This is a genomic window from Lysinibacillus sp. LK3 (genome assembly GCF_001043675.1).
GTDB classification, from domain to species: domain Bacteria; phylum Bacillota; class Bacilli; order Bacillales_A; family Planococcaceae; genus Lysinibacillus; species Lysinibacillus capsici.
The window spans coordinates 1-57,671 of record NZ_LDUJ01000022.1 but is presented as its reverse complement, the minus strand read 5'-3'; the positions used below and the strand labels follow the sequence as shown (position 1 = coordinate 57,671).

Genomic DNA, 57,671 nt, shown 5'->3' with positions numbered 1-57,671 from the left:
GTATTACGTGTATCAAAAATTAAAGAAGCTTGTTGATCAATTAAAGAGTAATCAATAGTTGAATGATTCGTTAAAATTAATACTGCATCTGCTTGTTGGATTATTGGTGCTGTTAATGCAACCGTATTGAAATGTGATTGTTCGATAGAGAATGTTTGTATATAAGGATCAATGATTGTTAATTGACATTGTTTATCTAGTAGTTGCTGAATAACATGAAGTGCTGGCGATTCACGTGAATCGTTTATATTAGGTTTATAAGTGACACCGATGACAACAATATTGGCTCTATACAGCTCTTTATTTTGAATACTTAAGTAATTACTTAGTCTCTCGACTACAAAGTTGGGCATTGAGTCATTGATTTTATCAGCTGCTTCAATTAACGTTGCAGAGATACCATGTTGTTGCCCAGCCCATAGTAGATATTTAGGATCGACTGGAATACAATGCCCTCCCACTCCTGGCCCTGGTGTAAATGGCATAAAACCATACGGCTTTGTAGAAGCTGCATCAATAACTTCCCAAATATCAATGTTCATCTTATAGCAAATCTGACTTAACTCGTTTACAAGGGCTATGTTAATTTGGCGAAAAGTATTTTCCAGTAATTTCTCCATTTCAGCCACTCTAGGGCTTGTCACAGTACACACATGGGTATGGAGAACTGTTTCATAAAAAATCTTTGATAATTCTAGGCATGTGGCTGTTATTCCCCCAATCACTTTTGGTGTATTCGACACGGAAAAGTTGCTATTTCCTGGATCAACACGTTCTGGTGAATACGCTAAAAACAAATTATGACCAATAGTAAAACCATATTTTTGTAAAATAGGCTGGACCATTTCTTCTGTTGTCCCAGGGTAAGTCGTACTTTCAAGAATAACTAGCGCATTGGCTTTAATATTTTGTCCGATGGCATGCGTTGCTTCTTCGATATATGAAATATTAGGTGTTCCATCAGGAGTAGTAGGTGTAGGTACACAAATAATCACAACGTCTGCTTGTGAGAGCATAGAAAAATCTTTAGTTGCTTCAAAATGTTTACTTTCGATCATTTGCTCTATATTTTCTCTCGGTAAATCAGCAATATAACTTTCACCATTTTGCAATTGTCTGATTTTTCCTTGATTCTTATCAAAGCCAACTACCTTAAATCCATTTTGAGCCATTTCCACAGCAAACGGTAAACCTACATAGCCAAGTCCAATCACTCCAATTGTTGCTTTTTTTGTTTGGATTTTTTTCAATAAAGCTGTACTTAGTGATTTCGTTTCGCTCGTCATTAAAATTACTCCTTTATTTAATCTGTATTTTCATTGTTTTTTCTTTATTTAATTGAGGAACGCATTCCATAAAGCAATGGTTCAATTCTCGTCATCTTTTGTAAAAACCCCCTTCAACATTCAAACTTACACAGGACTCTTTAGTCGAAATAGATCAGTAGGATTACACATCACTCAAAATAAGTTTATTAACGTTTATATAGTACTAATTGAAGCTGAACAATTTCTAAACAATCACATACAAGGTAATAAAAACCTATTTCCCTAAAAAATAAATCAAATTTTCATTATAAAAACGTCTATTTACGACGTTTTTATATTAACCATTAACTGTAAATTTTTTTGTTTAGAAAATTTTTTCTTTCTACAATTCTAAAAATCCCCTTAAGCCTCGGTTGTCCACCGACACTTAAGGGGATTGGTAAATAAAAAAGAGCTAAGGGCAGAACAATCTACCCTTAGCTCCTTTAATATGCTTTAAATAATTTTTGTAAAATATAATAGGATTGTTTTAAGCGCTCTTCATATTTTGGAACTTGCCATGTTTCCCATGTATAAGCAGACAGTGGTGGTAAAACATCATTAGAAGCTGCTGGCATAGATTGAACAACGTTGTTCTCTTTATCTACAAATAAAGCACCAATATAAATATTGTCTACTTTAACCGCCGCTTTATCGCCATCTTTATACAGGTTACCTATAAACTCACGCTGACTCGGATCTTTAGCTTGAATCAATAACCAAGGGATGCGAAGTTCGATAACATTGTCATCGGTCCAAGTATAATCAACTAAAGAATCATAATCTTTTGCTTCTGGATTAGCATTTCCTTGAAGTAATTTTCCTGTTTCGTAGATACTAAAATCAGTCGTTCTATTTTGCTCAGGTAAAAATAGTTGTTTATTTAACACATAGTAAATAGGGGCGAACTTTCCACTATTTTTCAAGGCATTTGCCATTCGGGGAGCAACTAAATTTAAACGGTGGCCATATAAATAATCATAGAAATCGTAGTATTCATCAATAACAACCCTAGATTGACCATTTTTATTGAGCTCAACTATAAAATCAACACCATTGGAAAACGTCATATTTTTTATAGATGTAGCAGACATATTTCCTTGACCTGGTACAACATCTAATAAAATGCGAGGGGAGGTATTGGCTAACTCCTCACTTTTTAATTTAATGTACAAATAGCGCTCATCATAGTCTACTGCAAAATCTGTTGGATTGTTTGGTGCAGTATCATATAGCTGTTTACCCGTCCATTCCGTTGTCTCTCCATCTACTTTTACCTTAAGTCTATCAAAGCTTAATAAACCAAACTGTTGCTCATTTGTTTGAGCATTGGACCAAAATGGTCGACGATTCGGATCATCATAATCCATCGTATTCCACGTTCGTTTAAACCACTCATCTTGCCATGTAAAAACAAGTCCTCCCATGAGCCCTTCATGCATAATATCCTCAAATAAATGTTGAAGTGTTTCTCCCTGAGCTTGCTCTGACATTTGCCCCTGATTCCAACCATATACATTATCATGTGTTTTACCACGTGATGCTGGGATACCAAATTCCGCAATAAGAACAGGCATAGTATGAGCTTCATGGAGCTCTTTTAAATAACCTGCATAGCTATTTTTGTTCCCTCGGAAATCGACATAATTTAAATAATCTTTATCGAAATTAAAGAAGTCAGGGTAATAAGGATACACATGATAGGAAGCAAATTGTCCTGGTGCAGTCATCTCTCCTTTTGTATAAATAACATTTGGATTGACCCCTACTAAATCTTCATCCTCAGATGGCTCTGACGGATGTTCAAGAATGTCAGTTGTGACCCAGTTCGTGAAACTCATTGGACGTAGCCAGTTATATTTTTCCTTTTCATAAACTGACACCACATCCATTTGTTCTGCTAGCCAATGCTCAAACGGAGAGGCACCCTTTGTTTCAAAAAAAGTACCGTTGTATTGACCAATATTTGCATGTTTTTCATTCGTTCCCACAACCATGTGTGGATACCATTCAATTCCTAGTACCCATCCTATAACATATTTTGATACGTCTACATCATATAAGCCAGATGCATGTCCTGGGCGAGGCTCCACATAGATATTTCCATGAATGACATCTACCATTTGTTTCATTTCTAATTGGAAATCTTCTAACGTATCTTTATCATAGGCGTCCAATGAACCTGCTAAGCCCTCTTCATTAATCCAAACTCCATGTAAAACATATAATGGTTTTTTTGGATGTTCTTCATTATATTTAGCAAGTGCTCTATAAAAGCCTGGTGGATGTAATGTATAGACTCGTATCGTATTAGCATTCATGTCTGCTATTTGTTTAAACCATCGATAATATTCCTCTTCAGTAATTGCTGCTTCTCCAGGAAAGGCGCCAGGTTTCCCCATTCCGATATTGACACCCTTAAATACGATTGGTTCCCATTTGCTATCTCTTAGCACCTCAAAAGATTGTCCCTGAATCCTTGCATTATAGTTTAATTTCTCATGATTTACAGTATCCTGAACCTCTTTGTGCTCAAATGAATCAAATATTTTATGCATTACTGGGATGTAAATGGACCAATAAAACGAACTGTCCGCATACTTCTCAGCATATTTATAGATTGTAGGTAACCCTTTTATTTTATAAATATTCGGTACCCGTGCGATATCATTAAAATCTCCCGCAAAATAATAACTAGATGTGTAGCGCTTATCTTGACCTACAATTGCTGCAAATTGCTCTGGAATACCATTAGCCTTTAACAGCTCTGTTCCTTTTTTCGTTAAATCCCATTTATAATTTGCAAGAGCATCTTCAGCATATTTGGGTGTAATAATATCAAACCAATAATCATATTGCGCCCTTGCAGATGAATGAAAGAATTTTTTCCCATTTTCAGTAAACTGCACTTGAATACCTTCAGATTTAACATGCTTGTCCAATTCAAGTACAAGGAGCTCTTCTGTTATTTCATTAAATAGTAAAAATCCTCCACCTTTATATGACCAATTATCGCCATGTTCATCGATAACCCATTGCGGAATTTCTAAATTTTTATGATAATCAAGCTCATCGAAATAACGTCCGATCCATCCAGACCATGTAATTCCTAAATAATCCTGTAATTCTTTACGAACTTCCTCTGATGTTGGTGAAGCAAACGTGTTATACTCTGCAATTAACATACTCTTCTTTTTGCTGGATAAGCGTTCGACGATTGACTGCCATTCTTTCTGTTCAAGTCCTCCAACAATTTTTTTAGAACGTTCACCTAAACGTTTTGCTTGTTGTAAATCATCTTCATAAACTCCGTACGTATCTGCCAAATAAATGACATCATAGTCACTATAATCATTTGGCAAATTCTTTTCTACAACGCTTTTAGTTTCATCATTTGGAACGGTTCCATAGTAATCGCGTTCTACTTCATAAGGTTCATTATTTAATCTATATTTATAATGGTTTAAAAACCAATTCACCCCTAAGTGCTCTCGGTAAGACTCATTCGGAACCGTTTTATCTATAATGGCCACATTTAGCTGTTTTTCATCTTCCAAGTACCACCATGCAATAGGGATTATAATGAGGACTAGAACGACCATAACCCCTATATAGACTCGTTTCATACACTTTTCTCCTTTTCAGCAATGCCGACACGTTTCATATTACCCCAGTCACTTTTTCTTAAGACAAAACGAACTAATCCCTCACAGCGCCAGAATAATGTTAGTGGGCGATACCAAAAAATTTCTGTAAACGCTAAAAGAATCATGCGTAACAACTCTCTTTTTTTCGGATACGTATTCATACTCCACGATTCAAACAATACTGCCGCTATTGAAAAAATAACACCATAAATAACGAATAGTAGTAGCAGTATGAGCGCAACTTCATAATAAATTTTCCCTAAGAAAAAGGCTATGACAATATAAATATATCCACCTAACTCGACAAGAGGCCCTAGACATTCTACTAGCCAAAAATACGGGAAAGAAAGAAATCCAATCATGCCATATTTAGGATTCAAGGTCATTTTTTTGTGCTTCCATAGACTTTCAAATAACCCTTGATGCCACCTTCTTCGTTGATTGCGCAGTACCCCTAATGTTTGAGGTGCTTCCGTCCAGCAAACTGGGTCAGGTACAAATTCAATACGTTTATTTTCTTTTTTTTCTTTTATAAGTCGATGGATATTCACTACAAGTTCCATATCTTCGCCAATAATATTGGTTGAATATCCACCTGCTTCAACAGCCCATTTTTTAGAGAAAACACTAAATGCTCCTGAAATAATAAGGACTAAATTGAATTTACTTAAGGCTATTCTCCCCATTAAAAATGCCCGCAAATATTCGATTACTTGCATGATTACTAAGTAATTACTAGGTAATTGCGTCTCATAAATAGAGCCAAACTGCATCTTTGCACCATTTGCAATACGAATATTACCTCCTGCTGCAATGACCTCACCATCAGATAAAATGATAGGCTTCATCACCCGCAGCAAGGATTTTTCATCTAAAATGGAGTCCCCATCAATAGAGCAAAAATATGGATATTGAGATACATTAATACCCACATTTAGTGCATCAGCCTTACCACCATTTTCTTTATCAACTAAAATACAATTTTTATAGATTTCTGATTCATATATTTGTTTAATGTCTTTTGTAGGGATGTTAGTTCGAACAATTTTATTGATTGGCTTCATTTGAAAATGTTCGATGACCGTTTGAAGGGTTTGATCTGTAGATCCATCGTTAATAATGATAATTTCAGTTTGAGGATAACGTAAATTCAATAATGAATATACTGTATCTACAACTCCTACTTCTTCATTGTAAGCAGGAACAAGTAACGATACCGGTTTTGAATAAAAGGCATCGATATGTGCATCATCATACTCTGATAGATCGAGACGATAGCGTTTTCTTAAATCCAGCATAGCAATGATGAACATTGTACAATATGAAACAATAACGAACAGCATATAAAATAAAATAATGCCCCCAAAAAACATCATGCAATAATCAATTATTTTCATTTACTTCCCCTCTTTTCTCGCTGCAATTTCTTGGGCCATTTCAATTGCATATTGATCATTTGAGGATTCAATGAATTGCTGTAATTTGGCAATACCATGTCGATCTTCTACAATCGTTTTTGCCGCTTGGGAACGTACCCACCAATTCTCATCTTGAAGAAGCTGCTCTAAATAACTATAAGTATAAGTAAGCGGTACATGTTTAAAAATTTTTGCAACCATTAACCTGGCTTCCCACATTTCTGAGGTCACAAAAGGGACAAAGGGATCCATCTCATCAATAATTCCTATTTCATATAGCCCTTTTAATGCTCTGATGTTAATTTCCGGTGTATCATGGTGTAATAATTTTTTTAATTCATCCAAATACTCCATATTTCTTTTTACAGCAGCAGTATCAATAACAGCAAATTGCATTTTGGCCGACAAACTATTAAAATCATGGAAAAATCGAATAAATACATTATCATCTAATAATATAAATAGTCTTCTATATTCACTTTCAGCGTAATTTACATTGGAATTTTTTATTTTCTCCATAAATAAATCTGGTTGGAAAAGCGAGTATATTTTCAATAACTGGAAATGTTCTTCATCTGTAATGTTATTTTTTTCGAATTCTTGGCACTTCGTTAGCAATTCATCTATTTGTAAGTCTGCAATTCGATAGAGGGCATTCATTCGAATACTCCATCGTTTACTGGATAAATCTTTTTCGTAGAATGCTTTTAAATATTGATTGGAGAATTGTTTAATTTTTAGTTCCACCTGTTCATTCCTTATATTCTTTAAATAGGATGAAAAAATTTTTTCAATAGCTTCTACTTGGGCCCTGCCTCGAGGAACCAATACGATACTAAATAATGCGTTATTGAATAAGTAATCATACCAAAGTTGAGAATAATTTTGTAAATAACGGTCACGAACTTTTTCAAAATAGCTTTCACGCTGCCGCTGAACAAGTAAATACATTAAAAAGATAAAGAGCACAACTAATAAAAAGAAAATTATTCCCAAAAGCGTCGAAACAGTCAGCTTGATCATTGCCAAAACCTCGCAAACGTTCTTTTAATTTTGGCTTCTAGCAAACGTAAATTAAATGGTTTGACAATATATTCATCAACACCGCCCTCATAAGCATTAAGCGCTGCCCCTTCAGAATTGCGTTCTGACATCATATAAATAATAAATTTCTTTTCATTTGGCATATGTCGTAAGATATGCAATATTTCTAAGCCATTTTTCAGAGGTAAAATATCATTCATAAGAATTAGATGCATATGCCCTGATTTATAATCATCCGATTGTAAAAAGCTATAGCCATCCTCATAAACCTTTACATCTAAGGAAAAATAAGGGATAGATATTTGGTTAAGCGTTGACTCTAATACTTGTCTAAAAATGGCGTTTTGCTCAATAATACTAACTTTCACTAATTCAGTTGGTTGCTCACAGTAATCCTTTACCTCTGCTATACTCCATGTTAATTGCTCATCCCCTGATAACATCTGTTTATTTTTATTTAACAGCTCTTCAAAAATAACGTTATTATTTCTTATTTCTGTTATAGAGGCCTTTAATGCAATCTGTTGGAACTTCCGTTCTGCTTTTAAGATGGCAAATATTCGTTTTAAAAACGCCCTAGCTTCTACATCACTACTTTGTAAAAAGAAGATGCCCCAATGATCTCCGTCGGATAATTGAAAAAGCAAGTCTGTCTTGCGTATTTTTGATTGTAAAAACGAGGTAACTTGATCATTCACATTTTCATTCAGTTGTGTAGCATTAGCTGTTTTTAAAAAGACTGCTGTTATAGTAAGGCGTGATCTAATCACACTTTCTCGCCATATTTTAAAGTAGCGCTCTACTTCATGTTCTTGCATGATGTCATGGGTGAATTTTATATCATTCATTAGAATCACTCCATCTAGTTTTTTCTTATTATTACTTTCTATCATTTATTTCGTAGATTAACAACATTACTATAGTAATAAATATGACTAAACAATATCTAAACATAAATAGACGTCATAAAAAATACATAGTTTCTCATCAATTTAACTACAAATAAAAAAGAGTACATAAGTCGTTAAACTTATGTACCCTTTTATAAAATTTTTAATTCTTATTTTACCGGTACTACTGCACCTTTCCACTCTTCTAAAATGAAGTCTTGGATTTCTTTAGATGTTAATACTTCTAATAATTTTTTAATTTCAGGTTTTGATTCATCACCTGCACGTACAGCGATGATGTTAACATATGGAGATTCTTTATCTTCAAGAGAAATAGCATCTTCAATTGGGTTTAAACCGTTATCGATGGCAAAGTTAGAATTGATAAGTACTGCATCGCCTTCATCGTTTTCGTACATTTGTACAAGCATTTCTGGGGCAGTATTTGCATCGAATTTAAAGTTTTTAGGATTTTCTTCAATATCCTTTAATTCTGCTGCTGTTTTATCAATGCCTTCTTTTAATTTGATTAAGCCTTTAGCCTCTAACAATGACAGCATACGACCATGGTCAGATACTGAATTAGAAAGTAAAATTGTTGCGCCTTCAGGCAGGTCTTCTAACGTTTTATATTTTTTAGAGTAAATACCGATTGGTTCAATATGAACGCCACCTGCATTAACGAAATCATAGCCATTGTCTTTAATTTGTAGCTCTAAGTAAGGAATGTGCTGGAAATAGTTTGCATCAAGTGTTTTTGAGTCTAAATCTTGGTTTGGTAGAACATAATCTGTATACGTTTCAATTTTAAGGTCTATGCCTTCTTTAGCTAAGATCGGTTTTGCTTTTTCTAAAATAACTGCGTGTGGTGTATTAGAAGCACCTACTTTTAATGTTACGTTTTCTTTGCTATCTGTTTGATCGCCAGATGCTGATTTTTCATCTTCTTTTTTATCTGTACCGCAAGCTGCTAATGCTAGTACAAGTATTGATAAAAATAATCCTGCTAATAACTTTTTCATTTATGACACTCCCTTGTATTTGTTTTAAATATGTTAGCGGTAAAAACCGGAATAACCTCATTTTCGTGCTAGCGTTTATCAATTTTTTCAGTAATTAAATCACCAATCCATTGAATAATAAATACGACTACTAAGATCAAAATAGTTGCCATTAATGTCACATCTTGGCGATTTCGCTGGAAGCCGTCTAAGAAAGCTAAGTTACCAAGACCACCTGCACCAATAATTCCTGCCATCGCTGTATAACCTACAAGAGCAACAGCCGTTACAGTGATACCAGAAATCAAAGCTGGTAATGATTCCGGAACCAATACTTTCCAAATAATTGTAGAAGTTTTTGCTCCCATTGAACGGGCTGCTTCAATCACACCTTTATCAATTTCACGTAACGCAATTAATACCATACGAGCATAAAACGGTGCTGCACCGATAATTAAAGCAGGTAATGCCGCATTGGCACCGCGAATTGTACCTAGTAAAAACTTCGTAAATGGAATTAATAAAATAATTAATACGATAAATGGAATGGAACGGAAAATATTAACGAGTGATCCTGTTAAAAAGTTAACGATTTTATTTGCCCATAACTGATTGGGGCTAGTTAAAAATAGAACAATACCAATGACTAACCCAAGAATAAATGTCACAACCGTTGATATAGCTGTCATGTATAAAGTTTCATACGTAGCTTGCCACATATTTTCCCAGTCTACATTCGGAAAGAGATTAGTTAGCATTTTCAATCACCTCCGTCTGTACTTCCACTGTATTTAAATAACGAAGGGCTTCAGTGACGTTTGTCTGAGAGCCATCAATTTGCACAATCAATGTACCATATGCACCATTTTTTGTTTGTGAAATATTTCCGTGAACAATACTTACTTCTACATCAAATTGTTTCACAAGATGTGAGATGACAGGCTGTTCTGTTTTTTCACCAACAAAAATCAATTTGACAAGTTGTCCAGTTGGATAGTTTGTTTTAATTTGTGCTACCGTATCTTGTGTTTCCTTAGTGTCGGTAATTTGAGATACAAACTTCTTAGTAATAGCCGCCTGTGGGGCTTGGAAGACTTGTAATACCTCACCACGTTCCACAATTTCGCCTGCCTCCATCACCGCTACACGATGACAAATTTTGCGGATGACATGCATTTCGTGGGTAATCAGGACGATTGTTAAGCCTAAGCGTTCATTTATATCTACGAGTAAATCAAGAATGGCATCCGTTGTTTCAGGGTCAAGTGCGGATGTCGCCTCATCACATAGTAAAACCTCTGGATTATTCGCTAATGCACGTGCAATTCCTACACGCTGCTTTTGTCCCCCGGAAAGCTGGGATGGATATGCCTTATCGCGCCCTTCTAAGCCTACAAGGGCAATTAATTCCTTCACACGCGCTTCACGTTGAGCCTTTGGGAAGCCTGCGATTTCTAAAGGGAATGCAATATTTTCGGCAACTGTTCTTGACCAAAGTAAATTAAAATGCTGGAAAATCATACTTACCTTTTGTCTAGCTGCTCTAAGCTTTTGCCCTTTTATCGATGAAAATTCTTGATTGTTCACCGTTACTGTTCCTGCTGTCGGTTTCTCTAAACCGTTTAATAAACGAATCATGGTACTTTTACCAGCACCACTATAGCCGATAATGCCAAAAATTTCACCTTTATTAATAGTAAGGTTGACGTCTTTGACTGCCGTTAATTCGCCATTTGCTGTTTTGTATTTCTTTGTAATATTTTGAAGCTGGATCATAGCGAATACTCCTTTTCTCATATAGAAAACCCCTTCACTCACAGACAAGTAGAAGGGGTCACGTATGATACGTTAAACCGTTCTCTCATCTTTCAAAGAAAAATCTTTGGGTGATTTGGCACCTTTTCACATTGTGATGGTTGCCGGGCTTCATAGGGCACTTCCCTCCGCCACTCTTCATAAGAGTTCGATATATTTAATGTTTTAATAATATATTTGATACTTTACCACGCTAGTAAAGTTCAGTCAATTGATTTTTTTAACAATTCATATAAAAATGGTACGGATTGAAAAGCATAAATCTTTTCTGTCACTTTTCCGCCATCACTGATGAGTAGACAGGGAACACTTTCAATTTGATGCTCATAAGCTATGTGTTCCAAAAAGTTGATATTTGCTTTACCCATTTGTAGCTGTGGCAGTAATTGCTCAATAATGGACATCATTTTAGATGCCACTGCACACGTTCCACACATCGGTGTATATAAATAAAATGCAGTTTTCTCTCCCGACTGTTTAGCCGCTTCCCACTGCTCTATTGACCATTCTTCCATTTACTCACGCAACCTTACAAAATATATTCATTATGGATTGAAAAATGTGCACGCAGTAAAATCATTGCTAGCACTTTTCTTGGTGTCGTTTCTACTTCCTTGTATGTTGGCATTGTGCGCAGATGCTCAGCCTCTGGATAATGTCTGTCCATTAATGCACGTAGCTTATCACCAGAAGTATCTGCATCAAAAAAAGTAAATAGCTCACAGCCCTCATAGGGATCCAGTAGTTCTTCTAATTGATGCACACCAATTGTACCATTCGTACATAGTATTGTAACATTCTCATTCAAAATAGGCTCAATTTGTAGCTTATCTGAGCGCCCTTCTACTATCAAGCATTTTCCCTCGAACATTACGCCACCTCCATTTAGAGATCCCCACTTATAAGTCATTATATAACAAAAAACGCCGGTAGTTTCCGACGTTTTTCGATTATGGCTTGTCTTATTCAGCGATCATTTCTTCGTATTGCTCTGCTGTCATTAGTTTCTCAACTTCTGATGCGTCAGCAGGCTCAACAACGATCATCCATGCTTTTTCATATGGTGATTCATTAACGAATTCTGGGCTATCTTCTAAATCTGCATTTACTTCAACTACAGTACCTGAGATTGGTGCATATAATTCAGAAACAGTTTTTACTGATTCTACGCTACCGAATGGATCATCTGTTTTGATTTCGTCGCCAACTTGTGGAAGCTCAACGAATACGATATCTCCTAATTCAGATTGTGCGAAGTGAGTAATACCAATACGTACTTTTCCATCTTCTACTTTTACCCATTCATGTTCTTCAGAGTATCGTAAGTCTTTAGGTGTGCTCATGCAAAAAACCCCTCCATAAATATGTAATATATTCACTTTCAGTGTGCCATACTTCTCCTATAAATACAAGGTTTAATACGGTTATTTCCAAGCTTGCTCAAAATCTACTTCTTTAAAACCTAAAGTAACTTTTTTTCCATCTGTCACGATGGGACGTTTAATTAACATGCCATCTGAAGCAAGTAGCTCAAGCTGCTCATCCTCCGTCATTTCCGCTAACTTGTCCTTTAAGCCAAGCTCACGATATTTCATGCCTGAGGTATTAAAAAATTTCTTCAAAGGCTGTCCACTAGCTTGCCAAATAGCTGTTAATTCTTCTTTAGTGGGAGGTTGCTCTGCGATATGTACCTCTTCATAGGAAACCTCATGCTCATTTAACCACTTCTGTGCCTTTTTACATGTTGTACATTTCGGATAATGGAAAAATTGAATCGTCATTACAATGCTCCTCTTCTGTCTTTTTCTGTAGTATACCATCATAGTTGTTTTCAATGGTGAACTTCACTCTTTTTTGTAAGTTTATCCACCAGTTGTGCAAATTTATCCGCTCCTTTTACGATTATCCATCTCATAAAAAAAACCTAGCTATCTTTTGCAGATAGCTAGGTTAAATTTGCACTATTAAACAATATATTTTTCAGCATCAATTAATTTAACGGAAGCCTCACGCTTCTTCGCAATTAAATTATATGGATTATTACGCGTTAGCTTACGCAGTGCAGATAATGTCATACGGGCTGCATCGCCATCCGCTGAAGCAAGAATTGTGTCTTTTGCTTCTTTTTCGATTTCTGCGAATGCTTCTTGGCAGAAAATTTGTGTGTATAGCAATTTTTGATGTGCTTTTTCAGCACCGTCACGAGCAATTGCTTTTTCTGTACGTAAGACAGCTGATTCCATTGCAAATAATTGGTTAGCTATATTCGCAATGTTTACCAATACTTCTTGCTCTTGATCAAGTTTTGCACCAAAGCGTTGTGCTGCTAATCCTGCAGCTAAAACAGCAATCTTCTTGGCATTTTTCACTAAATATTTTTCTTGTGCTAACGGCTCTGTACCGATTTCCTCTGGCATTAGCATAAGCAGCTCTTGCTGTAAATTTTGAGCAACTTGTAATAATGGCAGCTCACCTTTTAGCGCCTTTTTCATAAATGTACCAGGTACAATCATGCGGTTAATTTCGTTTGTACCTTCAAAAATTCGATTAATACGAGAATCACGGTAAATACGCTCTACCTCATACTCAGCCATAAAGCCATAACCGCCATGAAGTTGTACTGCTTCATCTGCAATATAGTCTAATGTTTCTGAACCGAATACTTTGGCAATAGAGCATTCAATAGCATATTCAGCAATCGCACCTGCAATCACTTTTCCTTGCTTTTGCTCTTCTAGGCTTAATTGGCTTAAGCGATCCTCAAATAGACCCACAGTACGATAGTTTAATGATTCTGAAGCATACAATTGCGAAGCCATCGTTGATAATTTCTCTTTTGTCAGATTGAAATCAGAAAGCTTTGTCTTAAACTGCTGACGTTGGTTTGTATACTGAATAGCTAACTCCAATGCACGTTTCGATCCGCCAATTGTGCCCACGCCTAGTTTATAACGACCAATGTTTAAAATATTGAACGCAATGATATGCCCACGACCAATTTCGCCTAATAGATTTTCTACAGGTACTTCCGCATCTTCCAATACTAATGTACGAGTTGATGATGATTTAATCCCCATTTTCTTTTCTTCAGGACCAACTGAAACACCATTGTAGGCACGTTCTACGATAAAGGCGGAGAATTTATCGCCATCAATTTTTGCGTAGACCACAAATACATCAGCAAAGCCTGCATTCGTAATCCACTGTTTTTCACCATTTAAAATATAATGTGTGCCAGCTTCATTTAATTTTGCAGTCGTTTTTGCACCTAGAGCATCTGAACCTGAACCTGGCTCTGTTAATGCATAGGCAGCGATTAATTCACCTGAAGCAAGCTTAGGTAAATATTTTCTCTTTTGATCTTCATTACCGAATAGAACAATTGGTAATGACCCAATACCAACGTGAGCACCATGTGTGATAGAGAAACCACCTGCAACAGACATTTTTTCAGCGATTAAAGCTGAAGAAACTTTGTCTAATCCTAGCCCTTCGTATTCTTCAGGCACATCTGCTCCAAGTAAGCCTAATTCGCCTGCACTTTTTAGGAGACGCACTGAATGCTCAAATTCATGGTGCTCTAAATTTTCAACTACTGGTAAAACTTCATTTGCAACGTATTCCTCTGTTGTTTTAGCAATCATTTTATGCTCGTCAGTGAAATCTTCCGGTGTAAATACACGATCTAATTCCACATCTTCAATAAGAAATCCGCCGCCTTTAATGAAATCAGTTGTTTTTTCAGTCATGATTAATTCCTCCCAATATATCTTTTTGTTAGTTGATTCCCCTAATGATCATGTATAGAAAAGCTTGACGTATACAATGTTCGGAGGCAACCGTAAACAGTACACCTCAAGCTGATCTAGCAAAAATTATAGAATTTCAAATACGCCAGCAGCACCCATGCCGCCACCAATACACATTGTCACTACACCATATTTCTTCCCTTGACGCTTCAATTCATGAATTAGCTTTAATGTTAAAATAGCTCCCGTTGCGCCTAGTGGATGACCTAATGCAATCGCTCCACCATTGACATTGACTTTCTCTTGGTCGATGCCTAAATGACGTACCACCTGTAATGACTGTGAAGCAAATGCTTCATTGATTTCCCATAAATCAATATCTTCGATGGATAAACCTGCAATTTCCAACACTTTTGGCACTGCCACGATAGGCCCGATACCCATTACTTCAGGAGGTACACCGCCAACTGCAAAGCCTAGGAATTTTGCAATTGGTGTCAGTCCTTGCTTGACAGCCTCTTCACGATCCATTACTAGTACAGCTGCTGCACCATCAGAAGTTTGAGAGGCATTGCCCGCCGTTACACTGCCTTTTACGTGGAAAGCTGGACGTAGTTTGGCTAAACCTTCAACTGATGTACCTGGACGTACACCTTCATCCATACTGAATGTGAATTTTTTCACTTGTGGTTTATTGTTATCGTCTACGTAGTGCTGTTCCACTTCAATTGGTACAATTTCATCATTGAATTTACCTTCTTTAATTGCCTTTTCAGCAAGCTCATGCGAGCGAACAGCAAAAGCATCTTGGTCTTCACGACTAACATTATATTGACGAGCTACTTCCTCAGCTGTATGCCCCATGCCCATATAATACTGTGGAGCCGTTTCTGCTAAAGTCGGATTTAAACGTGGTGTATTCCCTACCATTGGCACCATACTCATGGATTCTACACCACCAGCAAGAATAGCCTTTGAGTGTCCTAGCATAATTCGCTCCGCTGCATAAGCAATTGCCTGTAAACCTGATGAGCAAAATCTATTGATTGTCAGAGCAGGCGTTGTATCTGGTAATCCAGCAAGTGCCCCAATACTACGTGCTACATTCATTCCTTGCTCTGCTTCTGGCATTGCACAGCCTAAAATTAAATCATCAATTGGCCCTTCATAGCCTGCTCTTTTCAATGTTTCCTTGACTACAACAGCACCAAAATCATCTGGTCTTACTGTTGCTAAAGAACCTTTTTTTGCTTTTCCAATTGGAGTTCGTGCTCCTGCTACAATAACGGCTTCACGCATCGTATTAATCCCCCTTTGTTTCATGTGCAAGATTGATCTATTTCGTCAATTAGTTACGAAGTGGTTTACCTTTTAACAGCATGTGTTGCATTCTCTGCTGTGATAGCGGATCAGCAACAAGACTAAGGAATGCCTCACGCTCTAAGTTCAATAAATATTGCTCATCGACTAATGTGCCGTACGGAACCTTTCCACCTGCAATAACATAAGCTAATTTTTTAGCAATTTTTAAATCATGTTCGCTAATAAAGCCTGACTCAAACATCCCTTGCGCACCGATGAGTAATGTACCATAGCCTGATGCACCGACCACTGGCACTTTTGTTGGTACAGGTGGTTGATAGCCCGCTTCGTAAAGTGCTAATGCCGCCTGCTTCGCATCATACAATTGATGATCTGGATTAACTGAAATACCATCCGCAAAGTTTAGGAAATTATTTTCACGTGCTTCCTCACCAGATGTTGAAACCTTCGCCATCGCAATTGTTTCAAATACTTTATTAGCAATATGTTGATAGTCTACCTCTACGCCATTTGGTAAGCCCTTTAGGAATTTCTGATAGAGCGCTTTATTTCCGCCTCCACCTGGGATTAATCCAACCCCTACTTCCACTAAGCCCATATATGTTTCCATTGTTGCTTGAATATGTGCAGCTGGTAAGCAAACCTCTGCTCCCCCGCCTAATGTCATGGCAAAAGGTGCTGCTACAACAGGCTTACGTGAATATTTAATTTTCTGCATAGCATCTTGGAATGCTTTAATGACGAAATCTAGCTCAAAAATATTATCATCCTGTGCTTCTACCAAAATCATTCCTAGATTTGCCCCAACACAGAAGTTTTTCCCCTGATTACCGATGACTAAGCCCTTATAGTTAGCCTCTACTTCATCTACCGCAAAGTTAATCATTTGAATAATATCCAAGCCGATTGCATTGGATTGCGAATGGAACTCCAGTAATGCAATTCCATCCCCTAAATCTATTAAACTAGCACCTGTGTTTGATTTAATCACACCATGCTTTTTCTTATAACGTTTTAAATTAATCTCTTTTTCATTGACTGGCACTTTCACATATTGTGAACCATTATAGTAAGCTAAATCTCCGTCTAATTCTGTATAGAATGTCTCCACGCCATTTGCTAACATCTCTTTGACAAAAGCAGGTACCTCTCGGCCCTCAGCCTCCATTTTCGCCACAGAATCTTTTACGCCTATAGCATCCCAAATCTCAAATGGCCCTTGTTGCCAGCCGAATCCCCATTTCATCGCGTTATCAATGGCTACGATATCATCTGCAATCTCCCCATGTAGCTGTGCAGAATAAAGGAGCGTTGGTGCAAAAATCCCCCATAATAGCTCACCTGTACGATCCTTTGCATAGGTTAACGCCTTCACTTTATTGGCCAATCCACGAGTTTGTTTTGCCATTTCAATAGAAGGTGTTTTTAATTTTTTGGCTGGACTATACGTTAAGGTTGCTGGATCAATCTCATGTATCTCTTTTCCTTGTTTTAAGAAGAAACCTTGACCCGATTTTGCTCCTAGCCAACCGTTCGTGACCATTTTTTGTAAAAATTCAGGTACTGCAAATACTTGCTGCTCCTCACCTGTTGTTTGATCGTAAACATTTTTCGCTACATGAATGAATGTATCTAAACCAACTACATCTAGCGTACGGAAAGTTGCAGACTTTGGACGGCCGATAAGCGGACCTGTTACAGAGTCTACCTCACCAACAGAGTAACCACCTTTTAACATTTCCTGTAGAGTGACAAGTAAACCATATGTTCCAATGCGGTTGGCAATAAAGTTTGGTGTATCTTTTGCAAGTACAACACCTTTACCAAGCACATCTTCCCCAAACGTTTTCATGAAGCTAACTACTTCAGGTGCAGTTGTATTGGCAGGAATCACTTCTAATAATTTTAAATAGCGAGGTGGGTTGAAAAAGTGTGTGCCAAGAAAATGCTTTTGGAAATCATCTGAGCGCCCCTCTGCCATCGCATTAATGCTAATACCTGATGTATTTGAACTAATGATTGTTCCTGGTGTACGAACAGCATCAATTTTTTCGTAAAGACTTTGTTTAATTGATAAATTTTCTACAACAACCTCAATAATCCAATCGACGTCTTTTAGTTTCCCTAGATCATCCTCAAAGTTGCCAACCGTTAGTAGTGATAAATTTTTCTTAGAAGTAAGTGGTGCTGGCTTTTGCTTTAATAACTTTTGCAAAGCTCCGTTTACAATACGATTTCTAACAGCTGGATGCTCTAAAGAAAGGCCTTTTGCTTCTTCCTCTTGCGTCAGTTCCTTCGGTGCTATATCCAATAGTAATGTTGGTATACCGATATTTGCTAAATGTGCTGCAATTCCAGAGCCCATCACCCCAGAACCTAGAACAGCTGCTTTTTTAATGTTGTAAGTCACAAGCAATTCCCCCTTATTCTCCCATTGAATGAATAGCCATTCATTTTTTGGCCAAAAAAATATCAAGTGTTCCTTAGTGAATTTTTTGTCCTTTTGTTGAATGAGATTCCCTCCACTCAACCAAGCACGACTAAGGTTTATCTTCGCTCCAAAATGACACTTCTCAATGAATGAAGATAAAACTACTTTTCTGTTTTTAGTGTAGATTATTTTGTCTAATTTAGCAATCTTTTTTCAAGAATTATTTTTGCAGTATACATCTTTTTTTGTTTTTAACGAGCTAAAAGAGGACAAGAAGTAGCGATTGAAACGACCAAACAGAAAACTTTCAGATTGCGAGAAAAATGTGTAGAATGGAAAGCAAGGAGAGTGAATACTTAATGAAAACTATTACTACTGCAGAACAATTTAACGAATTAATCGCTGGCGACCAAAAAGTTTTAGTGAAATTTTATGCTGGCTGGTGCCCTGATTGCACACGTATGAATATGTTCATCGATCCAATCATTGAAGAGTACAACCAATATGACTGGTATGAGCTAAACCGAGACGAGCTTCCAGAAATCGCTGATAAGTACGATGTTATGGGAATTCCAAGTCTATTGATTTTCCAAAATGGTGAAAAACTTGCACACTTACATAGTGCAAATGCAAAAACACCTCAGCAAGTAACAGAATTTTTATCTGCTCAACAATAATGGCGAGAGAGCTGCATTTCTTCTTGAAATGCAGCTCTTTTTGAAAGGAGTTTATTATGCGTCAACAATTGGCACTACGAGGGGCTTCACAATATGAGATTTCCATTGCACCAAGCTATCGCAATTCTGCCTGTGGACCTACTACGATTCATGTCATCTTAAAATTTTTAAATGAGTCAACTCCTTCTATTAATGAGCTATATAAACTGCTTGGTGGTACAAAAATTGGCTTATTCAAATGGAGACTGATTCACAATCTTCGTCAATTGCTTCCAACGTGGGATATTCGAACATGTTCATTAAAGGAAGCTCTACAGGAAATTGACGCAGGTCGACCAGTTGCTATGCGTTTTGATCGCTATTTTAGCCTTCAGTGGCGTGATAAAAAATCAACCTTTGCTTATCATTGGGTACCGCTTATAGGCTATGAGATAAAAAATGATGAGCTATTGCTAATATTCCATGATAATGGTGGTCCACAACGTGATAGCCAAATTCGTCAGGCTCTCTATAAAGACAACGAAAAGGTATTATCCTTCGTGAAAATGGTTCCTTACTAGAGCAAATATCGATTAGCCTTCTTTTTGCTCTCTATTCTTTTCCTTACAATAAAAAAAGCAGAGCATATGACTATACTCTGCGATGATTGATTAAATAAGCGAATACAAAGAACGGGCGTGCTTGGCAATTAGTGTGTAGCCACGCTCTTCTATTGCTTTAAAAATATGTGGTTCGTAAGTTGGTAACACAAGGCTTGTAAAATCAGCGTCAATTGGTACATTGGTTTGAATCGTTGCAAGCTCATGTGATAGCTGCAACATATCTAAATTATCTTGAATTTTTGTTCTTTGACCTGGCTTCAATTCACCGAGTGATGCCAGTATTTTGTCTATTGAGCCATATGTTTGAATAAGCGTTAACGCTTGTTTTGGGCCAATCCCTTTCACACCTGGATAGCCATCACTTGAATCACCCATAAAGGCTTTCACCTGTGCAAACTGTGAAGGTTCAATACAATATTCTTCTTTAAAGCGAGCATGTGTATAAATATCGTATTCTGTATAGCCCTTTTTCATAAACGCAATTTCTGTAGATGGCCTTAAAAGCTGAAGTAAATCCTTATCACCACTAATGACCGTAATGTCTGCCTCGTCCTGCCATTTCGTTATCATGGAGCCAATTAAATCATCTGCCTCCATGCCCTTTACTCCGAAATTTTGCCAGCCCATTTGCTGCGATAAATTTTTCGCCATATCAAATTGTGGTAGCATTTCCTCTGGAGGTGCTGGGCGATTCGCTTTATAGCCATCAAATAAATCATTGCGGAATGTATGTGCGCCCATATCCCAGCAAACAGCCATATGTGTTGGCTTCATAATAGTTTGTGCTGTTAGAACATGTCGCACAAATCCTTGGGCCCCATTCGTAGGTGTTCCATCCGCCAAGCGAATAAAATGCCCCATGGCAGCCGAAGCGAAAAAAGAACGGAATAACAGTGCCATACCGTCGACAATCAATAATCTGGGTTTTGTTGTCATCATAAATTTCCTCTCTATTACAATACAAAGTTTGTATTTATTTATTGTTTTCTATTTAAACATTATAGCAAACTTTTAAAAATCAGCATTGTTAATACTCGGAAATACACTTGCTTTACAACATAACCTTTCCTTTTTTCGAGATACGATTGCGATGATCTAGTTGAATGCCTGTCAACCATTGCAAAAATGCAGTTACACCGATTTTAACAGTTTCTGGACGTAGTATACCTTCTTTAGGATCAGCATAAACAAAATCAATATGGCGAACACCCTCATTTTCGCCAATAATCTTGAGGATATCGAATAACTCATAAGCCGTTAAACCACCAGGTGAAGCTGCAGGAACATCACAGGCAAATACAATATCAAGTGCATCTAAATCCACAGACACATAAATGCGATCTACTTCATACATAAGCTGACGCAGCATTTCACGTATTGTGAGTTGAATACCATCACGCCGCATTTGCTTTAACGTAATCATATGAATGCCTTGTTCTTTAGCATAATGAATCATTTCGGGTGAATTGAAAAAGCCATGCAAACCGACATTATAGACATGTCTCCCCTCCACAACCCCTGCTGCAATTAACTGATGAATTGGAGAATCTTGTGCTAAACCAATTTCCTCTTGGTTTCTTGCATCTAAATGCGTGTCAATCTGAATGATGCCAATGCGATCCTGTGGGAAGGCATTTTTTATACCTTTTATGGAGTGCGCTGTAATAGTATGATCTCCCCCAATCAAACAAGTAAAACTTCTTTGAAAGGCTATACTTAAATTTTCTGCAGCAGCCTCGATGGCAGATTCCGAAAGCATTCGATCATTTTCTAGAATCGCCACATCTCCAATATCCACAACTGAAAGGGCACGTAAATTCACCTGCTCATCTAAATTATATGATTGAAAACCTGGCCAAGCCTTACGAAAGGCTGTTGGGTATTGCGCTTTTGACGACGCACCATTGGTATATGATAAAAGCGCTCCATATACGACAATATCCACCTCATTCGGATTCGGATTTGTTTGCTGCTTTATCCACTGATGCATAGCTGATCCATTCTCCTGCTTCCATTGGCATTCTGATTGTATAAACATATTCATCTACCACCTTCTTCTCTTTTCCATTCAAGTTCAATTGACCTAAATCACTTGGTGCTCCCCTGTAAATGTCCTAACATATTTTCTTTATAGTAATAGTACCATTCGTACAATGATTTTCGTCAAAGTTTTTCTTTTTTTCTCTTATATTGAAAATATTCTTTTGATCAAACAAAAAAAGCAAACTTGAAATCAGTTTGCTCAGAAATTACATGTTTCTTTTGTTAGGAGATTGTGGCTGTTCTCAACTTTTTGAGTGTTGTTCACCTACCTTGAGCGCTTTGACACTCTTAATAAATGACTTTCTCTCGTTTGCAAGCACTTTAATTACTCTTCAGAGAGCAAACCTCTTTTTTACCAACTCTTCGTACAGAGAGCTCTTCCATTACTACTTCTGCTGTTTCGAAAGGCTTTCACAAAGTTCTGCTACCTCATACATGGAATAGCTTTGAAAATTATATTGACTACGCAGTTCTTGATGATAACTTAATAGTTCTTCTAGCATCGCCAAATTCTTATCAATATGCTTGCCAAAATTATGAGGATGCCACCATAAATGATAAAAGGCTTGTGCCTGTGCAGCCTTGAGCATGCCTTCCTTTATTCGCTTTACTTTTAAATTTTCGAATATACGTAATGGACTACAGTATGGCCTTAAAAAAGCACTTGATCGAATATTAATCAGTTGCTCCTCTTGCATTTCTTCCAAGGTGGCGAAATGATGACCAGTTATATTCCAATAGCTATCTAACCACTTCTTAGCACCTAAAAGTCTTCCCTTTTTCGTAAACTTTTGTGCGTCATATAGCTCATGATTTTCGGTGCCTCTATAGCAAACATACCCCGCTTCTAAACATGCTGTAAAATAGTCTTTGTTTACTTGATTACGAGGAAAGACAATCGATTTCATAGGCGCAGTATAACCGTCACTAATTGTTTTGGTTGCATGTAAATCTGCACAAAAGGCTGCTTTCGTTTGGCCCTTCTCCAAGCAATAAAAATGAGAAAAGGTATGACTTCCTATTTCCTGATGTGGTGTACGTTTAATTTTCTCAATTAATGATTTACCAAAATGCAGGAGATCTTCTTGTTCATTTTCGCCAACTTTTGCAAGCTGTGTATGTGCTGCAAAGCGCATATTTTCATATTTCACAGGGATACCTCGCAAATAATGAGCCATTTCTGCCTTTGATTCAGCAAACAATAATCCAACTGTAGCCCAAGTTGCATGGATGTCATATTGCTCAAATATTGCTAGTATCCTGGGCAAGGCTTTACGGACACCATATAGGTTTTTATTGTATTGGCCATAACGAAATACGTCATGGACACCCCAATTCAGCTCAAAATCTAATGAAATAACGAGACCCCCACCATTCATGTTGCTACTTCCTCCATTTTTGCACACCTAGTAAAAGTGCACGTATTTTTGATTGGATAATGTAGCCTGAGTAAACATGAACAACCTGGCCACCAAAGCTTAATTTAAAGGCTCGTACATTTCGATTGTCCGTTAATTCTCCCATATCATATAAGACAAAACCTTGCTCCTTTAGGTGTAGCAGGTTATGCCAAATTAAAAACCGATTTGCATAACGGAAAGGACGTTTTAATTGTGCAGGCAATGCGGTTGCATGACATGTTGCCTCAAAATAAGACATCGCTTTTTTCTCATGCACAATATCTAATCGATAACATAATGTCTGTCCACAAAAACTCTGGATCTCCGATAATAATAAGGCACCCTGTTCATTGAGGAGCAGAATGGTTTCCATTTGCGACTTGCCGATTGCTTCAATTTTTTTTCTTTTGGCAAATTGATTGTAAAATTGCTGAAAGGCTTTCAAATTTTCTATGGATGGCTCTTTATACAAAATGACTTGATAGGATTCTTTTTGGGCACGTCGTAAGATTTTACGATTACCTTCAGACAGTGCTAAATACAATGAAAGCTCATGCTCTTGCAAATAAATGTGAATCGTTTCGCTTTTTACAAGCTTCCGACTTGGTACTAATGAATGCGTATAGCCTACAACTTTCATAGACTTTCGAAAATTGGCTGGCTTTTCGAGAAAATAAAAATGCTGCATTGCGATATTCCATCGCTTACTTTTAATGGACAGAATGTACATCGCCCCCACTCTCTGTATATTTTTCTACACGGTGTCGCTCAAAACGAGCAAGTTTATAATGTTTCATTCGAGAAATAGGTTTATAGCCTAGTTGTACTAAGCGCTTGCGCTTGCGCCATTGCCAAAAACTTACCGATACCCACAATGTTTGTGCTGGTTTTATTTTCCGTAAAAAAGCTGTAATAATGTCGATTTGTTTGAAAACATCATAGGCTAAAAAATAGGTTTGCTTCGGTAAGCCTTCTACAATTTGCATTGAATCCACTCGCCAGTTTGTGGCATGTAATGCAAACGCCAGCTTATTCGTTTCCGCAAAGGAGTCTTTATAAATCTTATATCCCTTATAAAGGAGGGCCATGACTTCTTCCTGATCAAGTTGCATCGCTTCCTGAATCGACATTTCTTCAAATAAGTTTCCGACAGGTTGCTGTGGTGATACGTCATCTGATGGGGATAATTCAAACAGCTCCACTTGTTTCAAACGAATAAATTTTTCTACGAATTGTTGTCCATATTCTAGCCAATCTTTTACCTTTCCATACTTTACTAAATATCGTAAATGGCCCAGTGTGTTACGCTTCCAATCTACGACTCGTTGGTTCCCTTTCATAAATTCTTTGAGCCTTTGCTTTAACGATAAAAAACCTGCCAGTAGATTTGTACGTTTCGTACCGCTGCTAGCAAGCATCTGTCTTGTAAAATCAATGTCTGAGCGCCAATCAAATTTATAAGACTCATAGCCTATGCTCATATCATATAAGCGATAGTTAGCAGTAAACGTTCGCTGGATGGCTTCCTGAGTGACTATCCGACCAGCACCAAATAAATTAAAAGTTGGCTCATGTGCAAGGGCATAGGTTACATAGCGGCCACGACAGCATAATCCATAGGTAAAAGCAATCCACTGGTTTTCAAAGAAAAGAGCATCGACCTCTACCTGTAACGCCTCACCTTTAAGCATCGTTAAACGCTCAAAAAAATCTCTTTTCTTGCCTTTTGTAAAGCCACTTGTATCTAGTTTTTTTGCCCATCGTCGATCAAATAACCGAAACATTTGCCAAAGCTCGTCCTGTGAAGCCTCACGTCTTTCTAAGGAGCCTAAATTTCTTAGTTTTCGTTCTCGTCGATCAACGCCATGCATTTTTCGACGTTGATTGAAATGGCGCTGAAAATCAATTTCTGAAAAAGCAAGATAGGGTGTCACAACTCGGAACAGGCTTGTACGTAATTGTCTTTCTACAAAGTATTGCTCTAAGATCTTAGTAGACACCTTGCTTTCTAATAACCCATGCAAGGAAAAAAGAATATGCCTATGCTTTTTAATGAGCTCATCAAAAACAAAGGTTGTAACTTGCTGTAACCATTCCTTTTTAGCCACAACCCCTGTATAATTGGCGATGTTTTCTCCCGCAAAAGCATACACCCTTACCCCCCAACGAATAGACACTGTAAAAGGAAAAAAGGCCCTAATTGTCCCCTCATGTTCAATGGCGTAAAGCTCTACACGCTCTTTCCGTCCTACAATTTGCCACCAATTATAAAACCAAGCAAATTCTATAAATGGATTATCATTGTTCTCTTCTTCTAAAATGGCATCCCAAATTTCCTTGTACCACATAAGTTCATCATCAGTTCTAATGCGAATTAATTGCAATTTAATCCCCTTTCTTTACTAGTTCTGAAACAGCCTGTTGATAAACCATTAATGTTTTTTGATACATGGGGATGAAGGTGAAGTACTGTAAATAACGCTGCTCACTTGCCGTCCCCATTTCCCCTCTTAAAGGAGCATCCATTAATAATTGATGCAGCCGCTTCTTCAATAATTCATTATTCTCTCGCTCCACTAAAAACCCATTGTCATGATCAATAATAAGCTCTTTCACACCACCTACATTTGTTGCAATAATAGGAAGTCCTACACGCATCGCTTCAATAATCGAAATCGGCAAGCCTTCCCAATCTGATAACAGAACAAATAGGTGGCCTTTCTCAAGATAAGAATGAACGTCTAATTGATTACCTAAAAATGTTACACGATTTGATAATCGATTTTGTTCAACGAAATGTTCTAAAGCTGGACGCAGAGAACCATCTCCAATCAATTGAAGGTGCCAAGGGATATCTGTCAGTTCCGCTAAAGTCTTTAACAGGACATCTTGTCTTTTAGGCACTTCAAAACGAGCAACCATGACAATGACTGGCTGCTCCATGCATATCTTTTCAGTTGTCTTATTTCTCTCGATAGGGTCAATGCCGTTGTGAATAGTCAGCAATTTATGAGCAGGAGCGACCTTTTTCATTAGTGCTAGTTCCCGATCATATTCAGACACTGTAATAATTTTTGTCGTAAATGGCTGAATTGATCTTTCCATCCGTTGATAGAATAGCTTTTTCTTGTAAGGAACACCTTCTGTAAAGCTCCAGCTATGTGCCGTAAAAATAGTTGGAATTTGTAACAACCTACCAACTATGCGACCAATCACACCAGCCTTAGAGGAGTGGGTGGCTATAACATCTGGTTGTAGATGTTTGAAAACGGCTCTTAATTGCCAAAATGCTTGAAGATCTTTCGCTAGATGAATAGCCCGTTGAAGAGCAGATATACTGATAACAGGGATTTTATGCTCTTGTAAGTGCCACAGTGATGGTTGGTAGGAGCCCGTCACTACTGTGACATCATGCCCATCCTGTTTTAAGTGGATAGCAAGTGCCTCCACATGTTTTTGCGCACCTCCAACTTTATCCATTCGTGTAATAAGCTGAACGATCTTCAGTATGGCCACTCCTTATTTTTTAATAAGCACCTGTGCGTGCAACGACAACATAAATTGTCTTCAACAAAATTTGGACATCCAACCAAAAGGAATAATGATCAACGTATTCAATGTCATATGATATTTTTTGTCCATGTGAAATATTCGACCTACCATTAATTTGAGCGAGGCCTGTTAATCCTGGCTTTACCTCCAAACGCCGAGCCTGTAAGGAATTATATGCATTCGTGATCGTTGGTACTTCAGGACGTGGACCTACAATGCTCATATCACCTTTTAACACATTTAAAAGTTGTGGAATTTCATCAATACTGAGTTTTCGAAGAATAGCGCCCACTTTTGTGATGCGTGTATCTTGCTCTGTTTTAAAATAATAATCATCAGGGATACCATCAGCACAAATAGTCGGCATATTGACTGGAACTGCCTGAATACACATTGTTCGTAGCTTCCAAATCACAAAGCGGTGATGATCGAGGCCAGTTCGGATTTGTTTAAAAAAAATGGGGCGACCTGTCGTTATGAGTAAAATGAGGAATATAGCTAGCATTAGAGGAATTGTTATAAAAAGCAAAAATAATGCCCCAATAATATCGAATATTCTTTTGCCGTACTGACCATAGAATGTGAGATTCTGAGCTGTCTGAACGTGCAATACATCATCCTTTGCATTTTTTTAGCACTTAACTCTATATATTCATTTTGAACATTTCTAGAACTATTTTAGAAAAAGTGCTTATATTATGAAAAAAAGAGTTATATCAGCGTTACTTGCTGAATAACTCTTGCTGTCTTATTATATGCTTGCTTCAAAAATTTGAACATCACATTCAATTACAACATTACCTTTTAATGCTTTACTGATCATACATGTTTGTTCAGCCTTGTGTGCTAAGCGTAGAAGTCTTTTTTCAAGATGTTCTGTTAGCTCTTGCACAATAATAGTCGGTTTATGGACAATTTTTTCATACGTAAAAATGCCATTTTCTACACTAACAAATCCATGGGCCTGCATGGATAATTCCAGTACATCTATTTCTGACCTTTCGAATAAAGCAGCTAGTGTAATTAAATAACAGGTTGCAGCTGCCCCTAAAAGCATTTCATCTGGATTTGTACCAATGCCAGGTCCATTCATTTCCCGAGGAATAGAAATTTGTGTTTGCAAATTACTAGCTTGGATACTTCCTGTACCGTTTCTTCCTTCTGACCAAGTTAAGTCCATTGTAAATTTATGCTGAACCATTCTAGATCCTCCTTTATTTGTAAAGCGAAGAAAAATGCCCGCTTACAAACGTAAGACGAGCATTCCATTTATTCAACTGTTACTGTATTTTTTTCTGTGTCAATATGACGACCTTTCTTAGTCACGGTTTGGTACTCTGCAAGACGAGCGGTCGTACGCCAATAGTGATAGACAAGTCGATCAATCCACAGCAAAGTCTCCACTTTCGATACAGCTGTCTCTAACTCTACCACATTTTCAACAGTGTGCTCAAAGTATGCGTTTCGTTTATCACGACGCACCGTAGCCATTTCAGAGGAAGTAACCTCAAGCAAGGTAGCAATCTCAGGTAGACGTTCATCCTCATCAATGATTAGTAGTACTTTTTCCAATACCTCTAACCACTTTTGGGTTAATGTCTCCTGTAATTGAAAGGCATTTGGATGTTGCTCACGTAATGCCTTTGACAAACGATATAAGTGGTCTAAAGCATGTAAAAGGGCAATATGCTTATACCGTTCTTTTTGAGAGGAAGATTGAATAGCATCCATAAATAAACGTGTTTTTTCGATTGCCTCATCTATTTGAGCCAATCTACTGTCTGTTTCAGCTGTGCGTTTTTTTCCTTGAATAAGGGAAACGAGTACTGTCGTCATTTCCTTAGTAATATCTTGCAATGTATTAAAGGATACCTCTACAGCAACTCCAGGTAGTTTGGCAACACTACTATCTAAATTACGAGTTAAATAATTTCCTTTTTCAGGGATCATTTTTTCAATGGCCTTTGCAAAAGGACGAACAAATGGCACAAAGAGTATCGCGCCAATCACACTAAATAATGTATGGAAAACAGCAATGCCGAGTGTTTCATCAAAGCTACCATTGATGGATTTCGTGACAAACTCTGTAAGAGCAAACAAAAACCTTGCACCCAATGTCACTAGTATAGCAGTGACTACATTGAACATTACATGTGTCACAGCTGTTCGTTTTGCAGCTGTTGATGCACCAATCGCAGCAAATAACGCTGTAGCTGTCGTCCCGATATTTTGACCAATGACTAAATAAGCAGCCTGTTCAAAATCAATAGCACCTGCATATAAAGCTGTTAAAGTGGCCGCTATTGCAGCACTAGAAGCTTGCATAATAACCGTCATGATAAGACCCAAAACAATTAAAACTAGTTTTCCACTAATAGAATTTGCACTAAATGAATCGAATGGAATTTTATCTTGTACCGCAGCCATTCCTCCCTGAAGAACATCAATACCTAAAAATAATAAGCCAAAACCAGTCACTAGCCCTCCAATTGCTTTGTAATCACGTGGTGCGAGCAATTGGACAAATACACCAAGCGCAATAAAAGGTAGTGACATTGTCTGCATATTGATCTTAAAGCCGATTAATGAAATAATCCAACCAGTACTCGTACTCCCGATATTGGCGCCAATAATAACGCCAATCGATTGGACAAATGTAAGAAGTCCAGCACTGACAAAACCTATCGTAATCAAGGTCGTGGCCGTGGAGGATTGTACAAGCATTGTCATAAATGTACCAGATAGTACCGAGCTAATGGTCCCACCTGTAAAACGATTGAGCCATTTTTTCAAGGCATCTCCTGCCAATTCCTTTAAACCGTTTGTTAGCATCGTCATTCCAAGTAAAAATAAACCTATGCCCCCAAGCACATTGATCAACCTATCAACACTCCCTACTAAAATTGTATCTCTCTTATGAAAGCTCCTTTTTAAAGGAGTTTTATTCCCCAAACATTCTTAATAGTACCATTATTAATTTTGAGAAAATAGGGATATTTCCCTGCATTGTACAAAATCATCCATTATTTTACGAAAAACAATGTGATAATTTTTATGGTAGAATAGAATAAATAATTCTTTAGGAGATTTTCAAAATGATTTTAACAAAGCAAGAAGCAATACAAGCACTTAAAAAGAACAAATTCATCGGTTTTACTATTACAACGGGTAATATTATTATGAAAAAGATTAATAAAACCGAGTATAATATTTTTGTTTTCGAAGAAGGAAGAGAAAAACCATTACGCTATGTAGGCTCTATCATGAACGTGATGGCGACAATGAGCGATAAAGCTTCTAAAAAAGATTTTGTAATTGTTGAACAACTACCAGCAGGAAACAGCGCTAAAGAAACTCAATCTTCTGAACAAGAAGCAACGACAGAGGAAAAAGTAGCACCACATGAAGAAAAGCCTTTAGTTGAAGGACAAGAAGAAAGCCGTGCGATTGCTGGCTATGAAGGCTTATATGAAATGACGGCAAGTGGTCGAATTATTACAGTAAGAGAAAACCGCCCATTGGCTCGCTGTAATGATGAATATGGCTTCCATATTGCGCGCTTAACAAAGGACGGCAAAGCATCTAGCCATAATGTCTTTGAACTTTGGAAACAGACATTCCCAGAGCTGGAGCACACTCTTTTCAGAGGTGCCTTAAAAGCCAAGTATGGTACAGGCTGTAAGCTAATTGATAAACCTGGTATTCATTTTTAATGAAACACCCTCAGCAAATATGCTGAGGGTGTTGTTATTTAGATATCGTATATTTTTTGCCACTTGAAAATCTTTATTATATTAATTTTAGCTACTTTATGGAAGCCTGCCTGCATGAGCTTTCTTCGTCTGGTTCTCTTATACCAAGGGACTATTGTACAGACTGCTCTCCCTTCCCGCTGCACATCTGCAACGATCTCCTCTAGTCGCAAGCTATCATATTCTTTTATAAACGACATATTGTCTGACAGCTCATAGGAATAGTTAACCGTTTCTTCGGCTACCGTTTGATCGTGTTGCTTATAGATGACATGATCGCTATCTGCAAAGAGTCGATAGCCCTTATAGAAATCTGTAACATTTTTCGCTCGATCCTTCGTTGTCATGATGTCTTTCATTGATAATTCTTGAAATCTCACATTTCCGTTACTCTGTTGTTGCTTTGCAATATAAACTTCTAAAATATGAATGGCTAGCATTCGTTGGAACATTTTTGTAAAAGCTCTTAGCCAATCTTTCGTGCTTGCATGCTTCAGAAAATAACGCAGTTCTCCTAATCGGTCTCGCTTCAATTTTACTAGCTGATGATTATTCGTTAATAGCCCTTTTAGGCGATCACGCATGACCATCCATAATCGAATACTACGCTCTTTAACTCCTTTTGTACTCATTACAAACTTCCTAGTAAAATCAATATGTGTATACCATTCAAACTTATATGGCTCATAGCCACTTCCTAAGTCATAATAACGATAGCCAGCTTGATGTGCTCTTAGCATATTCTCTTTTTCAATGAGGCGTCCTGGACCAAATAGATTAAAATCTGGCTCATGGCCCATTGCCTGACAAAAATTGCGCTCTCTACAGCATAGGTCAATTGTAAAAGCAATCCACTGCCCTTCAAATTGTAAGCTATCGACTTCTACGCGAAGCTCCTTACTGTTGGTTTTAGCTAGCTGCTCATAAAATAGACGAGTTTGCTTTTCAGTAAAGCCACTTTTATCAATTTTCTTTTGCCATCTTCTCTTGAATAACGTAAACATGTCTTGTAGATGATTGTGATTCACTTCCTGAAAGGCGACATGACCAAGAGACTTTAATTTGTTTTCACGCCGTTTAAGGCTTTTGAATTTCTTACGATGCATCTTTAGAAATGTTTCCATAGGAATGGTTTGGAAATCAATATAAGATGTGACAGTTCGAAAAATCGAATGAGGCATCTGATATTCAATCGCATATTTTTCTAATTCTTGAGAGGTATTTTTACTTTCTAATAATCCATGTAACACGATTAAATAACGCTTATATTTTCGTGAAAACTCCTTCAAAAGAAACGTAATGGAAGGTTCTAACCACTCCTTATCAGCAATCACTTCCATATAGGTCGCAAAACCTTGTCCTAAAAAGCTGAAATAATGGATTGTACCAAATCGTACAGAATGCACTAACGGAAAAAAGGCCACCGCTATACCTTGATGCTCCACTATGTAAATTTTGACATTGTCATGAATCCCGAGCGTTGTCCACCATGTTGAAATCCATTCATACTCAATAAAAGGGTTATTATTATACTCTTTTTCAAGAATCTCTGACCAAGTGCTCCGATAGGGCTCTAACTCTTCGATAGTCGTTATGAGTTTATAAGCTAGCAATGAACTAAATCGCTCCTTTTCATGTGATCATCGCCATACATTTAGTAGCCACTATATTCCTAGCAAGAAAGTATTAGAACATTACACCAACGTAAAAACCCCTCCTTATTAGAAAGGAAGGGCTTCGTTTCATTTACACGTTTACAAGTGATACCTCATCTTTTGTCACTGCATTGGCCATATGTGCTGTCGCCACAAAGCTTAGTGTCATACCAGGCCCAATGGTTGCGCCTGGGCCAGGATACGTTTCCCCCATGATAGACGCTGAACAATTGCCAGAAGCATACAACCCCTCAATGGGTTCGCCATTCTCCTTTATTACACGAGCATATTCGTCTACTACGAGGCCACCTTTTGTGCCGATGTCTCCAGGATATAGACGCAATGCATAGAATGGTGCTTTCTTGATTTCTGCTAAATTTGGATTTGGTAGTGTCGGGTCCCCGTAGTAATTATCGTAGGCACTATCTCCTCGATAAAAATCATCATCATGTCCGTTCCGCGCAAAGTCATTAAAACGATTCACCGTTGCTACTAGGTTCTCCGCTGGCACTTCCATTTGTTTGGCAAGCTCTTCAATCGTTTCCGCACTTTTTGCAACTCCATGCTCAAACCAACTTTTCGGGAATGCCTGTCCTGGGAACAATCCTGTAAAAATATAACGGCTTTTAGCTGAAGCATCAATTAATATCCAGGAAGGAACTGCCTGCTGTGTGACCTCTTGATGCTTATACATCGTATCCACGAATTCATGATATGGAGCCGCTTCATTGACAAAACGTTGCCCTGCACTATCCACTACAATCATATTGGGCACGCCACGATCTGCCACAAGGAAGAATGGATGTCCTTGTGGATCAATAACAGAAGGGGCTCCCCATACTTTATCCATTAAATCCAACGTTGCACCAATTTTTACGCCAGGTTCAAGGATGTCACCTGTTTGACCTTCTGGAGAAGAAGTCCATGCAGCATTCGTAGGACTTGGTAAATACTTTTCACGAAGTGTCTGATTATGTGAGAAGCCACCTGATGACAGAACAACACCTTTCTTTGCCTCAATTTTAAGCTCTTGTCCATCTCTTTCCACAATAATTCCTATTACTCTTCCTTTGCCCATAATGAAATCTTTAAAGGCCGTTGATAGCCAAAGCTCACCATTTGCTTCTGCAAGGGAGAGGCGTAAACGTGCAATTAAAGCTTCTCCTAAGGCTACTGGATCGCTCTTAGTTACCTTTGACTTGACTAAACGCGCCCCTAATTTCAGTGCAGTAGTTTTACCTTTTAGCGTCCGGGTAATCATATTCACTTTATGAAACTCGTAGCTATTCATCGTGAAGCCTTTTGTTGATAGAGTTGCACGACGCATAGAATTTGCTAAAGAGCCCATTTTTGTTAAATCGAAAATAAGTGGTTCAATGGAGCGTCCCTGTGACAACCCACCTGGTTTTTCTGGATAATAATCCGAGTAGCCTTTTGCATATTGGAAGCGCATATGCTTTGTTTTATTGTATAAAAAGCGTAACATTTCAGGCCCTCTCGTAATATAAGTTTCCTTTAGATCTTCTGGCACACGATCACCGATTGTTGAATCTAGATATTGGCGTGCAAGTTCATGTGTATCTGGGACACCTGCACCTTTAATGATATGATTATTAGGAATCCATAAAGCACCACCTGAAATAGCAGAAGCACCACCATAGCAATCTGTTTTTTCGATCACTAATGATTTCATTCCTTGTAACTTTGCTGTTAAACCTGCTGTCAATCCCGCTGCACCAGAGCCTACTACTACTACATCATAACTAGCATCCCATTTCATTCAACCATTCCTCCCTATATGAGCTAAATCGATGAATCTGTCCTTTCTATTAAAAAGTATAGAATTAAACCAATATTCAGTCAATTTAAACCATTCCCTATATTTCCACAAAAAAAGGAGCATACTCACTCGATTTAAGGTTTTAGAATCACCTTTATACAGTTATCTTCCCGTCCACAAATTATTTCATAGGCTACTTGCTTCTTCTAATGGCAATTGATATGTAATGGTACGATACATTAAAAGGCAAGAGGACACAGTCACCCTTTTTCACTTTTGTCACATGCTCTTACCTATTACATAATTCTTATGTGAAGAAATAGCGCCTTGGAAATATGCAAATCAGTTCCACGAATAGCAGTAGAAGTGATTTTCACAATAATATCGTCCTTCTTTTAACAGTTGGACCCTCTAATATCTTTATTTCCATGATAGATTACAGCCTTCACGACAACACTCCCTTTGCATAGTATCATCACAACAAGCATATATTTTCGACTCTATTCTTTCCTTCGCTAACCTGCAGTATGCACATCTTTATCATGATCGTTTTTATGCAGGCAATTCAATGTCAAGCATATTCATTTCTACTTAGCATATAGTTTGAAAAAGGCATTAAGTTGATGATAGGGCGGAGGAATTTTACAGGTGAGTGCAATGATACTTGGCGGTTTTCTATTTTTCAGTGTGAGCATTGGGGGCGCGATTGCCTGGATTTTCTCTAAGCTATTTCAGCATACGACACAGGGGTTATCATTATTGTGCGGAGGTTTTTTAGTAGGCTTACTTGTGCTAGATATCATCCCTTCTTCCTTTCAAATCTATCAATCATTTGGGATTATATTAGGTATTTTTATTGGTTATTTCATCTTCCAACTACTAGATACCTTATTTCATGCTTCTCATGCACAGAATCCCTCTGTCTCTCTATTAACACTAGCTATGATTATCCATACAATACCTATTAGTCTCACTGTTGGAAATTTACTTGGAAATGCTGCATTAAGTATTTCTCTCACAGCCTCCATTATTCTCCACCATGTTCCAGAGGGATTTGCATTATCTACTGCACTCATCTCTCAAGGTGAAAGGCTTTGGAGACTTTTCATTTATTTCTTCATCTTCTCTATTTTCTTTAGTATTTTCATCTGGTTTGGTCAGTATTGGGCTTTACCAGACAAAGCACAAGGGATCTTAATGGGCATTTCGATAGGATTGATTGCTACAGCTAGTATTTCTGAATTCATTTTGCATCAGCTACAGAAAGTCTCATTTAAAGCATTTTTTATGTATCTCTTTCTAGGTTATTTCCTAAGCTATATTTTCCATATACTTGTTGAATAACAAAGGGATGTCTCCGCGCATGAGACATCCCTTTCCTCTTTTATTCTTCTTCACTAACTAGCATTAAAGTAAGCGTTAAAATTTTAGAAACCTCTGCCCGAGTAAGATTACCTTTTGGGTTAAACTTACCATTCGTACCATTTAAAATACCTAGATGTTGCAATAGACCGATAGCCTGTACTGTTTCTTGACGCATTTGATTTTTATCTGTGAATGAATTGTCTTTGCTCACTTGCGCAACATTCACTTCCATACCTTCTAAATACCTAGCAATAATATAGGCCATTTCCTCTCGTGTAACGGGCTTTTTCGGCTCAAATTTTTCACCATTGAAAATATCGATTAAGCCATACTCCTCAAGAATCGCTACCTCCTTAGCACCCCAGAAACCACTAAGATCAGTATAAGAAGCAGGACCCTCATAATCTTCATTCACATTTAAGCCAGATGCACGGAAAATAATAGCCGCCAGTTCTCCACGCGTCACTTGTCCATTTGGATTAAACGTAGTAGCCGTTGTCCCATTAATGATATCTGTTTGATATAGTAACTGAATATAGCTTTCAGCCCAATGACCAATAGCATCCTTGAAATATCCACCTGCTTTTAACTCAACGTCGGCACGAGCAAATACCTGTACCATATCATTTAAATCCTCTGCACTAACTGCTTCCCATTTGCCAGCTGTATATACCTCACTCTTATAGCCATTACTAGTTTGTGTAATTTTTATTTGAATCGCAGGCCCAAATAACTTCTTCAGTTCTTCATAGTTTTCCTTAAACTCTTTTTCTCCCTCTGGATAGAGGTTTGTACCATCTTTGTACGATTGAAGAATCGCCTCTAATGAAATTTTTACTGTAATACTATTTTTTGTTGTAACAATCGACACTTCGTTATTTTCAAAGCCTATTTTAGATAACAAAAGCATTTTATAAATATCTTGATAGGGCATGGCTTGTAACTGACTAGTGGCTGCAACATTCTGCTTTGGATGGATTATATTTTCCACATTTACTACATCCTGTGCATACGCCTGTCCACCAACCCCTGTAAAACATGCAATACTCAGTGCACCAGCTAACATTATTTTCTTCACTGTTTTTCCCCCTTCAATTCATAGATTCAGTGTACTAAAACAACAGTTTATAAATCTATAAAAATATGGGAATTAAACAATAATTATATAAAAGACCCATTTTTAACACATTATAATTTTCCTATTTTACTTTTGAGTTTGAAACTAGTTTAACAGAAGGACAAATTACTTAATGCTATCTACAACAATTACATATGTAATTAGATTTATCTCTTAAATGAGGGCAGCTTAAAGGCTGTTCTTTGTTATATTTCTTTTACACTGGGTACATACTTGAAATGAAACTTCTTTCAGAGAACTTTATATTTATATAATATCAGAGGCTTTCATTTGATTTTTATTCAACGGTAGAAGTAGTATGGAGTTGTAACGAAGGATTCTCTACATATCCATACTATTATATTAATGTAACAATTCCAAAGGAGGAATTTCGATGAATTATCAAAACATTACGGTTGCAGGTAGTGGTGTATTAGGAAGCCAAATTGCTTATCAATCTGCTTTCAAAGGTTTTAATGTAACAGTGTATGACATTAACGATGAGGCATTAAAAAATGCACAGGATCGTATTACAAAATTAAAACCATTTTATCAACAAGATTTAGGTGCTTCACAAGAAGAAGTGGATGCAGCCTATGCACGTCTTACTTTTAATAGTGACTTGGCGCAAGCCGTTGCCAATGCTGACCTTGTTATAGAAGCAATCCCTGAAGTTGTGAGCATCAAAACAGAATTTTACACGAATCTTGGAAAAGTAGCACCGGCAAAAACAATTTTTGCAACAAACTCGTCTACTTTACTACCAAGCCAATTTGCTGAAGCAACTGGCCGTCCTGATAAATTTTTAGCTCTTCACTTTGCTAATACAATTTGGAAAAACAATACTGCGGAAATTATGAAACACCCTGGTACAGATATGAAAGTATTTGATGAAGTGATTGAATTTGCACGCGCCATCGGCATGGTACCACTACCATTGCATAAAGAGCAACCTGGCTATATTTTAAACTCTTTACTAGTTCCGTTTTTAGATGCAGCAGAATCTTTACTTGTAAAAGAAGTGGCCGATCCAGAAACAATTGATAAAACATGGATGATTGGTACAGGCGCTCCACTTGGACCATTTGCTATTCTAGACATCGTTGGCATTAACACTGCCTATAACATTGTGGAAGCGAAAGCAACTGCCACTGGTGATGAAAACATGAAAAAATTAGCTAACCTCTTAAAAACAGAGTACATCGAAAAAGGCAAATTGGGCCGCGCAACAGGTGAAGGCTTCTACACATATCCAAATCCAAGCTTTGCAAAACCAGATTTCTTAAAGGGTTAATGATTAAAAAGAGCAATTGTCCTTCTTAAAAGGGCATTGCTCTTTTTTTATTATACAAAAAAATTCCAAAAACTAGGTGTGTTTTCAAATTCTTTCGTTGTCAGCTTTTCAATAATTTTCAGCTTAATCTCCTGCTCCAAGTCTTCTCTATCCTGGTAACTTGTTTGATGAAGACACTGCTTAATTTTTGGCGTAAAATTTTCGATAATTATTAGCATCTCCTCATTCATATTGTTCTGCATTGACTAAATCTCCTCCTTTCTAATAATATGATGAAGCTTCTTTAAAGCCTTTCGATGCAGGTTGGATATATTCTGTGGTGTTGTTTGTAATGTTTCAGCGATTACTTTTATAGAATAGTCTTTGACATAAATCATTTCTAAAATTTGCAGTTGCTTGTCTGTTAATTTTTGCAAGCCTTTAAAGAGCTGTTCATTTTCAATTTTTTCTAATAATCCTTCTTCTTCGCTCTCTTCGTCTCTTATACCATCGTCCATTAGACCACTATCTGCGACTAATAAAAAGCGATTTTGCAATCTTCTCTTTTTTTTATCGAAATCCAAGCTAAAGAAATAAATTAAATTGCTGATATATTTTATTTTCTGTACCCTTTGATAATGAGCTTGAAATGTTTCATCAACCATTTTCAAATTACAATCATTGGGATATAAGATTGCATGTTGTACCAAATAAAGATTTTGTGCATCTGCCAAAAAACTTCTGATAATTGGGTTTTTAACCTGTTCTCTATTTCTGTAAAAAAACTCTTCTATTATTTTGTACTCATTACACATTCGCATCACTCCTATATATTCGCCTTCTTGTTCATTAAAGTGAATATCATATATCTATTATAAACCAAAAACAGAACAAATGTTCCCTAATTTATTCATTCATATTGATTTTATTAATCGTACGTTCACTTTTCATAACTGTAAGCATCACAATAATGAGGGAGGAAGATGTTATGATACCAATTGAAACTATACAAATGTGGGTTCACCTAATAGGTAATTCAGGTTTCCCTATTGCCATTACCATCTATCTCTTTATGCGTTTTGAGAAGAAAATAGAAAATTTGGAAGCGATCATCTTGAAATTGTTAGATAAAAGGGAAAATTAATAAGCCTATAAAAAAATATACGGCAGCATCCTTTAAAAAGGATGCTGCCGTGTGACTTAAAGATGCTTCTGCATACCATATATGTAAGAACAAATATGTAGATGGGGGGATTTTATGGAGCTTATATTGACCATTTTTCTCATGCTAGATATTCCCTACAATTACTTTCACCATTCATTCCCCATTATGATTGAATACTTGGGGTATCTTGGATTTTGGCTGGCACTCCCATTATCGGTCCTTACTATCTTGCTAAGTCTATGGTTACTTATAAAAAAAGTGGGCATTGTTAGCTCTTTACTTATTCTTTTTATTACGGGGATTCTTTTATTCCTTGCTTTAATTCCATTGTTCCATTGTTACTCATCCTAATAAATTGAAGCCTTTGAAGATGGAAGTCTTCAAAGGCTTTTTAGCATTTTTAGAAATACAGCACCATATAATCCTCATCAAAATATTGCTGCCCTATTTTTAAGGCGTTTCGTTCTGTTCCAAAAACGTGAAAACCTAACGATTTGTATAATCCTTTTGCTGATTCATTGGAAGAAACAACTGTTAAATTAATTTGCTCGACGTCTACTAGTGTCTTTGCTTGATTGATGATCTCTACCATTAGTTGTTTTCCTATGCCCAATCCCCGTTTTTTTGAAGAAACATAAACGGCAAAAATACTCGCTTTATGCTTTAGCTTCATTTTATTTGCTTGCACCAATGTCGCCACACCGAGTAAATCCTCCTGGTCAAATGCCCCAAACGTAAATGTTCCCTGTCCTTCGAGCCTACTTGCAAACGACTCAATTGACAAATCCTTTTCTTCCTCGAAGCTAGCGCCAAAAGCTTCTGGATTTGTTTGCAATCCCTCTAATCTTAAATCTCTATATACTTCAGCATCTGCAGCTGTTAATTGTCTAATTTCCATGCCTTTTCCTCCTATCATACTTTTCCTATTTATCGGCCATAACGATTGGCATTTGATGTACTTTTCCAACAGTAATCCTTAAAATGGAAATAAGGGAGCTGAAAATCTATGGAATCTACTAATATGTCAAAACACTTTCTTACATTACAGGCACAACGAGCACACTATCTACCAGCTATTCATTCACTTTCACAGGAAGAACTATGGCGTGTAACACGCGAGGGAAAATGGTCCATTGGTGAACACTTTTATCACCTTTATTTGATTCTCAAAATGCTCCACACAGCAACCAAATATTCTTTATTCCTTACGCCTATCGCTAAAATGCGAAGAAACAAGCCATTCTCTACTGAAATACATGATATTTATGAAGAATATCAATCCAAAAAAGGACATGGAATGCGAGCACCCAGTATTTTGATTCCACCTAAGAAAATACGCTTTGTATTAAACAGTTATGATATCGAGCAATTACTTATCAACGAGACACTTGCTTTGCAAAAGTTAGTACAAAATATAGACGAGGATGTTGCAGGGCATATTGTTTTTCCTGATCCCATTGCGCATTATCCTAATCTCATTCAAGCTATTCAGTTGCTGTCTATTCATGAGAGGCATCACTTTAATAGGATGGAAGGGCTTTTAGGAGGAAAGAATTTGAAAGGTACAATTAAAGAAATCAAATAGAGCCAATTTGATTTTATGCCCCTCAAAACTGGCTCTGGATTTTTCTGTATAGTAACTTTGTCATGGGAAAAATTTCATTAGGAAACGCTACGAGCTCTTTGTTCTAGAACTACACTTAAAATTCCAAACAATAACAGTAACAACACACCCATTAACGTAATATTTGACCATTGTAACCGTGTATCGAATAGCTGAAAAAAGAAGGTGAATACAGGAATAAAACACAATGACATCATGACTAAAAATACTTCACAATATTGAATACCCTTCTGTAATAAATACATTGGTATCAACACACCGATGACGGTCATCAATAAAATCCAATCAATGTTTTCAAGCAAATAAGTAAACATGACATCATATGTAGCGATAAATGAAAGAAAAATGATACCATAAAATCTTTTTGATAATATCATCGAGCTTGTCCATCCTAATTGACTGAGCTGCTTAGAATAGACTGTACATAATACTGCACCAAGTCTAGACTATTTAATTTTCCTTCAACAAAAAAATCCGTAAAGGTCAATATGAATCTGACATTTACGAATTTTTTATCACTATTACTTATTATGGGCTTATTAACGTTTACAGCAGCATACGTAAAAACTTTTCAAAATGCACGCCAGCCTCACGAGGTACTTGCTCCTTCGAAGTAGCTTCAATTGCAGCGGCTAAAAATGTTTCTGCTAGTTTCATTGACTCCATTAAATCTTGTCCACGCATCATGCCGCCCATCATGATGGATGCGAAGAGGTCGCCTGTGCCTGAATAGCTCTCACCATTATAGTTGCGGATATTATGAAAAGACCGCTCAGAATCGACAAACATATTGCCAACATAACGCTTGTCCCTATCACCTACTGGTGGATTCAAACCCGTAATAATGACGTTTGCTCCAGTTGCTTGCTGTAACTGCTGACCTGCTTCCTTAAGGGCATGAATATAATCTGTATCATTTTGATAGCTCAATAGCCTTTCATAGGATAAACCTGTAAGCAAGCAACATTCCGTAACATTTGGCGTAATAATATCAGCACACTTTACTAACGCTTTCATACGATCAAGCAATTCACCAGTAAACATCTTATAGACCTCACCATGATCGCCCATTACTGGATCGACAAGCAACGTCGTCTTATTTGAGTGAAACACGTCTAAAAAGCGAAATATATTATCGATTTGCTCCTTACCTGTAACAAAGCCTGTATGAATACCATCAAAGGTAGCTCCAAGCTTACTCCACTCGTCTATAAAAGAGTCCATCTTTGACGTTAAATCTTCACAATAAAAGCTTGAATATCCTGTTTGTGCCGTTAAAATAGCTGTTGGTAGTGGGACTGCTTGCACACCCATCACAGAGAGTACAGGCATCGCAGCCGTCAATGAGCACTTTCCAAAGGACGACATATCTTGAATTACAGCAACTTTTTTCATCATACATTCCACCTAACTCATCCTGCTTTTACTCTCCCCATCGTATCACAATTAGAAAGATGCGAAAATAACCTCAAACTGACCCTTAACTTTTTTATGAAATTGACACTTTTACAATAGTCAGTCCTTTGTTAAAGTAAAAATCATCAAAATATTCATCATAGTGAGGAAGAGACAAATGCAAAATATACAAAGGCCAACATCCTATACAAAATCACGTACAAAAACATTTGATTTAGTCATTACAGCCATTTTAGCAGCACTTGTTTTCGTTGCTACAATGTTTATCAATCTGAAGCTACCAATAGGGCAAGGTGGTCTTATCCACTTAGGAACATCTATGCTGTTTATCTCCGCTATTTTATTTGGACCAAAAAAAGGAGCACTTGCTGGAGCTATTGGAATGGGCTTATTCGATATCGTAGGTGGCTGGTTAATTTGGGCACCCACAACCATTATTTCACGCGCATTACAAGGCTTCATTGTTGGTAAAATTGCTTGGTCAAAAGGACATAAAGGTGATAATCTTGGGTTGAATATTTTAGGAGCAGTAGTATCAATGCCCGTGATGATTGCCGTATACTATGTTGGGCAGGCCATTATGTTCAACAGCTGGATTGCCCCGCTGGCATCCATTCCTGGGGATGTCATTCAAAACATCGTAGGCTTAGTTATCGCCATCCCGGTATGTGTTGTACTGAAGAAAACGCCATACTTCAAAAAGAATTTTTAATGAGAATACGCCATCTTGCTGTTCAATACAGTAAAGATGGCATTTTTTATGGTGTGAGATATAGAAACAATGAATTTCAAGATAACGCGAAACTAGCCTTGATTTTTTTCATACTATAAGGTGGAGGTGGAAAAATGCCAAGAGTAAAATACCGTGATGCAGACGTTGCTTTAATGGCAAGGATGATGAGGGCAGAAGCTGAGGGTGAAGGTCAACAAGGTATGCTTTACGTGGGCAATGTCATTGTGAATCGTGCAGTGGCGTCCTGTTTAGACTTCAATGATGTAAGAACGATTGAGCAGGTTATTTACCAGGTACAAGGTGGAAACTATTCTTTTGAAGCTGTTCAAAAAGGCAATATGTTTTACCAACGAGCGAGAGAAACGGAAAAAAGATTGGCGAAACAAAACTTAGATTTCTGGCGAGAGCATCCAGCAAAATACGCACTCTGGTACTTCAATCCATATGCACCATGTCCCCCAACATGGTATGGTCAGCCGTTTACAGGACAATTTAAGAATCATTGCTTTTATGAACCTGCACCAGATACTTGCGCCAGTGTATATATGGGATAAGGTTTTTTGACTTTTAATAACCTACATTCACAAGTTTAATAACGTACTACTACAATTCAAAGCCAAACGTGTTAATTGACTATAAATCGCCAGATGTAAAAAGGCTGAAGGAATAGATGCGAATCTAGTTCCTTCAGCCTTATGCTAGCTCTTATTTTTTAATCGTTACATATTTGCTATAAACATACCCCGACTTATTATTATAAGATATCTTATACCAGCCTTGTATTTCCTCTAAAATTGTAATTTCGGTATTCTTTGAAATTGTCCCATATACTTTTCCTGAGTTCGATGGCTTTGAACGAACATTTAAGTGATAAGCCGTAACAATCCCTTTAAGTGATTCTGGCTGAGTAATTGTTGGCTTCGATTTGTCTGGTGCTGACTTACTTGGATTCACCGGTTTTTCTACTGGCTCATCTTTAGGTTTATTCAATGCTTTTACCAGCTTTTGATAAAATTCACCTGACGTTTTTACCCCAGTAAATTGGCTAGCATCTACTTTTGCTTTTGTTGCTAGCATTTTTATTTCTTCTTCTGTAATCAAAGCTTTGACATTAATAGATGCTATATTTGTATACTTACCATCTTCCGTTGTAGGAATGGCTAAAATATCTTTATTGATTAATTCAACAACAGCAGCACGTGCAGGCGATTTCACATCGACACCAACGATTTTCCAGTTATGCTGGATCACTGGCTCATACACGCCGTTCATCTCTTCTTTTAGATATCGAATGGCTAGATTACGGATTGTACCGCCTGTTTCTCCATAGGCACTTTCTTCTTTAGAGGACCAAATCATATTAAACTTACGCCCTTCAAGTGCCTGACCTTTTGATACAAGAAAATCCATACGATAAGAGTTCATACCAAGCTTTAAATTGTCTTCTAGCTTAATTGGGGTACCATCTAATTTTCGTAGATTTTTTATTCTGTTACCTGGCTGCTCAGTTAAATCGATGTCATATTTTACATTTCCGAAATAATCATTCGTACTATATTTAGAGGAACGACGCGTTTTATCAAAACTAATCGTCACATCTCCATCACGTGTGCTATTAAAATAGCCAACTGCCCATTCCATATAATCTTTTAAATCTTTGCCCGTTACTTCATAAACTGATACTTCTCCACCAGCAAATTGATAATTATAGGCGATATCCTTTTTCTTAATAGGACCTACATCCAATGAAGCTTTGTCATTATCAATCTGATGTGCTACCACATCTGCCTTACTATAATGTAGCATGACCTCATGGAAAAAATCTGATAAAGGTGTTTCTTGGATGTGTACAGCTGGTATACCCTTAATTTCATTTTTGGGAACAAGATTTGTTCCTTTAAGCTGTGCTACTTCGATATTAGCATCTTCACGTGCATACTCATGGTATGGCTTCAACGTTTTTTCTAGGTCTTTATCCGATTCAACAAAGGTCCCGTCTTCATTCTTTACAGGAATAGTTGAAGCATCTTTTTCTTTAAGCAACAATTTCTCGCCTTGGCGAGTAAATGTTAAATCAATTCGTGAAATATGTGTTCCATATTTATTAGGCTCTGTTATAAAAACACCGTTCACTTCTTCTTTATTTATCAGTACATGATTGTGTCCTGCAAAAATAGCAGCTAGTTCTGGTACGGCATTAGCCATTTCCTTCACACCCGTTCCTAGAACACCATTTTCATTTTCCAATCCCATATGCATAAGGCCAATCATGACATCTACTTTACCCTCTAATTCCTTAACTGCCTTTTTAGTCTCTTCTATAGGGTTTTTGACAACTAAACCATCAAGATGATTTGTCCCCTTCTCATACTCTGTAATCAAAGGTGTTACCATGCCAATAACCCCGATTTTAACCCCTTCACGCTCAATAATTGTATATGCAGGTAAATAGCGTTCGCCATTTTCTTTATAAACGTTCCCAGCAAGTCTTGCTCCATTAAATTGACTGGAAACTTTATCTAATACATCCAAACCAAAATTAAACTCGTGATTACCATATGTCCAAGCTTCATAGCCCATTTCATTAACAGCCACCATCATTGGTGACTGCGGCTGGTCATTAAACAATTCTGCAGAATTATCCTGTATTAAATCTCCATTTTCCAATAGGATGGTATTCGGATGATCTTTACGGATATCTTTAATAATTGTATATAATTGCGTTAAACTTCCTGTGAGATTAGGTCCATCCACTGCGTAATCCCAAGGCATAGAGCGGCCATGAATATCTGACGTAGCCAGGAGTGTAATATGAATATCTTTCTCTTGTGCATTGACAGGCGTTTGTGTAAAGACAATTCCTGTTGCCAGAATCAATACAGCCATACTTAGTATTGTTATAACTTGTTTCAATTGATTCATTTCCTAGTTTTCTCCCTTTTTATTCTGAATTTTAAGATTCCTAATCAGTGTAGCATTTATGGAGATGTCTAACCAGGTAAAATCTATCATAAAAGTAATATAATTTCATAAATTTAACAAATATTAGCGTGATTAAAGAGGAAAAAGCAATAGAAAATCGATATTCAATAAAAGTTTCAAACCCGTCCAATATCCCTATTTTAATAGGATTTATTTGATTCATTTGGATATGCTAGAGCCACTCTCACACGTTTTTCCTTTAATAACAGGACTCCCATCAAACCAATGAAGGAGAATATAACAGGCGAAATGAAGCCATAGTAGTACCCATCATTTACATTGCCTGTGGCAGCTTGAAAGTAATCTAAAATAAACCCAAAAATAATGGGTAGCAATGCGGCACTTAGAAAGCCCCCTGTATTGGCAAATCCAGAAACAATGCCTGATTCAGCAAAAGGAAAAGTTTGACGAACTGCCGCAAAGGTTAAGGCACTTGCACCATAGCCAAAGCCGATGATAAAGAACAGGACAATGAGCATGAAAATGGACGGATGCCCTTTCAATAAAAGAAAGGCAAACCAACTCGCTAAAACCGCAATATGCACAACAATATAGGGTCTCTTAATTGTACCTAAACAGCCAGCAATCCAGCTCATTAAAGGTGCTCCGATAAGCGCTCCGACTAAACCAATCATAATTAGCTGACTAGCCTCTGACCGTGACATCTCATACATATTGATCCCATATGGTACTGCCCACGAGCTAATAAAGCCAACATACCCGCCCACAACGCCAAAATGACAAAAAAATAAAGCCCATGCTTGCCTGCTTGAAAATATTCTTCGTAATAATATGGAGCTATTTTCACGTTTTATTTCTTTAGTTATGCTTACAGATTCCTTTGAAAAAATGCGTTTTGTGTTTTGTACGAGCACAAAATAAAGAAGTACACCACATAAGCATAGTAAAAGTCCTGTAGAGAAAAAGGTGATTCGCCAACCTAATAAAAAAATCAATGTAACAAAAGGCACTGTTGCCAATAAGAAGCCTAAGCTCCCTGTCATACCTGCAAAGCCAATTAATCGGACAAACTCCTTTTTATGAAACCATTGTGCCAAAATAAGCACCATATTCACCCATATGGTCGCATCTCCTACACCAGTAAGTATTCTAGAAAAGAATAGAATGAATTCATGTGTACCTAGACTGTAAAGAATGGTTCCTATACCTGTAAGTGTGGCACCAATGATGAGAAAAACGTTTGGCCCAAATCGGTCAGCTAAAATCCCCATTGGAATTTGCAAACTCGTGTACACAAAAAATTGAATACTCGTCAATAACCCAATTGTCGATGCCGTTACCCCAAAATCCTCCATCAATTGATCTGTAATTAACCCTGGAGCAGTTCGCTGACTTGCCATTAACAAATAGGTAAACAATACAGCAACAAACACAATCCATCTGTACTTATGTTGTTGTTTGTCCAATAATCACTACTCCTATTAGCTTTTAAGTTATGTATATGAGTTCGAGGCCAGGATAAAACCTGCTTTTGAGGAAGCTTTAAAATTACGACAGAAAGAAAACGCACCCAGTCTACACTAAGTGCGTTCATGCTATATTATACCGCTGGCTGAGGCTGTTCACTGACATGTACTGCTGGTTGACGGTCTTTCCAAGGCATTGCTTCCTCTAGCTGTCTACCTAGCTGTAATAACGTCAATTCATCTGCAAATTTACCTGTCATTTGTAGACCAATTGGTAGGCCTGATTTACTTTCGGCTAAAGGCAATGATATAGAGGGCTGACCTGTAGCATTGAATAAATTTGTAAACGGTGCATACGTGAAAATTTGCTCTGTCCATTCAACAGCTGAAATGTTAGGATTGTTGGCATTTAATTCACCAATTTTAGCAGGAAGTGTGCCAATAGTTGGACTCAATAAAATATCATAGTCTTCAAAGAAGCCTGCAACTTGACGTGAAACGACTGCATTTGTATGAATAGCTTCCAATAAATCAGCCGCCTTTAATTGACCACCATATTCATAGCATTTCCAAATGGCGGCTTCAATATAGTCTGGAGAAACTGCTTTACCAGTTCCCGCTGCAGCCCCCTTAATCATTTGATAAATATTCGCTGTCCAAATAGCGACCGTAGCCTTTGTGAATGATGCTTGTTCATATTTCGGACGCGCCTCTACTACCTCGTGTCCTAGTTCTTTTAATACTTGAACTGTTTTATGAACCGCTTCTATACATTCCGGATCGACAAATGCCCCAGAATTTGTTTCAGTTGTCCAAGCAATTTTTAGCGGGCGCACTGTTTCCTGGATAAGTTGTCCATACGGTGCATGTGTTACTTCTAATTTGGAATAGCTTCCTAAGTCAGGACCTGCTACTTGATCCAATAAAACAGCTGTATCGCGAATTGTACGAGTCACAGCGAACTCAATGGCAATACCATTTAAAGGCTCGCTATTGAATGGACCAGCTGGAACTCTTCCCCGTGTTGGCTTTAATCCCACTAACCCACTACAGGAAGCGGGAATACGAATAGAACCTCCGCCATCATTAGCATGAGCGATTGGCACTATACCACTTGCCACAGCGGCTGCTGACCCTCCACTCGAACCGCCTGGACTATGATTTAAATTCCACGGATTGCGCGTTGCACCATAAATAACTGCTTCAGTCGCTGCATTATAGCCAAACTCAGGTGTTGTCGTAGTACCTGCTAAAATCAAGCCAGCCTTTCTAAAACGCGCCATTAATTCACTATCGACGGGTATAACCGTATTTTCTCCAATACGACTCCCCATACTATGCGGAACACCCTCTGCATGTAGCACAAGCTCCTTAATTAAAAACGGAACACCTGCAAACGGCGCATTTTCATCAACCTTCTCAATGGCCTTATCAGCCTGCTCTTCTAACACACTAACAACTGCATTAATGGATGGATTGACTTTTTTTATTCCTTCTAACGCTAGCTCCTTTAACTCCTGTGGTGTTACCTCCTTTGATTTTACTAGCTCTGCTAACCCAATACCGTCATAGGATGCATACTCTTGTAAATTCATATCATCACCTCGTATAGTAGTAATCTTTCAACTATAATGTACTGAATATTCTAAATTTAAGATATTACCCGAAAGGATAATTCTGTTTTAAGTAGAATATATACGCATAATAGAGAAATGAGGTGTTTTCATGTTTTTAGAAAATGATTTAGAAAACATTCTTAAAGCAAGCTATCATATTTCAAATATGAATGTGAAACAAAGCAATGAATGTTTTAAACATGAACTATTGCAAACAATTAGTCAGCATCTCGGCTATCACCATATGTTATTTTGGGAAATAGCAAATAATGAGCTAACCGCCCCTGTGCTTTTTAATATAGAGCGTCATACGATTAATGACTATTTACAAAGATATAAAAACTTTGATCCATTGCACCCCCAAAATATAAATACACAGCCTTCCATTCAGCTAATGAGTAGGAATGAAGTGATGTGCCTGCAAAAACAAACCCACTATAAAGAAGTATTTTTGAAGGAAAATCGCTATGAAGATGAAATGGCCATGTATTTGAGGATAGACAATAGGCTCGTAGCCGTTATTGGCTTTTTAAGGAAAACAGGAGAGAAGCTATTTAATGAAAAAGATATTTTAAAGTTAGTATATTTGAAAAGAAATATCGAAAATATGTATTCCTTACATCACTTTTCACAGCCCTCCATCGTGTTGGAAATGACAGATCGAGAACGAGAAGTTTTAAAGTTTGTATTCAAAGGCTTAAAAAACATAGAAATCGCCCAGCAATTATTCGTCAGTGAAAATACAATTAAAAAACATCTTCAAAATCTATATAGAAAATTTCAAGTAACCAATCGTACCCAGCTACTAGCAAAGTGTTTAAAGTATATTGATCATATTTAGGAGGGTCATCTATTGAATTCAAAGGTAGTATGATTAATTGGCATAAAACTATTTTCCCTCAGTAAAAAATGTCCCACCAATTGGGTGGGACATTTCTAATTTTAATTCTAACTATAGAGGCGCTCTTTTACTTAATTACTTTGCACTTTATATACTTTACTATCAAGCTGTCTATCTATTGCCTGCTGTAAAAATCGCGTAGCGGTAAACAATTTTTCTTCATCAATATTCGTTTGCACACCTAAACGATGCAGAAAATTTACTAAATCATTTGTCGATACATTGCCGCTTGCACCAGGGGCATAGGGGCATCCCCCTAAACCTCCAATAGCACTGTCGTATTTTGTAATCCCCAGCTCAAGTGCTGCAAATATATTGGCTAAAGCACGGCCATACGTATCATGAAAATGAAGGGCAAACAAATCACGATCGTATTGAGTGAGCAGCTCTGATAAAATAGCCTTTACTTGTACAGGATCCGCTACCCCAATTGTATCGCCGAGTGAAATTTCAGAAACGCCCATTGCTAGATAGGCATCAATGATATCCTTCACTGTTTGAAGCTTTACTTCATCACCAAACGGACTGCCAAATACAGTTGAAATATAGCCTCTTAACGATATACCTTCACGATTTGCTACTTCAGCTACAGCTTTTAAGTTCTGCAAAGATTGGTTGATTGAAGCGTTTACATTACTTTGATTATGCTCCTCAGAGGCGGAGATAAATAACGCAATTTCATCAACCTTTTGTTGAATGGCTCCTTCTACCCCTTTCAAATTAGGCACAAGCGCTGCATACGTTATTTTTTCATCACGTGCGATTTGCTCAAACACTTCATGATGATCGGCTAAAGCTGGTATCCATTTGGGACTAACAAAAGAGGATACTTCGATATGGCGGACACCTGTTTCACTGATTAAGTTAATCCATTGCACTTTCAAATCAGTTGGAATAAAAATTTTCTCATTTTGTAAGCCGTCACGAGGACCTACTTCTCTTATTTCCACTTGTTTTGGTAAAGTCATCAAGATACACTTCCTTTAATTAAATGCCGAACAGCTGTAGCATAATCCAGCTTGATGCGTAGAATACCATGAATTGCACACCGGCCCCTACACCTAAAATACGATTTAATAAACCACCCACAGTTGCGACTGTAAATGTTAACACTACTCCTAGCAATTGTGCCTCGTTATAGGCAAGCAAAAATGCTAATCCGATAAACATCGCTACGATTGCTTCCTGGCTAATATATTTCAATACTAATACAGATGCTTTACGTGCATAATTCATCGCAAATGGATAAGCAATTAAAGCGGCTACACTAATACCGATTAACCCAAAAATGAAAAAGTCCCATGAAGACATTAGCGTGTGTAGGTTGTTAACTGGATCTACTGTAAAAATCGGTGGTGCATTAAATAAAGGTGATGCTGGTCCAAGTGCTACTGGACTTAACGGAATACCGAATGCAATTAATGGAATAATCGCTTCAGCAATATATGTCGATTCCGTTACACCATTCATAACAGTAAGACTCGTTGTTGATTTTTTATAGGCACCTTTTGTACGAGAGCCTACAATTTCTCCCATCAATGACGTCATCCCAACAGGACTGAAGACAAATGTAAGGGAGGAAAGAAACGTTGTAATACTCGTAAAAATGGTCTGCCTTTTCGATAAAATTTTAAATGGATTCGGGAAATAGCCTTTCCATGATTTCGTTTCGGGAGCAAGATTATATTGATTTGGCTTACTGCGTGCTAGATCATTTTTAGCAACAGAAGAAGCCGCCATTAAAATATTACAAAACATCGGTCCAATCGCAATTCCTAAAAAGAATGTAATACTTAAATGTTTATCCAGCATCGCAAAGCTAACGCTATCTAAAGCTTTAATGAAAAATGCAAATGGAACAATGATTAAAATACTTGCCCATTTTCCCTTTGAAAAGAATGCGATTAAAATTGCGGCAAGTGTAAAAATGATGCCTGATGAAGATTTAAAAAAGTCGGCAAATTGACCTAAAAACTGACCTAACAATACAGCGGTTGGTAGGGCGATAAATGCACCGATAACACCGCCAGAAATCATTTTACGTAGTGCAACGTGCGGCATGCCTAAACGGCGTAATGTATTGGCATGATCGATTAACGGTACAGCCGTTGTATCCCCTGGAATTCCTAATAACGCAGTTGGGACAGCATGTGTTAAATGCTTAGCTAACACGCCCGCCATGAAAAAGGCGAATACCCCTTCAGGAGGCGCTCCCAGCAAAATAACTAGCAATGTAATTGGTACCATAATTGCTGTTTCATCTGTACCTGAAATAAGTCCAATTATAGTAAAGATTGCTGCACCAAGAAATGCAAATAAAAGAGCTATTACATAAATACTCATTTTTTATCCGCTCCCTTCAAGCCTTGTAAGCTAGAAAGAATACCAAAATCCTCAAGCTCCTTTTTTGTCACCGGATCTTCCTCGATTAAGCGTATTTCCTCGTCTATATCAATTTGTAAATCCTCAAATGCTTCCTTTAAAGAATGACTAGATGCTTCATCCTCTACTAAAATACGCTTTGGTTTAAAAAGAATCGTATTAATAGCAACAACAATCAGAATACCCGTGATTCCTGTTAACAGTGAATAAGAGTTAATCATCTGAGGGTCTGCAAACTTCGGAAAAACCCACTGACCAAACTGATAGCCTAAAAAGCTTGCGGCAACGCTTAAAATAATTGAAATAATTAACTGATTGCCAGAAACCGTGTCTCCTAAAATTTCAATAAACTTCTTTTCCTCTACATTTTTTTGCTCATTGTATGGAGTATTCGCCATGTATTATTCACCTCGCAGAGAGTTTGTAATCTCTAAAACACGATCATAACGGAAATCCTTCTCTTCTACCGCCTGCTGCACAACACGATCAATAATATCGCCTGTTGCCCCAGCCATTACAGCCAAGTTTTTCGCATGCAGACGCATATGACCAGATTGAATACCCTCTGCTGAAAGTGCGCGTAAGCTTGCTAGATTTTCTACTAATCCTACTGCTGCAATGTAGCTAGCTAGCTCCTCTGCAGATTGCACATCCATAATTTTTAGCGCTGCTTTTGCAACAGGATGAGTCTTCGTAGCCCCTCCCACAATACCAACAGCTAATGGCAATTCCAACGTCCCAACAAGATTGCCTGCTTTATTCAGCTCCCACGTTGTTAAAGAACGATATCTACCAGAACGAGCAGCATAGGCATGAGCACCAGCCTCAACAGCACGTGTATCATTACCCGATGCTAATACTGCAGCAGTAATACCATTCATAACCCCTTTATTATGTGTGGCAGCCCGATACGGATCAGCATCTGCAAATTCGTAAGCACTTACAATATTTTTCGCAATCTCTATCCCCCCGAGCATTTCTGTCGAGAATTCTCCACGCGCACGAACAATACGCTTATCTGCTAAATTTGAAATAATCCGTAGCACAACTCGTCCATTTGTAATACGTTCGATTAATGGTGACACAGATTCCGCCATCGTATTGACTGCGTTTGCCCCCATTGCATCCTTCGTATCTACGATTAAATGAACGACAACCATTGTTTCTTTTGCTGTGTCGATTAAGTGCACTTCTATATCCTTCACTCCACCGCCTAACTTGACTAACGTTGGATCCTTTTCATTACAATGCTCGATGATCTCATTTTTATGTTCAAAAATTTTCGCCCTCGCTGCATGAGGGTCCTCAATATTTAATACCTGAATCTGTCCGCGCATAACTGTTCCCGAGCTGGAAGTAAAAATACCCCCTAACTCATATGCTGCACGGGCAGCATTACTAGCCGCAGCAATTACTGACGGCTCTTCAGTAGCCATCGGAATAAATACCTCTTTGCCATTCACCTTAAAGTTGGCCGCTACCCCTAGAGGCACTGAAATATGTCCAATAACATTTTCAACCATTGCATCAGCAAGCTCTAATGAAATTCCACTTTTTAAAGCTTCAACTTCCTCGTTGGTTAAATTTGATTTTTCAGCGATTAACTTAATTCGCTCTTCTACTGAAAGTAAATAAAATCCCTTAATACGTGAAGTCATCCCCATACCCCCAAAATTAAAAAAAGTGTAATATAATTCAACTTAGTTGAATAACATTACACCAATTGTAAATTGTCTGAATAGTATTGTAAACAAGAAATTTGTATTTTCGATAATATTTACGTTTAAAGGAAAGATTTAATCCTCAACATAAATCGTTAATACCTTTGAATTCTCTATAGAATTGTTAATAAAGATATGCTCCTTTTTCCCAGAAAAATACGCAGAGTCCCCCTCATCTAAATGGTAAAATTTATGATCGTATTTCAAGACGATACTACCCGAAATGACATAAATAAATTCATCATTATCGTGTGTATAAGGAGCTAAATTTTCCGCCCCATTATGTACAGTAACAATAGAAGGATTGATATTGCTCATATAGCTCTTATTCGCTAACAGCTCATATTGATAGCCAAGTTCATTCGTCTCAACAGTCTCATTGCGTTCTTTTTTCGATACAATCGAAATGCCATCAAATTGATCCTGAATAACAAACCAAGCCATTGGCACATCAAATATTTCCGCAATCTTGGACAAGGTCACCAGACTCGGTGTCGCTTTGCCATTTTCTATTTTTGAAATATGGCTTTTCGTTAAATTAATCTGCGAAGCTAAATCATCCTGAGACATTTTATTTTTCTTCCGCATCTGCTTTATTTTTACTCCAACTTCTAGTAAGTTCATCTATTCCAGTCCCCTCGATCATTTCGGTTTTTACAATAACTATACTATATTTTTAAATGATGGATCGAAAAATACGGGAGTATATTACTCCTTCATTGTCGTCTGTTCAATTAAATACAACAGGGTGTGCTGAAAGTTTCTCGACTTTTAGCACACCCTTATACCATTATAGTGATGACATTCACATCTTCTTAGGCTGAATCCTGAGCGAGATTGTTGCATTATGCTCCATAAAAATTAATTTTGAGAAGCAATAATCAGCTTAAATAAAGGAAATAAACGGAATTTTTATTTATAAATGGTATTAAATTATATTTAGTAAAAACGAAATGTTAGTCACAGTTTTTCTATACGAATAACTTTGATTTTTGCTGGATTTGACTCCAAAATTTCAGAATACCAAATCCTCACTTCATCTCCACTTTTAATTCCTTTCATAGAAAGTTTCGATTCATTAATTAAAATTGAAACTGTTTCAAATTTATTTAAGTACATGAGATTTTCGCTAGAGAAACTCTCTATATCAGATTGTTGAACGTCCTTTCCTTGAATAAAATAGACTATTCCTTCATGCATTACTATATAACCAATTTCACTTTCGGTATTTTCTTTACTAGCAAATAGTTGGCTAACATTACCTAAGAACCATAAAGCAACAAGAAAAAGTAACAATAAGACTGTATTGATAATAGGTTTGGGGATTCTGTTCTTCATTCAAACCACCACCTTATACATTTAATAATTTTCATATCATTTTAAATATACATAATATACCAAATATTGCGCTCACCTCTATTCTACAATACAAAACAGTACTTTACTTGTAATACTTCCCAAAGAAGGAATACAGAAAATATTTTGAAGTTTTCAATGCAATCGGATAGAATTAGGAAAATAAAAAAAACTTATATTGAACTGCCGAAGATAAATTACAAGCTGTTGAGCGCTACTTAAGAGGAATGGAACAGAAATCTCCTATGCTATAGCTAAATCTATGGGGACTAATAATAAAGCAACCCTTAAATGGATTAAACAATATGAAATACAATGTAGTTGAAGCTATTATTCAGCCGTCTACAAATTAAACACTAGAGTTTACTCTAAACCAACCTATTCACTTGTTTCAGACATGTTGAACAAAGCACTCGAACGTTTACCTGAGCACCACCAGTTACTTATGCATACCGATCAGGACTGGCATTATCAAATGAATAAATACTGTCGCGCCTTAGAATCAAGAGGGGTTGTTCAAAGTATGTCTCGTAAAGGAAATAGTTACAACAACTCTGTCATGGTGAATTTCTTTGACATTATGAAATCCGATTTCCTTTACATGAGGGAATTAGAAAGTATAGAGCATTAAAAATAGAATTAGAAAAATATATAAACTACTAGGCAAAATTAAAAACGAGTCCGGTGCAATACCGAACTCATTTATCCAAAGTAGCCAAATGAAATAACGAAGCTTACATACTTCGAATTAACTATTTAATTCATTTATGTGTAACCTACTTAATTGCGCTCTGATTTTTGGAATGCTACAAATAAAGATAATTTTTTATTAGAAAAACCTTAGTTACCTCTAAAGACATTAGTCTCTATTATTGAAAGCAGATGCAAATAAAAAAATACTAAGAGACTGAGACATTCAGATGTAAAAACAATTTTATAAATTAATACCCAAAATAGAGCCTTTGAAGAATTTGATATGCATATATTCACATGAATTCTTTCACATTTAACCAAAAACGTTGGATATCAGTTTAAAGAGATAAACGGATGGTTATCTCGCTTTATGACTACTCCCACTCAATCGTCGTTGGGGCTAAGATGTAATATCATACGGTAGGATTTAAGATTATTATCAAAACAGAAAAATGCATTCAAATCATGTAATTTTTTGTCCTCAATTGTAGATGGTGACTCCCATTTATATGTCTATGTCGTTTCAATGTCTTTATCATCAATTTGAAAAGAAAACATAGGAAAATTTTAGTCTTCCTATGTTTTCATTCAAATTATTGATCTGTTTGTTCTTGCTTCTTTTTCAAATACTCTGCACGTATTTTCTCAAGTTGCTGCTTTTTATCAAATTTGGCCGGCTTGTTTTTTTCATGATACTTTGCCACAGCCACCTTACCTTTAGTATCCAATTGATATTTCCCCACTTTGGTTCACCTACTTTTCCTGCCTTTAAAGATATCTATTCAACAAATATAGTATACCTTATTTTGTTGATGTAAACCTTTTTCCTATATTGGTGTATTGCTTAACCTTAATTTCGGTAAAAGCTTAGTAAATAATTCATAGCCAAATGTATTATCTGTATCCATCCATTTTTATATTATTATACCTTTATCATTATTTACCGCGACAATCTTGCTCACCTTTATGTATGGAGACGGCGGGTGTTCAGTATATAAAAACAACAAACCTTATTATATCAACGTTTAAAGGGCTTTTTTGACCACTAAAAATAACTCTTACAAAGGAATTAATAAGGTTTGCCAAAAATGCTTACGGAGACTACTATAAATATATACTTTTTCTTTAGAACAACTGTAGTATGTTTTTTAATACTACATAAGTACTCACCATCTACACAGGGAAAATCTTAAACAAATTTTTCTCCAAATTCTATTTTTAATTAATATTTTTCAAAATTCTATTTTTCCTCAAAAACTCTATCTGTTGCATTTTTTCTATTAAAGGATTTAATTTAGTAATTAAAATTTCCAGTTCATCTTTCAATATACTACTCTTATCATTGTCAACAAATGGTAACATGCATCTTAGTAAATCATCTACTATTGAACTTGATATTTTAAAAGGATTTTCTTTTAAATACGCTATAGTTTGAGTTGTTATTTGAGAAATATCATGTTGTAAAAAATGCCTTACACCTAATTTTTTTAATATATATTCATATTCATTTATACTCAATTCTTTTTTGGTTAAACAATAAGTTAACGCCTCTTTCAAACTTTCAATCTCTTGCTTAGAAATAACTATATTATTACTCATATAAAACATTTGTAGTTCACTTATTATAGACCTTTTGGATTTATTCAATTTTTCCTTAATAGAGTAATCTTCAATAAAATTATGTATATCTTTAATATTATAAAACTTACTCACTTGAGGTAAAAATTCATTTACCAACCAATTATATGCAGTCAATGCTCCCCAAATATTTTTTTTATTAAACTGTTCAAGTTTAATATCACTCATAATAGTTA

The 57,671-nt window shown here is 37.0% G+C and carries 53 protein-coding genes, 2 pseudogenes and 1 riboswitch (1 of these 56 running past the window's edge); of the genes and pseudogenes, 11 read left to right on the top strand and 44 right to left on the bottom strand.

Annotated elements, in window-relative coordinates:
• The 15 genes from VK91_RS16640 to VK91_RS16570 form a co-directional block, all read right to left on the bottom strand.
• On the bottom strand, positions 1-1,286 hold the 5' portion of the coding sequence (locus VK91_RS16640; RefSeq protein WP_048394381.1) for a nucleotide sugar dehydrogenase. Its footprint begins 40 nt before the window's first position; only the first 1,286 of its 1,326 coding nucleotides appear in the window; the start codon lies at positions 1,284-1,286; the stop codon falls past the left edge of the window.
• A gap of 467 nt (positions 1,287-1,753) precedes the next feature.
• Positions 1,754-4,933, bottom strand: a complete 3,180-nt coding sequence (locus tag VK91_RS16635; RefSeq protein WP_048394379.1) for a hypothetical protein — start codon at positions 4,931-4,933, stop codon at positions 1,754-1,756.
• Positions 4,930-6,351 carry a glycosyltransferase gene (locus VK91_RS16630; RefSeq protein ID WP_048394377.1) on the bottom strand — a complete coding sequence of 474 codons (1,422 nt, stop codon included), beginning with the start codon at positions 6,349-6,351 and terminating at the stop codon, positions 4,930-4,932. Before VK91_RS16630 ends, VK91_RS16635 begins: the two co-directional genes overlap by 4 nt.
• Positions 6,352-7,395, bottom strand: coding sequence for a HEAT repeat domain-containing protein (locus VK91_RS16625; RefSeq protein ID WP_048394376.1), 1,044 nt, complete (start codon positions 7,393-7,395; stop codon positions 6,352-6,354).
• A complete protein-coding gene (locus VK91_RS16620) occupies positions 7,392-8,264 on the bottom strand; it encodes a response regulator (protein WP_048394374.1) in 873 nt (290 codons plus the stop codon). Before VK91_RS16620 ends, VK91_RS16625 begins: the two co-directional genes overlap by 4 nt.
• A 212-nt stretch (positions 8,265-8,476) precedes the next feature.
• Complete coding sequence (locus VK91_RS16615; RefSeq protein WP_048394372.1) at positions 8,477-9,328, bottom strand: MetQ/NlpA family ABC transporter substrate-binding protein; 852 nt, start codon at positions 9,326-9,328, stop codon at positions 8,477-8,479.
• Positions 9,329-9,396: 68 nt separating this feature from the next.
• Positions 9,397-10,065: a methionine ABC transporter permease gene (locus VK91_RS16610; protein ID WP_004228234.1), complete on the bottom strand. Its 669-nt coding sequence runs from the start codon at positions 10,063-10,065 to the stop codon at positions 9,397-9,399.
• Positions 10,055-11,083: a methionine ABC transporter ATP-binding protein gene (locus tag VK91_RS16605; protein ID WP_004228232.1), complete on the bottom strand. Its 1,029-nt coding sequence runs from the start codon at positions 11,081-11,083 to the stop codon at positions 10,055-10,057. The genes VK91_RS16610 and VK91_RS16605 overlap by 11 nt, the downstream gene beginning before the upstream one ends.
• 82 nt (positions 11,084-11,165) lie before the next feature.
• Positions 11,166-11,269: riboswitch (SAM riboswitch) on the bottom strand.
• Positions 11,270-11,325: 56 nt separating this feature from the next.
• Positions 11,326-11,637, bottom strand: a complete 312-nt coding sequence (locus VK91_RS16600; protein WP_048394370.1) for a thioredoxin family protein — start codon at positions 11,635-11,637, stop codon at positions 11,326-11,328.
• A 14-nt stretch (positions 11,638-11,651) separates the two neighbouring features.
• The gene (locus VK91_RS16595) at positions 11,652-11,993 is read right to left on the bottom strand and encodes a hypothetical protein (RefSeq protein ID WP_004228229.1); all 342 of its coding nucleotides are present in this window, start codon (positions 11,991-11,993) and stop codon (positions 11,652-11,654) included.
• A gap of 91 nt (positions 11,994-12,084) precedes the next feature.
• Complete coding sequence (gcvH, locus tag VK91_RS16590) at positions 12,085-12,465, bottom strand: glycine cleavage system protein GcvH (protein ID WP_004228227.1); 381 nt, start codon at positions 12,463-12,465, stop codon at positions 12,085-12,087.
• An 81-nt stretch (positions 12,466-12,546) separates the two neighbouring features.
• Positions 12,547-12,903 carry an arsenate reductase family protein gene (locus VK91_RS16585; RefSeq protein WP_004228225.1) on the bottom strand — a complete coding sequence of 119 codons (357 nt, stop codon included), beginning with the start codon at positions 12,901-12,903 and terminating at the stop codon, positions 12,547-12,549.
• Positions 12,904-13,086: 183 nt separating this feature from the next.
• On the bottom strand, positions 13,087-14,871 hold the full coding sequence (locus tag VK91_RS16580; protein WP_048394367.1) for an acyl-CoA dehydrogenase family protein: 1,785 nt from the start codon (positions 14,869-14,871) through the stop codon (positions 13,087-13,089).
• 126 nt (positions 14,872-14,997) lie between these two features.
• Positions 14,998-16,170, bottom strand: coding sequence for an acetyl-CoA C-acetyltransferase (locus tag VK91_RS16575; RefSeq protein ID WP_048394365.1), 1,173 nt, complete (start codon positions 16,168-16,170; stop codon positions 14,998-15,000).
• Positions 16,171-16,219: 49 nt separating this feature from the next.
• Entirely contained in the window at positions 16,220-18,604 is a 2,385-nt protein-coding gene (locus VK91_RS16570; protein WP_048394363.1) for a 3-hydroxyacyl-CoA dehydrogenase/enoyl-CoA hydratase family protein, read from the bottom strand.
• Positions 18,605-18,957: 353 nt separating this feature from the next.
• Here VK91_RS16570 and VK91_RS16565 point away from each other — a divergent pair, with 353 nt between their 5' ends.
• Both VK91_RS16565 and VK91_RS16560 read left to right on the top strand, forming a co-directional pair.
• Positions 18,958-19,302, top strand: a complete 345-nt coding sequence (locus tag VK91_RS16565) for a thioredoxin family protein (RefSeq protein WP_081010969.1) — start codon at positions 18,958-18,960, stop codon at positions 19,300-19,302.
• A 56-nt stretch (positions 19,303-19,358) separates the two neighbouring features.
• Entirely contained in the window at positions 19,359-19,862 is a 504-nt protein-coding gene (locus tag VK91_RS16560) for a C39 family peptidase (RefSeq protein ID WP_048394361.1), read from the top strand.
• A 90-nt stretch (positions 19,863-19,952) separates the two neighbouring features.
• Here VK91_RS16560 and VK91_RS16555 read toward each other — a convergent pair whose 3' ends face one another.
• From VK91_RS16555 to VK91_RS16515, 9 genes are all read right to left on the bottom strand, one after another.
• On the bottom strand, positions 19,953-20,840 hold the full coding sequence (locus VK91_RS16555) for a 5'-3' exonuclease (RefSeq protein ID WP_004228212.1): 888 nt from the start codon (positions 20,838-20,840) through the stop codon (positions 19,953-19,955).
• Between the two features lie 115 nt (positions 20,841-20,955).
• Positions 20,956-21,942, bottom strand: coding sequence for an agmatinase family protein (locus tag VK91_RS16550; RefSeq protein WP_231595698.1), 987 nt, complete (start codon positions 21,940-21,942; stop codon positions 20,956-20,958).
• A 391-nt stretch (positions 21,943-22,333) separates the two neighbouring features.
• Entirely contained in the window at positions 22,334-23,326 is a 993-nt protein-coding gene (locus VK91_RS16545) for a polysaccharide deacetylase family protein (RefSeq protein WP_048394357.1), read from the bottom strand.
• A 4-nt stretch (positions 23,327-23,330) separates the two neighbouring features.
• A complete protein-coding gene (locus tag VK91_RS16540) occupies positions 23,331-24,077 on the bottom strand; it encodes a hypothetical protein (RefSeq protein ID WP_231595696.1) in 747 nt (248 codons plus the stop codon).
• Positions 24,058-25,731: a GNAT family N-acetyltransferase gene (locus VK91_RS16535; protein ID WP_048394355.1), complete on the bottom strand. Its 1,674-nt coding sequence runs from the start codon at positions 25,729-25,731 to the stop codon at positions 24,058-24,060. Before VK91_RS16535 ends, VK91_RS16540 begins: the two co-directional genes overlap by 20 nt.
• 1 nt (position 25,732) lies before the next feature.
• On the bottom strand, positions 25,733-26,863 hold the full coding sequence (locus VK91_RS16530; RefSeq protein ID WP_175400733.1) for a glycosyltransferase family 4 protein: 1,131 nt from the start codon (positions 26,861-26,863) through the stop codon (positions 25,733-25,735).
• Between the two features lie 10 nt (positions 26,864-26,873).
• The gene (locus tag VK91_RS16525) at positions 26,874-27,509 is read right to left on the bottom strand and encodes a sugar transferase (protein ID WP_048394351.1); all 636 of its coding nucleotides are present in this window, start codon (positions 27,507-27,509) and stop codon (positions 26,874-26,876) included.
• Positions 27,510-27,650: 141 nt separating this feature from the next.
• Positions 27,651-28,100, bottom strand: coding sequence for an SACOL1771 family peroxiredoxin (locus VK91_RS16520; protein ID WP_048394350.1), 450 nt, complete (start codon positions 28,098-28,100; stop codon positions 27,651-27,653).
• Positions 28,101-28,168: 68 nt separating this feature from the next.
• Positions 28,169-29,770, bottom strand: coding sequence for a Na/Pi cotransporter family protein (locus VK91_RS16515; protein ID WP_231595706.1), 1,602 nt, complete (start codon positions 29,768-29,770; stop codon positions 28,169-28,171).
• 224 nt (positions 29,771-29,994) lie between these two features.
• Between VK91_RS16515 and VK91_RS16510 the strand changes: the two genes are divergently transcribed.
• Positions 29,995-30,612: a 3-ketosteroid-delta-1-dehydrogenase gene (locus tag VK91_RS16510; RefSeq protein ID WP_048394346.1), complete on the top strand. Its 618-nt coding sequence runs from the start codon at positions 29,995-29,997 to the stop codon at positions 30,610-30,612.
• A 38-nt stretch (positions 30,613-30,650) separates the two neighbouring features.
• Here the strand turns inward: VK91_RS16510 and VK91_RS16505 are convergent, their stop codons facing one another.
• From VK91_RS16505 to VK91_RS23350, 3 genes and pseudogenes are all read right to left on the bottom strand, one after another.
• Positions 30,651-32,264: a GNAT family N-acetyltransferase gene (locus VK91_RS16505; RefSeq protein ID WP_048394344.1), complete on the bottom strand. Its 1,614-nt coding sequence runs from the start codon at positions 32,262-32,264 to the stop codon at positions 30,651-30,653.
• A 133-nt stretch (positions 32,265-32,397) separates the two neighbouring features.
• The gene (locus tag VK91_RS16500) at positions 32,398-34,086 is read right to left on the bottom strand and encodes an FAD-binding protein (protein WP_048394343.1); all 1,689 of its coding nucleotides are present in this window, start codon (positions 34,084-34,086) and stop codon (positions 32,398-32,400) included.
• 232 nt (positions 34,087-34,318) lie between these two features.
• Positions 34,319-34,535 (bottom strand): annotated as a pseudogene (locus VK91_RS23350) (alcohol dehydrogenase catalytic domain-containing protein); the annotation flags it as partial.
• A 208-nt stretch (positions 34,536-34,743) separates the two neighbouring features.
• Between VK91_RS23350 and VK91_RS16495 the strand changes: the two are divergent.
• Positions 34,744-35,430 (top strand): zinc transporter family protein, encoded by a 687-nt coding sequence (locus tag VK91_RS16495; RefSeq protein WP_231595704.1) that lies wholly within the window; start codon positions 34,744-34,746, stop codon positions 35,428-35,430.
• 40 nt (positions 35,431-35,470) lie between these two features.
• Here VK91_RS16495 and VK91_RS16490 read toward each other — a convergent pair whose 3' ends face one another.
• Complete coding sequence (locus VK91_RS16490; RefSeq protein WP_048394340.1) at positions 35,471-36,529, bottom strand: S-layer homology domain-containing protein; 1,059 nt, start codon at positions 36,527-36,529, stop codon at positions 35,471-35,473.
• Positions 36,530-36,962: 433 nt separating this feature from the next.
• Here VK91_RS16490 and VK91_RS16485 point away from each other — a divergent pair, with 433 nt between their 5' ends.
• Positions 36,963-37,862 (top strand): 3-hydroxyacyl-CoA dehydrogenase, encoded by a 900-nt coding sequence (locus VK91_RS16485; RefSeq protein WP_048394338.1) that lies wholly within the window; start codon positions 36,963-36,965, stop codon positions 37,860-37,862.
• A gap of 50 nt (positions 37,863-37,912) precedes the next feature.
• Here the strand turns inward: VK91_RS16485 and VK91_RS16480 are convergent, their stop codons facing one another.
• Positions 37,913-38,104 carry a hypothetical protein gene (locus VK91_RS16480; protein WP_004228187.1) on the bottom strand — a complete coding sequence of 64 codons (192 nt, stop codon included), beginning with the start codon at positions 38,102-38,104 and terminating at the stop codon, positions 37,913-37,915.
• Between the two features lie 3 nt (positions 38,105-38,107).
• Complete coding sequence (locus VK91_RS16475) at positions 38,108-38,656, bottom strand: sigma-70 family RNA polymerase sigma factor (RefSeq protein ID WP_048394336.1); 549 nt, start codon at positions 38,654-38,656, stop codon at positions 38,108-38,110.
• Positions 38,657-38,829: 173 nt separating this feature from the next.
• Between VK91_RS16475 and VK91_RS22565 the strand changes: the two genes are divergently transcribed.
• On the top strand, positions 38,830-38,985 hold the full coding sequence (locus tag VK91_RS22565; protein WP_082148167.1) for a YvrJ family protein: 156 nt from the start codon (positions 38,830-38,832) through the stop codon (positions 38,983-38,985).
• Between the two features lie 421 nt (positions 38,986-39,406).
• Here the strand turns inward: VK91_RS22565 and VK91_RS16470 are convergent, their stop codons facing one another.
• The gene (locus tag VK91_RS16470) at positions 39,407-39,904 is read right to left on the bottom strand and encodes a GNAT family N-acetyltransferase (RefSeq protein WP_048394335.1); all 498 of its coding nucleotides are present in this window, start codon (positions 39,902-39,904) and stop codon (positions 39,407-39,409) included.
• Between the two features lie 108 nt (positions 39,905-40,012).
• Between VK91_RS16470 and VK91_RS16465 the strand changes: the two genes are divergently transcribed.
• Entirely contained in the window at positions 40,013-40,591 is a 579-nt protein-coding gene (locus tag VK91_RS16465; protein ID WP_048394333.1) for a DinB family protein, read from the top strand.
• Between the two features lie 77 nt (positions 40,592-40,668).
• Here the strand turns inward: VK91_RS16465 and VK91_RS16460 are convergent, their stop codons facing one another.
• On the bottom strand, positions 40,669-41,007 hold the full coding sequence (locus VK91_RS16460; protein WP_053075728.1) for a hypothetical protein: 339 nt from the start codon (positions 41,005-41,007) through the stop codon (positions 40,669-40,671).
• A gap of 169 nt (positions 41,008-41,176) precedes the next feature.
• The gene (locus VK91_RS16455; protein WP_048394331.1) at positions 41,177-42,025 is read right to left on the bottom strand and encodes a pyridoxamine kinase; all 849 of its coding nucleotides are present in this window, start codon (positions 42,023-42,025) and stop codon (positions 41,177-41,179) included.
• 178 nt (positions 42,026-42,203) lie between these two features.
• Between VK91_RS16455 and VK91_RS16450 the strand changes: the two genes are divergently transcribed.
• Both VK91_RS16450 and VK91_RS16445 read left to right on the top strand, forming a co-directional pair.
• Positions 42,204-42,758, top strand: a complete 555-nt coding sequence (locus VK91_RS16450; protein WP_048394329.1) for an ECF transporter S component — start codon at positions 42,204-42,206, stop codon at positions 42,756-42,758.
• Between the two features lie 134 nt (positions 42,759-42,892).
• A complete protein-coding gene (locus VK91_RS16445; RefSeq protein WP_004228176.1) occupies positions 42,893-43,333 on the top strand; it encodes a cell wall hydrolase in 441 nt (146 codons plus the stop codon).
• A gap of 151 nt (positions 43,334-43,484) precedes the next feature.
• Here VK91_RS16445 and VK91_RS16440 read toward each other — a convergent pair whose 3' ends face one another.
• The 3 genes from VK91_RS16440 to VK91_RS16430 form a co-directional block, all read right to left on the bottom strand.
• Positions 43,485-45,701 (bottom strand): 5'-nucleotidase C-terminal domain-containing protein, encoded by a 2,217-nt coding sequence (locus VK91_RS16440; RefSeq protein ID WP_048394327.1) that lies wholly within the window; start codon positions 45,699-45,701, stop codon positions 43,485-43,487.
• Positions 45,702-45,901: 200 nt separating this feature from the next.
• Positions 45,902-47,188 carry a nitrate/nitrite transporter gene (locus VK91_RS16435; RefSeq protein WP_048394325.1) on the bottom strand — a complete coding sequence of 429 codons (1,287 nt, stop codon included), beginning with the start codon at positions 47,186-47,188 and terminating at the stop codon, positions 45,902-45,904.
• A gap of 134 nt (positions 47,189-47,322) precedes the next feature.
• Entirely contained in the window at positions 47,323-48,783 is a 1,461-nt protein-coding gene (locus tag VK91_RS16430) for an amidase (protein ID WP_048394323.1), read from the bottom strand.
• A gap of 130 nt (positions 48,784-48,913) precedes the next feature.
• Between VK91_RS16430 and VK91_RS16425 the strand changes: the two genes are divergently transcribed.
• Positions 48,914-49,645 carry a response regulator transcription factor gene (locus tag VK91_RS16425; protein ID WP_048394322.1) on the top strand — a complete coding sequence of 244 codons (732 nt, stop codon included), beginning with the start codon at positions 48,914-48,916 and terminating at the stop codon, positions 49,643-49,645.
• Between the two features lie 131 nt (positions 49,646-49,776).
• On the opposite strand, the gene VK91_RS16420 is transcribed toward VK91_RS16425, so the two are convergent.
• From VK91_RS16420 to VK91_RS16395, 6 genes are all read right to left on the bottom strand, one after another.
• Positions 49,777-50,673: a hydroxymethylglutaryl-CoA lyase gene (locus tag VK91_RS16420; RefSeq protein ID WP_048394320.1), complete on the bottom strand. Its 897-nt coding sequence runs from the start codon at positions 50,671-50,673 to the stop codon at positions 49,777-49,779.
• Positions 50,674-50,692: 19 nt separating this feature from the next.
• The gene (locus VK91_RS16415) at positions 50,693-52,048 is read right to left on the bottom strand and encodes a tripartite tricarboxylate transporter permease (protein ID WP_048394318.1); all 1,356 of its coding nucleotides are present in this window, start codon (positions 52,046-52,048) and stop codon (positions 50,693-50,695) included.
• Positions 52,045-52,485, bottom strand: coding sequence for a hypothetical protein (locus VK91_RS16410; RefSeq protein WP_048394316.1), 441 nt, complete (start codon positions 52,483-52,485; stop codon positions 52,045-52,047). Before VK91_RS16410 ends, VK91_RS16415 begins: the two co-directional genes overlap by 4 nt.
• A gap of 3 nt (positions 52,486-52,488) precedes the next feature.
• Positions 52,489-53,745 carry a hydroxymethylglutaryl-CoA reductase, degradative gene (locus VK91_RS16405; RefSeq protein WP_048394314.1) on the bottom strand — a complete coding sequence of 419 codons (1,257 nt, stop codon included), beginning with the start codon at positions 53,743-53,745 and terminating at the stop codon, positions 52,489-52,491.
• Positions 53,746-53,883: 138 nt separating this feature from the next.
• Positions 53,884-54,432 carry a helix-turn-helix domain-containing protein gene (locus tag VK91_RS16400; RefSeq protein WP_048394311.1) on the bottom strand — a complete coding sequence of 183 codons (549 nt, stop codon included), beginning with the start codon at positions 54,430-54,432 and terminating at the stop codon, positions 53,884-53,886.
• Between the two features lie 336 nt (positions 54,433-54,768).
• A complete protein-coding gene (locus tag VK91_RS16395; protein ID WP_048394308.1) occupies positions 54,769-55,146 on the bottom strand; it encodes a DUF3221 domain-containing protein in 378 nt (125 codons plus the stop codon).
• A 385-nt stretch (positions 55,147-55,531) separates the two neighbouring features.
• Here VK91_RS16395 and VK91_RS22555 point away from each other — a divergent pair.
• Positions 55,532-55,824 (top strand): annotated as a pseudogene (locus tag VK91_RS22555) (IS3 family transposase); the annotation flags it as partial.
• 626 nt (positions 55,825-56,450) lie between these two features.
• On the opposite strand, the gene VK91_RS22955 reads toward VK91_RS22555, so the two are convergent.
• Positions 56,451-56,600, bottom strand: a complete 150-nt coding sequence (locus VK91_RS22955; protein ID WP_004228154.1) for a hypothetical protein — start codon at positions 56,598-56,600, stop codon at positions 56,451-56,453.
• Between the two features lie 475 nt (positions 56,601-57,075).
• Positions 57,076-57,671, bottom strand: a 596-nt coding sequence (locus VK91_RS22950) for a hypothetical protein (protein WP_048394307.1), incomplete at its 5' end; no start/stop codon positions are given.

Coding starts and splice junctions, on each gene's coding strand:
- VK91_RS16635 (WP_048394379.1), bottom strand. CDS start 4,933: ATGAAACGAGTCTATATAGGGGTTATGGTCGTTCTAGTCCTCATTATA.
- VK91_RS16630 (WP_048394377.1), bottom strand. CDS start 6,351: ATGAAAATAATTGATTATTGCATGATGTTTTTTGGGGGCATTATTTTA.
- VK91_RS16625 (WP_048394376.1), bottom strand. CDS start 7,395: ATGATCAAGCTGACTGTTTCGACGCTTTTGGGAATAATTTTCTTTTTA.
- VK91_RS16620 (WP_048394374.1), bottom strand. CDS start 8,264: ATGAATGATATAAAATTCACCCATGACATCATGCAAGAACATGAAGTA.
- VK91_RS16615 (WP_048394372.1), bottom strand. CDS start 9,328: ATGAAAAAGTTATTAGCAGGATTATTTTTATCAATACTTGTACTAGCA.
- VK91_RS16610 (WP_004228234.1), bottom strand. CDS start 10,065: ATGCTAACTAATCTCTTTCCGAATGTAGACTGGGAAAATATGTGGCAA.
- VK91_RS16605 (WP_004228232.1), bottom strand. CDS start 11,083: ATGATCCAGCTTCAAAATATTACAAAGAAATACAAAACAGCAAATGGC.
- VK91_RS16600 (WP_048394370.1), bottom strand. CDS start 11,637: ATGGAAGAATGGTCAATAGAGCAGTGGGAAGCGGCTAAACAGTCGGGA.
- VK91_RS16595 (WP_004228229.1), bottom strand. CDS start 11,993: ATGTTCGAGGGAAAATGCTTGATAGTAGAAGGGCGCTCAGATAAGCTA.
- gcvH (WP_004228227.1), bottom strand. CDS start 12,465: ATGAGCACACCTAAAGACTTACGATACTCTGAAGAACATGAATGGGTA.
- VK91_RS16585 (WP_004228225.1), bottom strand. CDS start 12,903: ATGACGATTCAATTTTTCCATTATCCGAAATGTACAACATGTAAAAAG.
- VK91_RS16580 (WP_048394367.1), bottom strand. CDS start 14,871: ATGACTGAAAAAACAACTGATTTCATTAAAGGCGGCGGATTTCTTATT.
- VK91_RS16575 (WP_048394365.1), bottom strand. CDS start 16,170: ATGCGTGAAGCCGTTATTGTAGCAGGAGCACGAACTCCAATTGGAAAA.
- VK91_RS16565 (WP_081010969.1), top strand. CDS start 18,958: ATGGAAAGCAAGGAGAGTGAATACTTAATGAAAACTATTACTACTGCA.
- VK91_RS16560 (WP_048394361.1), top strand. CDS start 19,359: ATGCGTCAACAATTGGCACTACGAGGGGCTTCACAATATGAGATTTCC.
- VK91_RS16555 (WP_004228212.1), bottom strand. CDS start 20,840: ATGACAACAAAACCCAGATTATTGATTGTCGACGGTATGGCACTGTTA.
- VK91_RS16550 (WP_231595698.1), bottom strand. CDS start 21,942: ATGTTTATACAATCAGAATGCCAATGGAAGCAGGAGAATGGATCAGCT.
- VK91_RS16545 (WP_048394357.1), bottom strand. CDS start 23,326: ATGAATGGTGGGGGTCTCGTTATTTCATTAGATTTTGAGCTGAATTGG.
- VK91_RS16540 (WP_231595696.1), bottom strand. CDS start 24,077: ATGTACATTCTGTCCATTAAAAGTAAGCGATGGAATATCGCAATGCAG.
- VK91_RS16520 (WP_048394350.1), bottom strand. CDS start 28,100: ATGGTTCAGCATAAATTTACAATGGACTTAACTTGGTCAGAAGGAAGA.
- VK91_RS16510 (WP_048394346.1), top strand. CDS start 29,995: ATGATTTTAACAAAGCAAGAAGCAATACAAGCACTTAAAAAGAACAAA.
- VK91_RS16500 (WP_048394343.1), bottom strand. CDS start 34,086: ATGAAATGGGATGCTAGTTATGATGTAGTAGTAGTAGGCTCTGGTGCA.
- VK91_RS16495 (WP_231595704.1), top strand. CDS start 34,744: ATGATACTTGGCGGTTTTCTATTTTTCAGTGTGAGCATTGGGGGCGCG.
- VK91_RS16485 (WP_048394338.1), top strand. CDS start 36,963: ATGAATTATCAAAACATTACGGTTGCAGGTAGTGGTGTATTAGGAAGC.
- VK91_RS16480 (WP_004228187.1), bottom strand. CDS start 38,104: ATGCAGAACAATATGAATGAGGAGATGCTAATAATTATCGAAAATTTT.
- VK91_RS16475 (WP_048394336.1), bottom strand. CDS start 38,656: ATGTGTAATGAGTACAAAATAATAGAAGAGTTTTTTTACAGAAATAGA.
- VK91_RS22565 (WP_082148167.1), top strand. CDS start 38,830: ATGATACCAATTGAAACTATACAAATGTGGGTTCACCTAATAGGTAAT.
- VK91_RS16470 (WP_048394335.1), bottom strand. CDS start 39,904: ATGGAAATTAGACAATTAACAGCTGCAGATGCTGAAGTATATAGAGAT.
- VK91_RS16465 (WP_048394333.1), top strand. CDS start 40,013: ATGGAATCTACTAATATGTCAAAACACTTTCTTACATTACAGGCACAA.
- VK91_RS16460 (WP_053075728.1), bottom strand. CDS start 41,007: ATGATATTATCAAAAAGATTTTATGGTATCATTTTTCTTTCATTTATC.
- VK91_RS16455 (WP_048394331.1), bottom strand. CDS start 42,025: ATGAAAAAAGTTGCTGTAATTCAAGATATGTCGTCCTTTGGAAAGTGC.
- VK91_RS16450 (WP_048394329.1), top strand. CDS start 42,204: ATGCAAAATATACAAAGGCCAACATCCTATACAAAATCACGTACAAAA.
- VK91_RS16445 (WP_004228176.1), top strand. CDS start 42,893: ATGCCAAGAGTAAAATACCGTGATGCAGACGTTGCTTTAATGGCAAGG.
- VK91_RS16440 (WP_048394327.1), bottom strand. CDS start 45,701: ATGAATCAATTGAAACAAGTTATAACAATACTAAGTATGGCTGTATTG.
- VK91_RS16430 (WP_048394323.1), bottom strand. CDS start 48,783: ATGAATTTACAAGAGTATGCATCCTATGACGGTATTGGGTTAGCAGAG.
- VK91_RS16425 (WP_048394322.1), top strand. CDS start 48,914: ATGTTTTTAGAAAATGATTTAGAAAACATTCTTAAAGCAAGCTATCAT.
- VK91_RS16420 (WP_048394320.1), bottom strand. CDS start 50,673: ATGACTTTACCAAAACAAGTGGAAATAAGAGAAGTAGGTCCTCGTGAC.
- VK91_RS16415 (WP_048394318.1), bottom strand. CDS start 52,048: ATGAGTATTTATGTAATAGCTCTTTTATTTGCATTTCTTGGTGCAGCA.
- VK91_RS16410 (WP_048394316.1), bottom strand. CDS start 52,485: ATGGCGAATACTCCATACAATGAGCAAAAAAATGTAGAGGAAAAGAAG.
- VK91_RS16405 (WP_048394314.1), bottom strand. CDS start 53,745: ATGACTTCACGTATTAAGGGATTTTATTTACTTTCAGTAGAAGAGCGA.
- VK91_RS16400 (WP_048394311.1), bottom strand. CDS start 54,432: ATGAACTTACTAGAAGTTGGAGTAAAAATAAAGCAGATGCGGAAGAAA.
- VK91_RS16395 (WP_048394308.1), bottom strand. CDS start 55,146: ATGAAGAACAGAATCCCCAAACCTATTATCAATACAGTCTTATTGTTA.